Source organism: Rheinheimera soli, assembly GCF_031457405.1.
GTDB classification, from domain to species: Bacteria; Pseudomonadota; Gammaproteobacteria; order Enterobacterales; family Alteromonadaceae; genus Pararheinheimera; species Pararheinheimera soli_A.
Genome location: NZ_JAVDWR010000007.1, coordinates 57,672 through 115,342, shown reverse-complemented (window position 1 = coordinate 115,342; position 57,671 = coordinate 57,672). Strand labels below are relative to the sequence as shown.

45 protein-coding genes (2 of these 45 cut by a window edge) are annotated in these 57,671 nt (G+C 46.7%); 27 read left to right on the top strand and 18 right to left on the bottom strand.

Annotation, left to right across the window (positions count from 1 at the left end; genetic code table 11):
• Window positions 1-402 carry the 3' portion of an aminotransferase class V-fold PLP-dependent enzyme gene (locus J2W69_RS11980; RefSeq protein WP_310278667.1) on the top strand. 1,842 nt of this gene lie to the left of the window's left edge, so only the last 402 of its 2,244 coding nucleotides appear in the window; its start codon lies beyond the left edge, outside the window; the stop codon is at window positions 400-402.
• A gap of 73 nt (window positions 403-475) precedes the next feature.
• Here J2W69_RS11980 and J2W69_RS11975 read toward each other — a convergent pair whose 3' ends face one another.
• Both J2W69_RS11975 and J2W69_RS11970 read right to left on the bottom strand, forming a co-directional pair.
• Window positions 476-1,144, bottom strand: coding sequence for a ChrR family anti-sigma-E factor (locus J2W69_RS11975; protein WP_310278665.1), 669 nt, complete (start codon window positions 1,142-1,144; stop codon window positions 476-478).
• A complete protein-coding gene (locus J2W69_RS11970) occupies window positions 1,128-1,709 on the bottom strand; it encodes a sigma-70 family RNA polymerase sigma factor (protein WP_040554534.1) in 582 nt (193 codons plus the stop codon). The genes J2W69_RS11975 and J2W69_RS11970 overlap by 17 nt, the downstream gene beginning before the upstream one ends.
• A 232-nt stretch (window positions 1,710-1,941) precedes the next feature.
• Between J2W69_RS11970 and J2W69_RS11965 the strand changes: the two genes are divergently transcribed.
• From J2W69_RS11965 to J2W69_RS11955, 3 genes are all read left to right on the top strand, one after another.
• Entirely contained in the window at window positions 1,942-2,547 is a 606-nt protein-coding gene (locus J2W69_RS11965) for an FMN-dependent NADH-azoreductase (protein ID WP_310278660.1), read from the top strand.
• Between the two features lie 189 nt (window positions 2,548-2,736).
• On the top strand, window positions 2,737-4,887 hold the full coding sequence (locus J2W69_RS11960; protein ID WP_310278657.1) for a hypothetical protein: 2,151 nt from the start codon (window positions 2,737-2,739) through the stop codon (window positions 4,885-4,887).
• A 172-nt stretch (window positions 4,888-5,059) separates the two neighbouring features.
• Window positions 5,060-7,513, top strand: a complete 2,454-nt coding sequence (locus J2W69_RS11955; RefSeq protein WP_310278654.1) for a S9 family peptidase — start codon at window positions 5,060-5,062, stop codon at window positions 7,511-7,513.
• A 31-nt stretch (window positions 7,514-7,544) separates the two neighbouring features.
• Here J2W69_RS11955 and J2W69_RS11950 read toward each other — a convergent pair whose 3' ends face one another.
• Window positions 7,545-8,204 (bottom strand): RluA family pseudouridine synthase, encoded by a 660-nt coding sequence (locus J2W69_RS11950; RefSeq protein ID WP_310278651.1) that lies wholly within the window; start codon window positions 8,202-8,204, stop codon window positions 7,545-7,547.
• Window positions 8,205-8,307: 103 nt separating this feature from the next.
• Here J2W69_RS11950 and J2W69_RS11945 point away from each other — a divergent pair, with 103 nt between their 5' ends.
• Complete coding sequence (locus tag J2W69_RS11945; RefSeq protein WP_310278648.1) at window positions 8,308-8,994, top strand: RluA family pseudouridine synthase; 687 nt, start codon at window positions 8,308-8,310, stop codon at window positions 8,992-8,994.
• Here the strand turns inward: J2W69_RS11945 and rrtA are convergent.
• On the bottom strand, window positions 8,957-9,550 hold the full coding sequence (rrtA, locus tag J2W69_RS11940) for a rhombosortase (RefSeq protein ID WP_310278644.1): 594 nt from the start codon (window positions 9,548-9,550) through the stop codon (window positions 8,957-8,959). The two genes, J2W69_RS11945 and rrtA, sit on opposite strands and share 38 nt — an antisense overlap.
• Before the next feature lie 148 nt (window positions 9,551-9,698).
• On the opposite strand from rrtA, the gene ggt reads away from it, so the two are divergent.
• Entirely contained in the window at window positions 9,699-11,435 is a 1,737-nt protein-coding gene (gene ggt / locus J2W69_RS11935) for a gamma-glutamyltransferase (protein ID WP_310278641.1), read from the top strand.
• Between the two features lie 21 nt (window positions 11,436-11,456).
• The gene (locus J2W69_RS11930) at window positions 11,457-12,188 is read left to right on the top strand and encodes an enoyl-CoA hydratase (protein ID WP_310278638.1); all 732 of its coding nucleotides are present in this window, start codon (window positions 11,457-11,459) and stop codon (window positions 12,186-12,188) included.
• Window positions 12,189-12,242: 54 nt separating this feature from the next.
• Here the strand turns inward: J2W69_RS11930 and J2W69_RS11925 are convergent, their stop codons facing one another.
• Window positions 12,243-12,686 carry a hypothetical protein gene (locus J2W69_RS11925; protein ID WP_310278636.1) on the bottom strand — a complete coding sequence of 148 codons (444 nt, stop codon included), beginning with the start codon at window positions 12,684-12,686 and terminating at the stop codon, window positions 12,243-12,245.
• Window positions 12,687-12,791: 105 nt separating this feature from the next.
• On the bottom strand, window positions 12,792-13,763 hold the full coding sequence (gene cysK, locus J2W69_RS11920) for a cysteine synthase A (protein ID WP_310278633.1): 972 nt from the start codon (window positions 13,761-13,763) through the stop codon (window positions 12,792-12,794).
• A gap of 114 nt (window positions 13,764-13,877) precedes the next feature.
• Between cysK and J2W69_RS11915 the strand changes: the two genes are divergently transcribed.
• The 4 genes from J2W69_RS11915 to J2W69_RS11900 all read left to right on the top strand — a co-directional run bounded on the left by J2W69_RS11915 (window position 13,878) and on the right by J2W69_RS11900 (window position 18,216).
• Window positions 13,878-14,723: an AAA family ATPase gene (locus J2W69_RS11915; protein ID WP_310278631.1), complete on the top strand. Its 846-nt coding sequence runs from the start codon at window positions 13,878-13,880 to the stop codon at window positions 14,721-14,723.
• A 1-nt stretch (window position 14,724) separates the two neighbouring features.
• Window positions 14,725-15,903 (top strand): vWA domain-containing protein, encoded by a 1,179-nt coding sequence (locus J2W69_RS11910; RefSeq protein WP_310278628.1) that lies wholly within the window; start codon window positions 14,725-14,727, stop codon window positions 15,901-15,903.
• 70 nt (window positions 15,904-15,973) lie between these two features.
• A complete protein-coding gene (locus J2W69_RS11905) occupies window positions 15,974-17,002 on the top strand; it encodes an RDD family protein (protein WP_310278625.1) in 1,029 nt (342 codons plus the stop codon).
• Between the two features lie 95 nt (window positions 17,003-17,097).
• Window positions 17,098-18,216 carry a beta-ketoacyl-ACP synthase III gene (locus tag J2W69_RS11900; protein WP_310278622.1) on the top strand — a complete coding sequence of 373 codons (1,119 nt, stop codon included), beginning with the start codon at window positions 17,098-17,100 and terminating at the stop codon, window positions 18,214-18,216.
• Between the two features lie 57 nt (window positions 18,217-18,273).
• Here J2W69_RS11900 and J2W69_RS11895 read toward each other — a convergent pair whose 3' ends face one another.
• The gene (locus tag J2W69_RS11895) at window positions 18,274-18,582 is read right to left on the bottom strand and encodes an isoamylase early set domain-containing protein (protein WP_310278619.1); all 309 of its coding nucleotides are present in this window, start codon (window positions 18,580-18,582) and stop codon (window positions 18,274-18,276) included.
• 423 nt (window positions 18,583-19,005) lie between these two features.
• On the opposite strand from J2W69_RS11895, the gene J2W69_RS11890 reads away from it, so the two are divergent.
• Both J2W69_RS11890 and J2W69_RS11885 read left to right on the top strand, forming a co-directional pair.
• Window positions 19,006-20,226, top strand: coding sequence for an efflux RND transporter periplasmic adaptor subunit (locus J2W69_RS11890; RefSeq protein WP_310278616.1), 1,221 nt, complete (start codon window positions 19,006-19,008; stop codon window positions 20,224-20,226).
• The gene (locus J2W69_RS11885; RefSeq protein WP_310278613.1) at window positions 20,226-23,414 is read left to right on the top strand and encodes an efflux RND transporter permease subunit; all 3,189 of its coding nucleotides are present in this window, start codon (window positions 20,226-20,228) and stop codon (window positions 23,412-23,414) included. Before J2W69_RS11890 ends, J2W69_RS11885 begins: the two co-directional genes overlap by 1 nt.
• Before the next feature lie 86 nt (window positions 23,415-23,500).
• Here J2W69_RS11885 and J2W69_RS11880 read toward each other — a convergent pair whose 3' ends face one another.
• From J2W69_RS11880 to pabB, 3 genes are all read right to left on the bottom strand, one after another.
• On the bottom strand, window positions 23,501-24,880 hold the full coding sequence (locus J2W69_RS11880) for an L-serine ammonia-lyase (RefSeq protein WP_310278611.1): 1,380 nt from the start codon (window positions 24,878-24,880) through the stop codon (window positions 23,501-23,503).
• Between the two features lie 169 nt (window positions 24,881-25,049).
• Window positions 25,050-25,613, bottom strand: a complete 564-nt coding sequence (locus J2W69_RS11875) for a CoA pyrophosphatase (RefSeq protein WP_310278608.1) — start codon at window positions 25,611-25,613, stop codon at window positions 25,050-25,052.
• Between the two features lie 4 nt (window positions 25,614-25,617).
• A complete protein-coding gene (gene pabB / locus J2W69_RS11870; protein WP_310278605.1) occupies window positions 25,618-27,024 on the bottom strand; it encodes an aminodeoxychorismate synthase component I in 1,407 nt (468 codons plus the stop codon).
• Between the two features lie 157 nt (window positions 27,025-27,181).
• Between pabB and J2W69_RS11865 the strand changes: the two genes are divergently transcribed.
• The 4 genes from J2W69_RS11865 to J2W69_RS11850 all read left to right on the top strand — a co-directional run bounded on the left by J2W69_RS11865 (window position 27,182) and on the right by J2W69_RS11850 (window position 35,804).
• Entirely contained in the window at window positions 27,182-28,702 is a 1,521-nt protein-coding gene (locus J2W69_RS11865) for a fumarate hydratase (RefSeq protein ID WP_310278602.1), read from the top strand.
• 52 nt (window positions 28,703-28,754) lie between these two features.
• Complete coding sequence (locus J2W69_RS11860; protein ID WP_310278600.1) at window positions 28,755-30,776, top strand: S9 family peptidase; 2,022 nt, start codon at window positions 28,755-28,757, stop codon at window positions 30,774-30,776.
• Window positions 30,777-30,861: 85 nt separating this feature from the next.
• Window positions 30,862-31,224: an MmcQ/YjbR family DNA-binding protein gene (locus J2W69_RS11855; protein ID WP_310278597.1), complete on the top strand. Its 363-nt coding sequence runs from the start codon at window positions 30,862-30,864 to the stop codon at window positions 31,222-31,224.
• A 20-nt stretch (window positions 31,225-31,244) separates the two neighbouring features.
• Window positions 31,245-35,804: an EAL domain-containing protein gene (locus J2W69_RS11850; protein WP_310278593.1), complete on the top strand. Its 4,560-nt coding sequence runs from the start codon at window positions 31,245-31,247 to the stop codon at window positions 35,802-35,804.
• A 10-nt stretch (window positions 35,805-35,814) separates the two neighbouring features.
• Here J2W69_RS11850 and J2W69_RS11845 read toward each other — a convergent pair whose 3' ends face one another.
• Both J2W69_RS11845 and J2W69_RS11840 read right to left on the bottom strand, forming a co-directional pair.
• Entirely contained in the window at window positions 35,815-37,671 is a 1,857-nt protein-coding gene (locus J2W69_RS11845) for a M48 family metallopeptidase (RefSeq protein ID WP_310278590.1), read from the bottom strand.
• 5 nt (window positions 37,672-37,676) lie between these two features.
• Window positions 37,677-38,267, bottom strand: a complete 591-nt coding sequence (locus tag J2W69_RS11840) for a LemA family protein (protein WP_310278587.1) — start codon at window positions 38,265-38,267, stop codon at window positions 37,677-37,679.
• Window positions 38,268-38,491: 224 nt separating this feature from the next.
• Between J2W69_RS11840 and J2W69_RS11835 the strand changes: the two genes are divergently transcribed.
• Entirely contained in the window at window positions 38,492-41,518 is a 3,027-nt protein-coding gene (locus J2W69_RS11835; protein ID WP_310278584.1) for a di-heme oxidoredictase family protein, read from the top strand.
• Between the two features lie 68 nt (window positions 41,519-41,586).
• Here the strand turns inward: J2W69_RS11835 and J2W69_RS11830 are convergent, their stop codons facing one another.
• Window positions 41,587-41,961 (bottom strand): IS1096 element passenger TnpR family protein, encoded by a 375-nt coding sequence (locus J2W69_RS11830; RefSeq protein WP_310278581.1) that lies wholly within the window; start codon window positions 41,959-41,961, stop codon window positions 41,587-41,589.
• A 678-nt stretch (window positions 41,962-42,639) separates the two neighbouring features.
• Here J2W69_RS11830 and J2W69_RS11825 point away from each other — a divergent pair.
• Both J2W69_RS11825 and J2W69_RS11820 read left to right on the top strand, forming a co-directional pair.
• Complete coding sequence (locus tag J2W69_RS11825; RefSeq protein ID WP_310278578.1) at window positions 42,640-43,437, top strand: polysaccharide lyase; 798 nt, start codon at window positions 42,640-42,642, stop codon at window positions 43,435-43,437.
• A 251-nt stretch (window positions 43,438-43,688) separates the two neighbouring features.
• Window positions 43,689-44,483, top strand: a complete 795-nt coding sequence (locus J2W69_RS11820; protein WP_310278575.1) for a polysaccharide lyase — start codon at window positions 43,689-43,691, stop codon at window positions 44,481-44,483.
• Between the two features lie 112 nt (window positions 44,484-44,595).
• Here J2W69_RS11820 and J2W69_RS11815 read toward each other — a convergent pair whose 3' ends face one another.
• The 5 genes from J2W69_RS11815 to asnB all read right to left on the bottom strand — a co-directional run bounded on the left by J2W69_RS11815 (window position 44,596) and on the right by asnB (window position 50,123).
• Window positions 44,596-44,844, bottom strand: coding sequence for a VF530 family protein (locus tag J2W69_RS11815; protein ID WP_310278572.1), 249 nt, complete (start codon window positions 44,842-44,844; stop codon window positions 44,596-44,598).
• Between the two features lie 319 nt (window positions 44,845-45,163).
• Complete coding sequence (locus J2W69_RS11810; RefSeq protein WP_310278569.1) at window positions 45,164-45,826, bottom strand: hypothetical protein; 663 nt, start codon at window positions 45,824-45,826, stop codon at window positions 45,164-45,166.
• Between the two features lie 72 nt (window positions 45,827-45,898).
• Entirely contained in the window at window positions 45,899-46,156 is a 258-nt protein-coding gene (locus J2W69_RS11805) for a VF530 family protein (RefSeq protein ID WP_310278566.1), read from the bottom strand.
• Complete coding sequence (locus tag J2W69_RS11800) at window positions 46,119-48,137, bottom strand: hypothetical protein (protein WP_310278564.1); 2,019 nt, start codon at window positions 48,135-48,137, stop codon at window positions 46,119-46,121. The genes J2W69_RS11805 and J2W69_RS11800 overlap by 38 nt, the downstream gene beginning before the upstream one ends.
• Window positions 48,138-48,458: 321 nt before the next feature.
• Complete coding sequence (asnB, locus tag J2W69_RS11795; protein ID WP_310278561.1) at window positions 48,459-50,123, bottom strand: asparagine synthase B; 1,665 nt, start codon at window positions 50,121-50,123, stop codon at window positions 48,459-48,461.
• Between the two features lie 168 nt (window positions 50,124-50,291).
• Between asnB and J2W69_RS11790 the strand changes: the two genes are divergently transcribed.
• The 7 genes from J2W69_RS11790 to cas3 all read left to right on the top strand — a co-directional run.
• Entirely contained in the window at window positions 50,292-51,119 is an 828-nt protein-coding gene (locus tag J2W69_RS11790; protein WP_310278558.1) for a DUF3025 domain-containing protein, read from the top strand.
• A 26-nt stretch (window positions 51,120-51,145) separates the two neighbouring features.
• Entirely contained in the window at window positions 51,146-51,946 is an 801-nt protein-coding gene (locus J2W69_RS11785) for an ATP-binding cassette domain-containing protein (protein ID WP_310278555.1), read from the top strand.
• Window positions 51,947-53,149, top strand: coding sequence for an ABC transporter permease (locus J2W69_RS11780; RefSeq protein WP_310278553.1), 1,203 nt, complete (start codon window positions 51,947-51,949; stop codon window positions 53,147-53,149).
• Window positions 53,150-53,304: 155 nt separating this feature from the next.
• Window positions 53,305-54,054 carry an NUDIX hydrolase gene (locus tag J2W69_RS11775; protein ID WP_310278549.1) on the top strand — a complete coding sequence of 250 codons (750 nt, stop codon included), beginning with the start codon at window positions 53,305-53,307 and terminating at the stop codon, window positions 54,052-54,054.
• A gap of 103 nt (window positions 54,055-54,157) precedes the next feature.
• Window positions 54,158-54,370, top strand: coding sequence for a hypothetical protein (locus tag J2W69_RS11770; RefSeq protein WP_310278547.1), 213 nt, complete (start codon window positions 54,158-54,160; stop codon window positions 54,368-54,370).
• 285 nt (window positions 54,371-54,655) lie between these two features.
• Window positions 54,656-55,495: a BrxR family helix-turn-helix transcriptional regulator gene (locus tag J2W69_RS11765; protein WP_310278544.1), complete on the top strand. Its 840-nt coding sequence runs from the start codon at window positions 54,656-54,658 to the stop codon at window positions 55,493-55,495.
• A gap of 224 nt (window positions 55,496-55,719) precedes the next feature.
• Window positions 55,720-57,671: the 5' portion of a CRISPR-associated helicase/endonuclease Cas3 gene (cas3, locus tag J2W69_RS11760; protein ID WP_310278541.1), read on the top strand. 712 nt of this gene lie beyond the right edge of the window; 1,952 of the gene's 2,664 nt are visible here — the first part of the coding sequence; its start codon is at window positions 55,720-55,722; its stop codon lies beyond the right edge, outside the window.

Sequence of the window (57,671 nt, the reverse complement as noted above, 5' to 3'; positions counted from 1 at the left end):
TGGCTGAGTGAATTGCAGCGTCAGACGGACTGGTTGCACCAGCAATCAGGGTATTTTTGTGGCGTGGTGGAAGTCTGTGTATCCGATGCCACAGCTTTGATTGATAAAGATCAAATCACTGCGTTACTACAGCAGCATCCGCGGTTGCAGATCTGGGATGTGCGTGAGCCTCATGAGCAAGCCGCCGGAGCCTTATCTGTCTACCTGCCGGATTTAGTCTCTAAGGAAGTGCCTTTGTCCGCATTGGTGCAACAAGTCGCTGATCAACACACAAAAACACCACAAGCGGTGCTACTGGTTTGCCGTTCCGGTAATCGTAGTTTGTTGGCCGCTAAAGTGCTGAACAGGGCAGGGTTTGAGCTGGTGTTTAATTTAAAAGGTGGGGTAGCGCTTTTAGCTTGAAGCAATACTCTTCGTATTAGCTGTGACAGATAGACGGGCGACCATAAAGGTCGCCGCTACAGCCAGCATCTATTTAGTAAAACAGATGCTGCAGAGGGTTTAACAAACGTGTTAAGCCTTTTTTAAACTTCAGTGGCGCTGTTAATACCGACAAACATAAACAATCTTCACTCATAGTGCGCGGCGTATGAGTATGGTCTGGTGTATTAATTAATAAATCGCCTTCGCCATAACAACCCGATTCGTCGTAGATTTTACCTTTAAGCACCAGGGTAATTTCCAGCCCTAAATGGGTATGTTGTGGCACTTCGCTGTCTTTGCGAATATAAAGTAAAGACACATTATGCTGATCTTCACCCGCCAGTTTAGCTGTGCTGATCCCGCCTAAATTTAACCATTTCAATTTGTTTTTCAGCAATGGCTTTAACGAAGCCGGCAATAAAATTTCACTATTCTGAATTTGCACAGCAAAAGGCTGTCGTTCTGTCAGCTGAGCTGCAACTTCAGGTTGAGCGGTAATAAAGTCCAGCATCTGTTGCCAGTCAGTTTCCGCACTTTGTTCTTCAGGCAAAGTAGCCAGATGCGCGCCAGCCTCCGCTTCTAAATCCATCTTCATGCGCTGACAATGAGGGCAAAGATCCAGATGTGCCGCAATAGCCAGACTGACCTCTGGAGCCAGACTGGCTTCAATATGTTGTTCCAGCAATTCCAGCGTTGGGTGATATTTAACTGCGTGGATCATCAATGGCCTCTCTTAATCTGTCGAGCGCAAGGCGAATACGGGATTTGACTGTGCCCAAAGGAATAGCCAGTTCTTCCGATACTTCCTGATGCGATTTTTCCTCTAAATACACTTTTTCCATCACATCACGCTGCGCTGGAGGCAGTTTGGCAAAATGGGGTGCAACTTTTTCTGCCAGCAACCATAAGTCCCACTCGTTGCTGTCCGTACCTTCCTGCTCTGGATAATCGCCATCAAAAAACAGGTCGTCGGCAGAGAGTTCATCTTTACGGCTTTGCTTTTTGCGTAACATATCAAAGCGCACATTACGGGCAATAGTAAAAATCCAGGTTGAAGCACAACCACGGCTGGCGTCAAAAAGCCGGGCCTTTTGCCACACATTCAACATAGTGTCCTGCACCATTTCCATGGCTTGCTGCTCATTACCAAACATTTTTAAGCCAAAGGCTTTTAAACGTGGTGCAAAATAACTGAACAACTGTGAATAGGCTTTTTTATCGCGATCCACTGCAATAAAAGTTAAAGCTTGTTCCCACTGTGCATTATCTGGTGGTTGAACTGACATAGATCCTTGAATACCGGGCCTCTGATAATTCCTGTCATCATGCCTTTGAACTGATGTTGGATCCAACATTATTCCAATCCTGTCTGTATCATTTTTGCCTGTGTTTTATTTACGCTGCGGATTTAACTTTAGATTGGTTTAAAAAATAGAAAGGTTTCTTCGTTTTATTCTGATTTTTTGTCGAAAAAATAAAAGCTATTCTGTTTTTACTAACTCGACAGGAGAAATCATCATGGCACATGTATTAGTAATTAATAGTTCGATAAGCGGCGACAAAGGTCAATCAACTCAGCTAAGTCAGCAATTCTTAGCTTCTTTACCTGCAGGTTTCAGCACTGAAACTCTGGATCTGGTGCAAGACAGCTACCCACATTTAACCATGACAGAAATGGCCGCCTGGATGACTCCTGAGTCAGACCGTACTGACGAACAGAAAGCTTTAGCTGCCTTGTCAGACGACGCAGTTGCCCAAATTAAAAAGGCTGACGCTATTGTGATTGGCGTTCCTATGTACAACTTTGGTGTACCAAGTCAGCTGAAAGCCTATTTTGACCGTCTGGCTCGTGCTGGTATTACCTTTAAGTACACTGAAACCGGCCCTGTAGGCCTGTTGCAAGACAAACCAGTGTTTATTTTTGCCACCCGCGGCGGTTTGTATCAGGGCACTCCAATGGACTCTCAAACTCCTTTTGTTACTGCTTTGCTGAATTTCATAGGTTTAAAAGATTTAAACTTTATTTATGCTGAAGGCTTAAATATGGGGCCGGAAAGCGCTGAAAAAGCACTTTTTGCCGCAAAAGCACGTATCGCAGAATTAGCAACGGCAATCGCTGCTTAACAAGGCCCTTGGTTTTCTCTATACCCACTCTGTTTCCCACAAGCTTTGGCCACTTTCAATCAGTGGCCTTTTTTGTAAAAAAATTCTGCTTTTGTGTTGTTATTTAAAGGCTTTCTTCACTTAGGGTTTGGTAACTCTGGCTGCTCTGAATTATGCTAGGTAAAACTTATGCCTCAGGGAGAGCAAGCTTTGGCAACTATTCAATCTCAACATAAATGGCGTTTTTTCCGATCCGGTGGTTTTGATCAGGTGGCGCTGGATTCAGCTGCAGATCTGCAGCATTTAAGTGAACTCGACCCCAAACTCTGGACTGTATTGAATTGTCCTACCACTGGCCTTGAATTTGACTGCCGCACTCTGGCTTTGTTGGATCTGGATGGTGATGGCCAAATCCGGGTGCCGGAAATTCTTGCTGCTGTGCGCTGGAGTTGTGAGCGGGTGTTGGATGCGGAAATTATGTTTAAAGCGCCAGGTTTACCGCTGAGCGCTATTGATGATCAGGATGCAGAAGGCGCTAACCTTAAAGCTGCTGCGCTGCGTGTGCTGGAAATTACTGGTAAAACTGAAGCCGACCCCTTGCAGGTTACGGATCTGGCTGATATGACACTGCTGTTTTCGCCCCATCATTTTAATGGCGATGGCGTGGTGATGGCAGAGCTGACATCTGATACAGAATTGGCTCAGTTGATCACTGAAATTATTCAGACTCAGGGCGGACAGCTGGATCGTAGTGGTGGTTTGGGGATCCACGGCGATAGCCTGAATGCGTTTTACCAACAAGCTGCTGCCGTGGTGGACTGGCATGCCGCAGCCGATCCTGCTGACCCGCTGTTTTGTCCTTTAGGTGATAAAACAGTAGAAGCAGTTGCTGCTTTTGAAGCGGTAAAAGCCAAAGTAGATGACTTTTTTGTTCGCTGTCAGTTGGCCGCTTTTGATAATCGTGCTGCAGAAGCGTTAAATCCTGCTGTTGCTGTCTATGACGTATTGAGTAATAAAGCCATTAGCAGCAGTGACAAGGATGTTGCGGCTTTGCCTTTAGCCGCTATTGCTGCCGGGCAATCCTTGCCACTGGGCGAAGGTATCAATCCGGCCTGGGCCAGTGCGATGAGCCAATTCAAGCTCCTGGTCGTTGACCCTTTGGTTGGCAGTAAAAGCAAAAGTAAAGCCGGGCATTTAACGGCTGATCAGTGGCAACAGATTTGTGACCAATTAGAGCCCTGGCGCTCATGGCAGGCAGCTAAACCAGACACTACTTTGCATCAACTGGAGCTTGAACGTCTGCAGGCTATAGTGGCCGGAGATGGCAAAGAACGTCTGGAAGCCTTAATTGCTCAGGATCTCGCAGCATCCACTTTTGCCGATAATGTCGATGCGGTAGAGCGTCTGGTGCGATATCAGCGTGATTTAGTGACTTTGTTACGCAATTTTGTGTCGTTAAGTGATTTTTACCAACGCAAACATAAAGCGATTTTCCAGATCGGAACCTTGTATCTGGATCAGCGCAGCTGTGAGCTGGTGCTCAAAGTGTCAGATATGGCGCGTCATGCCACTATGGCACCTTTTAGTGGTTGTTATCTGGTGTACTGTACTTGTGAACGTCAGGGCGAAACTCCGTTGCAGATAGTGGCAGCCTTGACTGCCGGAGACGTTGACGAGTTAATGGTGCCAGGCCGGAACGGCGTGTTTTATGACAGTCAAGGCCGTGACTGGCGCGCTATGGTGACTAAAGTGGTGGCTCAGCCTGTCAGTATTGGTCAGGCGTTCTGGTCTCCTTACAAAAGAGTTGCGGCTTTTATCGAAACTCAGTTGCAGAAGTTTGCTGCTTCGCGTGATAAAGACATCGAAGCGAAAACGACGACAGGTGTGACTGCTGCGGCTACGCCAGCATCAACTCCGGCAGCAACTGCTGCTGTCGCCGGTTTTGATATCGCTAAGTTTGCAGGTATTTTTGCTGCTTTAGGTTTAGCTGTTGGTGCTATTGGTACTGCTTTGGCTGCGATGATCGCCGGGCTTTTTTCGCTGGTCTGGTGGCAAATTCCGCTGGTGATGGCTGCTGTGTTATTGCTGATCTCAGGGCCTTCCATGTTGATGGCTTTTTTAACCTTGCGTCGGCGTAACCTTGGGCCGCTGCTGGATGCCAATGGCTGGGCAGTGAACACCAGAGCTAAAATTAATGTGCCTTTTGGTGCGGCTTTAACAGGACTGGCTCGTTTGCCTGCGGGCGCAAAACGCAGCGTAGCCGATCCTTTTGCTGAGAAAAAACGGCCTTGGGGAAGTTTGCTGATCCTGTTGCTGGTTGCTGTTGCTGCCGCAGTGTTTTGGTGGTTCAAACTGAATTAAGTCTGTTTGTTGTGTCCGGCCTGCGAAGTCATTTCGCAGGCTGTTTTTCTCTGATGCTTTTCCATTTATCGCCTGCCACCAGCCATTAAACCTATGCCATTCACACAGCTCTTGGTCTTTGACCGATTTCTTTGTATAAAGAGCTTACAACCACCACTAAAAAAGAATATCAATGAAAACAAAACCATGGTTAGTAGCGGCTTTTGTCGCGGCAAGTTTTATCGGTTCTGCTGTTGCGGCTGAACCTCAAACCTATCAGCTCAGTCCTGTCAGTGTGAAAGCGCCGGAAAATGCGGCCCATGCGCCTTTCACTATGGAGCAGATTATGGCGCATCCGGACTGGTTAGGTCGTCCGGCAGAAGGTGCTTATTGGGCAGATAACAACACTGAACTCTATTATCAGCAAAAACGTCAGGGTTCAGAAATTCGTGACTGGTATAGCTTAAAAGCGGAGCAGGGCGCTTTGGCTACAGCTGTGCCTATGGCCGACTGGCATTTAATGGGATCGGCGCGCACTGTGTACAGTCAGGATGGCAAATCGCTGGCTTACTTGTTTGAAGGCAATGTCTTTGTTAAACATCAGGGCAAGTTAACGCAAGTGACACGAAGCTCAACGCGTTATGATGAAGTGCAATTTTTAGCGGATGGCCGTTTGGTATTCCGTGCGGGCTGGACTTATCAGGTGCTGGATTTAAACAGCGGTGCTGTGACTGAACTGGTCAGCCTGAAAAATGCAGATAAACCAGCGGCACCCAAAGTAGCAAAGACTTATCTGGCGCAGGAACAGCACAAACTCATCGACTTTGTTGCTTTGACGCATAAAAACAAAGCAGAACAGTTTGAACAGCGGCAGTTACTGGCGGCGCAAAACCATGCGCTGGCGATTCAGGCGGTTTATCTGAATAAAGATAAGCGCATTGCATCGGCCAGCCTGTCTCCGAAAGGCGATATGTTGCTGGTCGCGTTAGCGGATAAAGGCGAATGGCGCGATAAAACTGACATTATGCCAAACTACATCACTGCTTCTGGTGATATAGCCTCTGAAGAAGTACGTCGACGTGTGGCGGATCAAAAGCCTCAATCGCACCAGTTGTTTTTGGTTGATGTGAAAACTCAGCAGGCAACAGAGCTGAAATACAACGATCTGCCTGGTTTTGATGAGGACGTACTGGCGGCTGTGAAAGCAGAAAATGCCAAAGCACAGGGTAAAACTTACCAGTCGAAAAAAGCGCCTCGAGCTATTGAACTGATCAATGACTGGAGCTGGAGTCAATCTGCTATTCAATGGCACAGCTCAGGTTCACAGGTGGCAGTGATGCTTAAAGCCTGGGATAACAAAGACCGCTGGCTGGCGACAGTAGATTTTGCGAAAAAGCGCCTGGTGAATCAGCACAGGTTGCATGATGATGCCTGGATTAACTACAGCTTTAATGATTTTGGCTGGTTAAGCCAAAAAGAATCTTTGTATTACCTGTCAGAAGAGTCAGGTTATGCCCATTTGTATGTTAAACCCGTGAATGGTCCTGCAAAAAAACTGACAGCCGGTACTTTTGAAGTCAGTAATCCGCGTTTAACTAAAAACGATCAGTACCTGTATTTCAAAGGCAATATCAGCCATCCAGGCATTTACGAAGTGTATCGTGTCAATTTAGCGTCAGGCCAACTGGAGCAAATGACAGCGCTCAAAGGCTCGGCTGACTACCAGTTATCACCGGATGAAAACAAGCTGCTGCTGACCTGGTCCAACACTGTGACACCACCAGAGTTATATCTGATGGACAACAAACCTAAAGCCAAAGTCAGCCGTTTAACCCATACAGTGTCAGCAGAGCTAATGGCGTTAAACCTGGCTGCTCCACAAGTAGTTGCTGTGCCATCCAGCCATGGTAAGCAGCCTGTGTTCTCCAAGCTTTATTTACCAAAAGATTATCAGCAGGGTGAAAAACGCCGCGCTGTGATTTTTAACCATGGTGCTGGTTATCTGCAAAACAGTGACTTGGGCTGGTCTGGTTATTTCCGTGAATACCTGTTCCACAACCTGTTGATCCAGCAAGGTTATGTCGTATTGGATATGGATTACCGTGCATCAAAAGGTTATGGCCGAGACTGGCGTACAGCCATTTACCGCCAGATGGGTACCCCTGAAACTCAGGATTTAGTTGATGGAGTGAAGTATCTGGTGGCGAACGCTCATGTTGACCCACAACGTGTAGGTACTTATGGTGGCTCTTACGGTGGTTTTATGACTTTTATGGCACTCTTCACTGAACCTGATCTGTTTAAAGCAGGTGCTGCTTTACGTCCTGTCAGTGACTGGGCCTATTACAACCATGGGTATACCTCGAATATTCTGAATACACCTGATATTGACCCAATAGCCTATCGTCGCAGTTCACCGATTTACTTCACTGAAGGATTAAAAGGCAAGCTGCTGATCAATGCGCCTATGGTGGATGACAACGTGTTTTTCCAGGATGTAGTGCGTTTGGTGCAGCGTTTGATTGAACATGAAAATGCCAATTTTGAGACGGCAATTTATCCGGTAGAACCTCATGGTTTCCGTCAGCCAAGCAGCTGGTTGGATGAATACAAACGTATCTTCCGTTTATTTGAACAAGAGTTATAACAGGATCAGGGTCAGAGCTTTTGCTCTGACCCTACTCAAAATCCGGTTCCAACTCAAAACGTAACAGCTGCGAAGAATAAGGCTGATACACTTCTAAACATAAAGCCTGTAATAACAAACGTGGTGCTGCGGCATAAGCTTCATCATGAGCATAAAAAGCATCCCCTAAAATGGGATGCCCCAGACTTTGCATATGCACCCGCAATTGATGCGAACGCCCCGTCACAGGACGAAGTTCCACTAAACTGCTTTGGCCATCAAAACTTAAACGCTGAAAATGAGTCAGAGCCGCTTTGCCGGTTTTTTCACAGATTTTTTGCAGAGGAGGTTTGGCGGCATCTGCGATCAGCGGGGCATTCACCATGCCCTGTTCAGCAATTTTACCCCAGACTCTGGCGCGGTAAATTTTCTTCACGGAACGCGAGGCAAACTGTTGTTTCAGCGCCGCTTCTGCTTTACGACGTAACGCAAACACCACTAAACCCGAAGTGCTCATATCAAGGCGATGCACTAATTGAGCAAGTGGGAATTGTTGCTGCACACGGCTTAATAAGCAGTCCTGCATATCTTCAGCACGGCCAGGATTGGTTAATAAACCACTGGGTTTATTCACTACCAGAATGTCTTTATCCAGATACAAAATATCCAGCCAGGGTTCGGCTGGTGGGTTATACACAAAAGGCCTTTGCATCCACTCACTCTTATTTATACAGATGGTTAGTACAGATATAGCTACTGCAGTTATAACGCCAATTCTGGCATACTAGCGCCAACTTTGTATCTAGTTATTTAAAATGACAATGACGTTAAATGATTTGGCAATTTTGCCCGCGACCACAGAAAAATGGCTGTTAGTGTATCAGGATGAACATCTGCTGGTAGTGAGTAAGCCTGCGCATTTATTAACAGTGCCGGGGCGGCATCCACAAAATCAGGATTGCCTGATAAGCCGCGTGCAACAGGAATTTCCCTCTGCATCCGTGGTACACCGACTGGATTATGACACTTCGGGTTTAGTGGTGTTACCTTTGACTAGAAAAGCACTGTCGACGATCAGCAAAGAGTTTCAAAGCAGAGGTACAAAAAAAATCTATCAGGCTGTGGTGTCTGGTGTACCAGAACCTTCAGAAGGTACTGTGGATAAAGCCATAGCGGCTGACGCTGACAACAGGCCATTGTATAAAATCAGCGCAGAGGGTAAAGCTTCTGTAACGCACTACAAAGTGCTGAGCTTGTTGCCACAGCAGCAAGCCTCTTTAGTGCAATTAGAGCCAGTGACAGGGCGCTCTCATCAACTAAGGTTGCATATGCAAAGCATAGGGCATGCCATTTTAGGTGACCCGTTTTATGCAACCCAAGCGCAGCAACAACAAAGCAGCCGTTTAATGCTGCATGCAGCGGTGCTGGAGTTTACCCACCCACAAAGCGGGATCTTGATGAGCTTTACTGCTGAACCTGACTTTTTGCAGGCGTTGTGCTGACAAGATACAGCAGCCCCAGCAGCAGACCACAAATCACCCCATACAAATGAGCGTCTATGGCTACATTGGCGTCTATTAAGGCGGCCAGATCCATGTCTGGTCCTTGCCACTGCTCATAGGCTACTTTGGCTATCACACCCAGCAGAATAAGCCAGCCGGACTGGATTTTATGCCGTATATCGAGCAAAGCACCGACGGTGATAAAACAGTGCAACCAGCCGGATAAACCGACATAAATCTGGATTTGTGGGCTGAACAGATATAGAAGCAGGCTGATCCCCAAACAGCCCAACAGCAGCAACAGCACAAAAGATTTCAGCTGGTAATGCAGTTGATGCAGCATCAGCATCAGCAGCAAAGCACCCAGATTCATCATCAAGTGCCAGTGATTGCTGTGTAGTAAATGGCCGGTGAAAGCGCGCCAGATTTGTTCTGGCTGGGATCTGTGGTATTCGAGCACAGATCGGATACTGTCTGGCAACAGATGCAGCAGTACCAACAACACTGCAAAAACCAGCATGGCGTATTGAAAGACAGAAAAAGCGCGAAAATTCATCAACATCATCATTCACAGACTAGAAATGCTGCTATGCAAAAGCATTCGTCGCTTCAGGTCAAGGCTTTTAACGTGAAAACTGAGATCAGTCATTGATCCAACTGGCCCGACTAGGTAAGGTGAAGCTATGTAAGAGGTAGGAAAAATAATGATAACAACTCAGTTTAATTTGCGGGTCCTGACAGCGGCATTGCTGTTCAGCAGTTCTGCTTTATTTGCTACAACAACAGATCCTGAAGCCACCACGGCTATAGAACAAAAACAACTGACCACAGCCAAACATTATATGGCTTCTGCCGCGAATCCACTGGCGGTCAAAGCGGGCGAACAAATTCTTGCCAAAGGTGGCAGTGCAGTGGATGCAGCTATTGCCATGCAACTGATGTTGGGGCTGGTGGAGCCACAAAGCTCAGGTATTGGCGGTGGTTTATTTTTGCTGCACTGGAACAAACAGCAGGCCAAATTAACTTCTATTGATGGCCGCGAAACAGCACCATCCTCAGCCGGGCCAGATTTGTTCATGGAACAAGGCCAGTTGATGCGCTGGCGTGATGCTTTTGTTGGCGGCAAGTCTGTTGGGGTTCCTGGTGTGATTAAAGCGCTGGAACAGGCTCATCAGCAGCACGGTGTATTGCCTTGGGCTGAACTTTTTGCGCCCGCTATTCAAACTGCAGAGCAGGGTTTTGTGGTATCGCCCCGTTTAGCTGGTTTACTCAAAGCCAACTGGAACCCGGGTTTAACTAAGTTTCCTCACACTGCGTCTTATTTTAAAACCGATGAGCAGTGGCTGGAGGCAGGCTTTGTCAGGAAAAATCCGGATTATGCAACTTTACTGAAGCACATCGCCAAAGAGGGCAGCAAGGCGTTTTATCAGGGTGACAATGCCAAAGCTTTGGTGGCTGCAGTGCAGCAGGCTGCTGTTAATGCAGGTAACATCAGTCTGAACGATTTAAGCTCTTATCAGGCTAAACAGCGTGATCCGCTGTGTATGCCGTATCGGCAGTTCAGTATTTGCAGCATGGCACCACCCAGTTCCGGTGGTTTGGCTGTATTGCAAATAATGGGCATGCTGGCGCATCAGCCTATGGAAAAATTAAAACCCAACTCAGTGGAGGCTATTCATTTGATCAGTCAGGCTGGCAAGCTGGCTTTTGCCGACCGTGAACGTTTTGCTGCCGATCCGGATTTTGTCAAAGTGCCAGTGCAAGGTTTATTGGCTGCTGATTATTTAAAACAACGCTCGAGCTTATTAACTGCGCCTGAAGGCGGGCCTGCTGTGGCTGGCGAGCCTGAAGGTGCTGAACCTCTGGCGTCAGGTAACGCCATTGAATTTGCCAATACCAGTCATTTGTCTGTAGTTGATAGCAAAGGCAATGCGGTCAGTATGACCAGCAGTATTGAAAATGCCTTTGGGTCAGGTTTATTGGTCAATGGCTATTTGCTGAACAACCAGCTAACCGACTTTTCGCTGCAGGCAAAAGTAGACGGCTATTGGGTGGCGAACAGAGTCGAAGCCAATAAAAGGCCACGTTCTTCGATGGCTCCTGTGATGGTGTTTGACCAGAAGGGCAAGCTAATTTATATCACAGGCTCACCAGGTGGCAGCCGCATTATCAATTACGTGGCCCATAATTTAGTGGCTGTTCTGGATTGGAAGTTGGATGCGCAACAAGCGGCCAATTTACCGCGATTCACTCATCGTAATGACACTTTGGTACTGGAGCAAAATACCAACTTAAGCCAGTTGGTTCCTGCGTTGCTGGAACTTGGATACCAACCTAAATTAGCCGACTTAAACAGCGGCATTCATGCTATTGAGATTAAAAACACCCATTTGGAAGGTGCTGCCGATCCACGTCGTGAAGGCATAGCCGCAGGCCGGTAACCTAAAAGGAACAGAGCAAAAATGAGTATTGATGTAACGCTGGAACAGGGCGTTTTAACCCTTAGCCTGAACAGACCGGATAAAAAAAATGCGCTCAATAAGCTGATGTATCAGCAATTAGTGCAACAGTTACAGCAGGCAACGCAAAACGATGAGATCAAAGTTGTGTTGCTGCAAGGTTCAGCAGAGTGCTTTTCTTCAGGCAATGATTTAGCCGATTTTCTCCAAAGTGGTGAGCTCAACGACGCCCATCCTACAGTGATGTTTTTGTATGAAATGGCGAAATTCCCTAAGCCTGTAGTGGCTGCTGTGGCGGGCCTGGCTATTGGCATAGGAACTACTGTGTTGCTGCATTGTGATTTGGTCTACAGCACGGCCGATTGCCGTTTCCAGTTGCCTTTTACTCAGTTGGGGTTATGCCCTGAAGCGGGCTCCAGCTTGTTATTACCTTTACTGATTGGGCATCAGCGAGCCAGCAGTATGTTATTGCTGTCGGAAGCTATAGATGGCAATGAAGCTTACCGTTTGGGTCTGGTTAATCAGCTGATCGACAAAGAAAATCTGTTGGAGTTTGCGCTTAACAAAGCGAAAAAGCTGTCTGCTTTACCTGCAGATGCAGTACAAAGCAGTAAAAAACTGATGAAAAGCGGCAGTGCAGTGAAGCAGGCGATAGAACTGGAGCTGGCCGATTTTAGTCGTTTACTGGCGAGCCCTGAATGTCAGCAGGTGATCCAGCAGTTTTTTAAACGCTAAAACTCAGCCCAAAAATGCAGGGGCGACCTTTATGGTCGCCCGTCTTTTGTCCAACTAGACTGCTGTTCTGGAGTAAGGGTCAGATTTAACCCCTTCAACCAGCCACTGGCCATCTTCTTTGACCATTTTGACCACACGCAGCTCTATCTTCTTATTACCATTGCTTTTGCCTTCAAACAACATGGTAATTTCAGCCGTATTGCCGTATTGCTCCCGCAGGTTTTTGCCGGTCCGGTCAATGCTGATATGTACTTCATCAAAACTCATATTGTATAAAGTCCGCACCACGCCACGGGTATTGCCATAAGCATCCAGAATACGGGCATAGGATTTAGTGCTTAGTGCTTTGGCTCTCTCTAAATCTTTGGTGGTGTACAGAGAGTGAAAAAACTCACCTGCAGCAAATTCAGGTGAACCCAAATCAGCATTCACTTTGGGTGCTTCTTCAGAGCAAGCTAATAACAGCAGTGAAAATAACAGCACTAAAATTTTTTGCATTCGTCTTACTCAAAGTAGATGTTCGGCTTACAGTCTGGGGAAATATAGGGTAAAAGTAAAGAAAAAGGCCACAAAAGTGGCCTTGGTGCAAATCTAAGGTATTGATTAAGCTTGCAATTCACTTTCTGTGAAGAAGTCAGCAAATAAAGCGCTGGATAAATAACGTTCCGTTGAGCTTGGAATAATCACCACAATGTTTTTACCGGCGTTTTCTGGCAGCTCAGCCAGGCGCTTGGCGGCAACGACTGCTGCACCTGAAGAAATACCAGCCAGAATACCTTCTTCTTTCATCAGACGGTGTGCCATAGCTATAGCTTCGTCATTGCTGACTGTCTCTACCGCATCAATGATGGATAAATCCAGGTTGCCCGGAATAAAACCAGCCCCTATGCCCTGAATTTTATGTGGACCAGGCTTGATTTCCTGACCGGCACGGGCCTGGCTTATCACAGGTGAATCCACAGGTTCTACAGCTACACTGAACAGCGGGTGTTGTTTCTCATGCTTAATATAACGGCTGACACCGGTAATAGTACCGCCAGTGCCTACACCAGCCACGAAGATATCGATGTTGCCATCTGTATCATTCCAGATTTCAGGGCCTGTGGTGTCAAAGTGGATTTGTGGATTGGCCGGATTTTCAAACTGCTGCAGCAACACATATTTATCCGGCTCTGACGCCAGAATTTCTTTGGCTTTTTCAATAGCGCCTTTCATACCTTTTGCGCCTTCGGTCAGCACTAAATTGGCACCTAAAGCTTTGAGCAGTTTACGGCGCTCTAAACTCATGGTCGCTGGCATGGTCAGAGTTAAAGCATAGCCACGGCTTGCCGCAACAAAAGCCAAAGCAATACCTGTGTTACCAGAAGTAGGCTCGATAATTTCTTTACCAGGGCCTAACAGACCTTTTTTCTCTGCATCCCAAATCAAAGCTGCACCTAAGCGGCATTTGACGGAAAAGCTCGGGTTACGGGATTCAATTTTGGCAAATACATTGGCACCAGATGTGACGCGCTTTAAGCGCACCAGAGGAGTGTTACCAATAGAGAGTGAGTTATCTTCGTAGATCTTTGACATAATAAAAAACCTTCAGGGTCTGATGAATGGTTATAAGAATACTCGGGCTTAGTTAAAACGAAAGAAAAGATTTGATATAAGATATTCCCATCTAATAACAATGAAGCAGTACAGATGATTTTTCAAAGCACAGAACACTATATTTTATCGCCTGAACTGGCATTGGCCGTCAATGCCGCAGTCACCTTAGAAAAACCTTTATTGATCAAAGGGGAGCCTGGTACCGGTAAAACCCGTCTGGCTGAAGAGCTGGCGGCAAGTTTAGGTACGGAGCTTATTAACTGGCAAATCAAATCCACCAGTAAAGCTCAGCAAGGTTTGTATGAGTACGATGCAGTGTCACGCTTGCGGGATGGTCAGTTGGGCAGCGAGCGGGTGGCGAACATCAGTAACTACATTAAGCCGGGCAAACTCTGGACCGCCTTTACCGCAGCAAAGCGCCCTGTGCTGTTAATAGACGAAATCGACAAAGCCGATATTGAGTTTCCAAACGATTTATTACACGAGCTGGATCGGATGTCGTTTGATGTGTACGAAACAGGTGAGCGCATCAGCGCACAACAGCGGCCTATAGTGGTGATCACTTCTAACAATGAAAAGGAATTGCCTGACGCTTTTCTTCGCAGATGTTTTTTTCACTACATCCGCTTCCCGGACAAAGACACTTTAACTCAAATAGTTCTCGCGCATTTTCCGACCCTGCAAGCTGATTTACTGACGGCGGCACTGGAAGTGTTTTTTGACTTACGTGCAGTGGACGCGTTAAAGAAAAAGCCGTCTACCTCCGAGCTTTTGGATTGGTTAAAGCTGTTACTGGCCGAACAAATAGCGCCGTCCGTGTTACAGGATAAACAACATCAGGGCGGTTTAATGCCTTTATATGGCGCCTTGCTGAAAAACGAGCAGGATGTGGCTTTGCTGGAAAAACTGGCCTTTATGGCCCGTCGCGCTGGCCGTTGATATGCTGATTTCGTTCTTTTTAACGTTACGCAAATATGGCCTGAAATCCAGTATCACTGAGCTGCTGGATTTACTTAAGGCGCTGCAACAGCAACTTATTTTTGCAAGCACAGATGATTTTTATCTGCTGGCCCGTTTATGTCTGGTCAAAGATGAAAGCCAGTACGACAAATTCGACAGGGCTTTTGCGGAGTATTTTGAAGGAGTCGAGAGTCTGGATTTAGCCGCGCTTATTCCGGATCATTGGCTACTGCCTGGGCTTATTCGTCAGTTGTCGGAGGAAGATAAAGCTAAACTGGCTTCTTTAGGCGGCCTTGAACAGCTGCTGGAGCAATTTAAACAACGTTTAAAAGAACAGCAGGAAAAACACGCAGGCGGCAATAAATGGATAGGCACGGGCGGTTCTTCGCCTTTTGGCGCTTATGGCTTTCATCCTGAAGGCATTAGGGTTGGCCAGCATGGCAGTGGTCAGCGTCGTGCTGTTAAGGTATGGGACAAACGTGATTTTAAAGACTTTGATCAAAACGCAGAGTTAAATCACAGAGCTATGCAATTGGCGCTTCGCCAGTTACGTCGTTTTGCCCGCACCGGACAAGCCACAGAGCTGGATTTAAACGGCACTATAAAAGCCACGGCTCAGCAAGCGGGTTGGTTGGATTTGCAGTTTCAACCAGAGCGGCACAATGCGGTTAAAGTACTGATGTTTTTTGATATAGGTGGCTCTATGGATGATTACATTCATGAATGCGAGCAGCTGTTTGCTGCAGCCCGCACTGAATTTAAGCATCTGGAGTTTTTCTATTTTCATAACTGTCCTTACGAGCAGGTATGGCGCACTCATCAAAGGCGTGCCGCTGATGCCGTCTCCATTACTCAGCTTTTGCAGACGTATCATAGTGACTACAAAGTGATTTTTGTTGGCGATGCCACTATGGGGCCTTATGAAATTACTTATCCGGGCGGCAGTGTGGAGCACTTTAACCCCGAATCCGGTGAAGTCTGGTTAAAACGCCTGCTGGCGCATTTTCCCAATGCGGTCTGGCTCAACCCCCAACCTCAAGCCTGGTGGAGTCATTACCATTCCATTGCCATTATGCAAAAGCTAATGCAAAACCAGATGTATGGCATGACGCTGGACGGTTTAAGTGGTGCCATCCGGAATTTATCAAAGCGGCATTGAAAAGGTGCTGTGAACTGATTAAAGTGATTTATCAATCAAGCTTATTTATCAGGCATTTACAGGACTTTTAATGCAGCAGAAACAGCCAGAACATCAGGATATAAGGGAAGTAGCGCCTGACACTTTTGTCAACGAAACCGGCCACCAGTTAACGAAAAAAGAAGTACGGGAAATAGTCACACCTCATGCCTTTGTGGTGTCGGATGAATTGATAGGTCAGCCTTTGGCTAAACCTCTGCGCCGTGGTCTGGCTATCGGCATAGATGGGGTTATTATCAGTGGTTTGGCCTCCGCCAGCCTGATTTTTGTGCTACCCACTATGCTCTATCTCTGTTGGAACAGATACAAAGCCCAGAAGACAAATCATCTGCTGCTGATGGTTCTGGCGACCTTGTGTATGCTGCTTACACTGAACTGGGCTCCACAGCTTCTGCAGGAGAAAGAGACGGCCTCAGCCTCTGATTTGAATTTAACTCCACATGCTGGTGCTGAACTGGCCAAAGTGTCGATAGAGTTGTCTACCAAAGCTTGTGATGATCGTTGCGTTGAAGACAACATCAAATCGCTGGCGCTTGAGTTACAGCAGTCTGGTGTTTCCGCTGAACATCAGCGCGATTTGCTCGATGGTGTGTTGGATATCACTCAACTTAAAGGTGCTGAAAAACGTGCTTTACTGGATAAGTATGTGGCTGAACCACAAGTGGTTGCGGAGCCAGTGACGACTGCGCCTGTTACAAAGCCAGCGAAGGAAGAGTCTTATTCATTAATGGATAAACTGAAAAACTCCGATTACAGCCTCATCAAATGGGTGAAGGGTATACTGGCCGACTTTGGTTTAGGTTTTGGCTGGGCTATGGTTTATTTTACTTTTTACACCAGTTGGAATAATGGCCAGACCATAGGCAAGCGGCTGACCCGTATTCGGGTGGTGCAACTGGATAACCAGCCATTAAGCTTATGGGCCTCTTTTAGTCGTCAGGGCGGTTATGGTGCCGGTTTTGCCACAGGTCTGGTTGGTTTTGCTCAAATACTCTGGGATCCAAACCGTCAGGCTATACAAGACAAAGTCGCCAGCACAGTAGTGCTATATAAGCCCTAATATTCGTAGTGGCTGATTTCAGCGAAATTAGGCTAGAATAGCGACCAATTCAGCAACTCATGAAAAGAAGTTGCACTATGACAAGGGTGTTTTGCATGAAAAATGTGCTGATCAGCGGCTCAGGCCTGTTTACTCCAACTGAAATAGTGACTAACGAAGAGTTAGTGGCAAGTTTTAATCAGTATGTCGATTTATTTAATGAACAATATGCTGCCGATATTGAAGCCGGTGAGCTGGCTGCTTTAGAGTATTCAAGCTGCGAGTTTATTGAGAAAGCTTCAGGCATTAAATCGCGCCATGTGTTGCACAAAGAAGGTATTTTAGACCCTGCCGTGATGATGCCGGTTTTCCCGAAACGTGGCGAAGACGAACACCCTGAAATGGTAGAAATGGCCATAGTGGCAGCTCAGGAAGCGATGGCGCAAGCAGGTAAAACTGCTGCTGATATCGATTTGATTATTTGTGCGGCTTCTAACATTCAACGGCCTTATCCTGCCTTATCTATCGAACTGCAACAGGCATTAGGTGCCTCTGGTTATGCTTTTGATATGAATGTGGCCTGTTCATCAGCCACTTTTGCTATCAGCAATGCGGTCAATGCCATTCGTGGCGGTATGGCCAAAGTGGTGTTGGTAGTCAATCCTGAATTTGCGTCGCCTCAGGTGAATTACACCAACAGAGACAGTCACTTTATTTTTGGTGATGTCTGTACTGCCACTATTATCGAAGCTGAAGAGACTGTTACGTCCAACAACGCTTACCGTATTTTGGGCGTGAGTTTAAAAACTGAGTTTTCCAACAACATCCGCTGTGACATTGGTTACACCGAACATTGTCACCCGGAAACTGATCCTGACGCGCCATTTTTTAAACAGCAGGGTCGTAAGGTATTTAAAGAGTTATTGCCTTTAGTGGCTGACGTCATTTTAAACGAGATGCAGCGTTTAGCTGTGGCACCAGATGATTTAAAACGTTTGTGGTTACACCAGGCTAATATCAATATGAACCTGTTTGCCGCGAAAAAAATCTTAGGTCGCGACCCTTTGCCAGAAGAAGCGCCGCTGGTGTTGGATACCTACGCCAATACAGCGTCGGCGGGTTCTGTGATTGCGTTTCATAAACACAAAGAAGGCATTCAATCCGGCGAAAAAGCCATTTTATGCTCTTTTGGTGCAGGCTACTCAGTGGGTTGTCTGGTACTGGAAAAACGTTAAAAAATGGGGGTAGATCCTAAAAAATGTGATCTGCCCCCATTTTCATGATCCCATTTTTTACAACTGAACCACTGAATTCTGATCGTAGCTGACCTGAGTTGGCACATAGGCATCGGCTTCATCGTCATTCAGCCAGGTTGCGCCATCAACTACATATCTGAACTGATACTGCTTTTCTTTATCGAGATTTAAGCTGGCGGTAAAGTCACCGGTTTTGGTTTTTTTCATCAAAACGGCCTGTGGATCCCAGTTATTAAAATCTCCCGCTAAAGCTACACTTTGAGCTTGTGGGTACTGATGACCTGCAAAAGTGAAAGTGACTTTGCATACTGGTTTGGTTTTTAAATACTGTTTACTAATACTCATAGCTGCGTCCTTCTTCAATTAACCCGGCAATTGGCACAAAACTACAGTGTATCGCTGTGTGATGACAATAAAGTGTCTAAAAAACAACCCGATTCTGGTCTTGTTCACCATAACTAAGCCGCAGCAGTCCCCAAAATAACTTTCTGGAATGTAGATAGATGAATTCGCTATTAAACGACTGAAGTTGTAACTAAATATGTCGGAACTTCACAGTATTCCTGCAGAAGAGTACATACTAAGCAAGACTGGATCTGCTGCAAAGCTTGTGTGCTGAGGCTTTTGCATCTGGCTGAAGAAAAAACAACAGAGGTCCGTCTTTCCAGTCGACACAATTCGGATAAAAAAGCTAACAACTGCAGATACTGTTACAGCTTGCTGAGCTGTAAGATAGTGTCAGATAAATTTGTGACCAAAGGACTAAAAATGGCAGGCAAGTGGGTAAAAGCAGGAGTTCCTGTAGTGATTGTGGTGGGCGCAGTCATTCTCGCATCAGCTTTTGTGGCAGGAAAAAAACCACCAGAGCAAAAAAAGGAAACACGAAAAGATTTATTCGTCGAGGTTAAAGCTGTCAATCGACAAAACCTGACGTATCAGGTCTGGTCACAAGGTTCAGTGCAACCTAAAGTCATCACCAACCTGACTTCTGAAGTCAATGGTGTGATAGTCAAGGTTGCCGATAACTTTGTTGAAGGTGGTTTTTTTCGCGCCGGTGATTTGCTGATCCAGGTTGAACAATATGACTATTTAACAGCAGTCAAATTGGCTGAAGCCAGTCTGGCGCGCGCTCAGGCTTTGTTGGAAGAAGAAAAAGCCAGGGGTAAAGTGGCGGCTAAAGAGTGGAGTGAATTCAGTGCAGGTAAAGCGCCTGAATTAGGCTTACGCCGTCCACAGTTGGCACAGGAACTGGCCAATGTACGCTCAGCCGAAGCTGAACTTGAAAACGCCCGTCGTAACCTGATCCGTACTGAAATCAGAGCGCCTTACGATGGCATAGTCAAAGCCAAAAACGCCAATATTGGTCAGTTTATCAGCCGTGGTTTTGATTTAGGTACTATCTACGGTACTGATGTTGCTGAAGTACGCTTGCCTTTATCGGATAACGATGTGGGGTATTTAAATATGCCTGGTTTAACGCCGTCTGAGCAGCAGCAACCTGAAGTGTTGCTATCTGCAGAAGTTGCAGGTCAGAAACTGAACTGGAATGCCAGTCTGGTTCGCACTGAAGGCATGCTGGATGATCAAAACCGGGTGATCTACGCTGTGGCACAAATTAAAGATCCGTATCGCTTAAAAGCCGGCGGACAGGACCCACTGCGTTTTGGTCGTTTTGTCAAAGCCCGCATCGATGGGAAAAATGGTGAAAATCTGGTGCTGGTGGAGCGGCATCTATTAAAACCTGATCAAAAAATACTGACTATTGGCAAGGACAATAAGCTACACATCCGTACTGTCACAGTGCAGCGGATGGACGAAGAGTATGCCTATGTCAGCGCAGGTTTAGATCCAGGTGAGCAACTGGTATTAACTGCTATTGCTAATCCGCTGGAAGGTATGGCGCTGCGTACATCAGCAGATCCTGTTGTGGATGATGCCGAAAAAGAAAAAACAGCGATAGCCGCCACTGAATCAGGAGTAAAACCCTGATGCTGCAGCTGGACCAAACCCATAAAGGCTGGTTAGCCTGGTTTGCCCGCAATAGCGTGGCATCAAATTTATTGATGGTTATTTTATTGCTGGCTGGTATCGCCAGTGTACTGACCATCAAAAAACAGACTTTTCCTGAAATTCAGCTGGAACAAGTCACCATTCGGGTGGCTTATCCGGGGGCTGCGCCTCAGGAAGTGGAAGAGGGCATAGTCGACAAAATTGAAGAGTCTCTGCGAAGCTTGAATGGCATTAAAAAAATCCGCTCCAACGCTGTCGAGGGGTTAGCGACAGTCCATGTGGAAATTAAGTCCGGTTATGATATTCAAACCCTGATGAACGAAATTAAGATGCAGGTGGATTCCATCTCGTCATTTCCTGAGCAAACCGAACGTCCAGTGGTGTACAACACTAAATTCCAGAGCAACGTGATGTGGTTATCTGTCTACGGTGATACGGATCAGCGTGGCTTGAAAGAGTTCGCCAAAGATGTGCGGGACGAGCTGAAAAAGCTGCCTGGCGTCAGTAAAGTAGAAGTGGTCGGGGCTTTAGGATACGAAGTGTCTATTGAAGTCTCTGAACACAAACTACGTGAGTATGGCCTGACCTTTGACCAGATGGTGGCTGCTGTACGCGGCAGTTCAGTGGATCTGCCAGGTGGTTCTATTAAAGCCGACAACGGCAATATCTTATTGCGGGCCAAAGGCCAGGCCTATCGTCAGCAGGATTTTGCCGACATCGTTTTGATCAACAGAGCGGACGGCACCCGTTTGTTATTAGGCGACATAGCCCAGGTCAAAGATGGTTTTGTTGAAATGGAGTCGTATTCCACCTTTAACGGCAAGCCGTCAGTCTCTATTAAAGTGGATGCTGTGGGTGAAGACAACACCTTAAAAATTGCTGCCGTAGTAAAAAACTATGTGGAGAAGAAAAAAGCCGATTTACCCGACAGTATGGAAATCGACTATTGGGGCGACTCCAGTTATTACCTGCAAGGCCGTCTTGATCTGATGACCGACAATATGCTGATTGGTGCTTTATTGGTGCTGATCAGCTTAACTTTATTCCTCGAGTTCCGGGTGGCGTTTTGGGTCATGGTGGGTATTCCGGTGTGTTTCCTCGGCACCATAGCGCTGATGCCATTAGAGATGTTTAACGTTTCTATCAATATGATCAGTTTGTTTGGCTTTATTCTGGTGCTGGGCATTCTGGTCGATGATGCCATTATCATAGGGGAGAGTGCTTACACCGAAATTGAGAAATACGGCAAGTCGGCTGAAACTGTGATCCGTGGCGCTCAGCGGGTGGCTATGCCTGCTACTTTTGGTGTCATGACCACTATAGCCGCTTTTATTCCTATGCTGATGGTCGGCGGACCACAAGGGCCTATCTGGGAATCTATCGCCTGGGTGGTGATCTTATGTTTAGTTTTTTCTATGATCGAGTCCAAGCTTATTTTACCGGCGCATTTAATAGCGATGGACGATAAACCCTGGGACCAGCAGCGTAAAGGCCTGTTTTATGGTATGGGGCGCGCTTGTAGTAACGGGTTAAAATTTGTCCGGTTAAAAGTGTCGGGTGCGACCGACCGTTTTGTCTATGGCCGCTATAAACGAGCACTCGCCTGGTGTATAGAATACCGTTATATCACGGCTACCAGTTTCTTTGCGATGATGGTGCTGATGATAGGGTTAATGGTGGGTGGCCATGTACGCTGGGTGTTTTTCCCTAATATTCCCAGCGACTTTATCAACGCCAATTTAACCATGATGGAAGGTTCATCCGGCAAAGCGACAGTGCAGGCTATGCAGCAACTGGAAGCTGCTCTGGTAAAAACCAATGAACAGATTGTTGCTTCAGGTGAAGAAGGGTTAATGAAACACCGCTTAACTTTTACTCAGTCTGATACCAGTGGCCAGTTTGTGATTGAGCTGGAGAAAAGTGAAGGCCGCAACATAGATGCCAATGAATTTGTGCGCTTGTGGCGTGAGCAAATACCAGAAATTGCCGGAGTCAAAACACTGCAGATTTTCTCTTCGACCAGTGGTGGCGGTGGTGGCGATATTTCATTCCAACTGAAAAGTAAGGAACTGACACAGTTGCGTTTGGCCACTGAAGAGCTCAAAGCTGCGATGCTGGAATATCAGGGCGTGTTTGATATTGAAGACAGCATCAGTGGCGGTAATGATGAAATTGTGCTGAAGATCAAACCTCAGGCTGAAGCTTTGGGCATTAATTTATCCGATTTAGCCACACAAGTACGTCAGGGTTTTTATGGTGCTGAAGCGCAGCGTATTCAGCGCGACGGCGAAGAAGTGAAAGTGATGGTGCGTTATCCAAAAGAAGAACGCCGCTCTGTAGGTAATCTGGAGAATATGAAAATACGCACTGCGTCAGGTGCTGAAGTGCCATTTTCTCAGGTGGCTGAATACAAAGCACAACCCAGCTATTCGGCTATTAACAGGGTCGATGGCGAACGTTCTGTCACCATCAGCGCTTCAGTCGACAAAGCCCTGGCTGAGCCGATGAAAATCACTAAAGAGTTGCAGGAAAAAGTACTGCCACAACTGGCGCAAAAATACGGTATTGAAACCGCGCTGGAAGGGGCAAGTCTGGAAGAAGCAGACGCAATGGTTGATCTTGCCATGGGTTTCCTGCTGGCGTTGTTTGTGATTTATGCGCTCTTGGCTATACCGCTGAAGTCTTACACTCAGCCTCTGATCATTATGTCGGTGATCCCTTTTGGTTTAATTGGCGCCATCTTAGGCCATATGCTGCTGGGATTAAGTGTCAGCATTATGTCCTTATTTGGTCTGATTGCGTTGGCTGGTGTAGTGGTAAACGACTCACTGGTGATGGTGGATTTTGTCAATAAATCCCGCAGTGAAGGTATGCCATTAAAAGAAGCTGTGATTGGGGCTGGTACCCGCCGTTTCCGGCCTATTATGCTGACATCAGTCACGACCTTCTTAGGTCTGGCTCCTATAGTGCTGGAGAAAAGCTTGCAGGCGCAAATTGTAGTGCCTATGGCCGTGTCTTTGGCCTACGGTATCATATTTGCAACAGTGATCACCTTAGTGCTGATCCCATCGCTGTATGTGATATTGGATGACTTTTTAGGCTTGTTCAGAAGTAAAAGCTCTGAAGAGACCACTTATCCAACCGATGAGTTACCACTGCAAAAATAATAATGAAAAGACAAAAAACCGCCGAAAGGCGGTTTTTTTATAGAGCATGCAGCCAACGAAGCTGCGGCTTCAAGAACGCAGGGGATTTAACATTCGATAATATTTACCGCTAAGCCACCGCGTGAGGTTTCTTTGTATTTGCTTTGCATATCGCGGCCTGTGTCCCACATGGTTTTAATCACTTTATCCAGTGATACCTTATGCTCACCCGTACCACGTAAAGCTAAACGCGAGGCGTTGATGGCTTTAATAGAACCCATAGCGTTACGTTCAATACAAGGCACCTGAACTAAACCACCTACAGGATCACAAGTTAAGCCTAAGTTGTGCTCCATGCCAATCTCAGCTGCGTTCTCCACATGATCAACAGAGCCGCCTAAAATTTCAGTTAAAGCGCCTGCCGCCATAGAACAAGCCACACCCACTTCGCCCTGACAACCTACTTCAGCACCGGATATGGAGGCATTCTTTTTATACAGAATACCGATAGCGGCTGCGGTTAACAGATAACGGCAGTAGATCTCAGGTGTCACAGGCTGAATGTATTTGTCGTAATACATCAATACAGCCGGAATAATACCGGCAGCACCGTTGGTCGGGGCTGTCACTACACGGCCACCAGCGGCATTTTCTTCATTGACGGCTAAAGCGAATAAATTCACCCAGTCCATCACTTGTAATGGATCCGAGCTTTTTTCCGCCATCAAACGTTTATGCAGGGCAGGGGCACGGCGTTTTACTTTTAAACCACCAGGTAAAATGCCTTCGGTGCGAATACCACGTTGCACACAGTCGTACATAGTCGACCAGATTTTACCCAGCTCGTCCTGAATTTGTTGTTCGCTACGCAGGACCTTCTCGTTTTCCATCATCAAACCAGCAATGGATAAGCCGTTTTCTTTACAGAGCTTCATCAGCTCTGCACCACTTTCAAAAGGAAAAGGTGGCGGATTGTCGGCAGCAAACTGACTGGCGGCTTCTTTTTCTTTGGCAAAATCTTCGGCTTTGACAATAAAGCCACCACCAATAGAAAAATAAATTTCGCTAAACAGCACTTCGTGACCTGCATAAGCGATGAGTTCCATGCCGTTGGAATGTTCTTTTAAGGTTTTGCGACGGTGAAATACAATGGCGCCTTCCCGTGGAAAGGCAACAGAACGTTGCTGATCCAACTGTATAGTCTGGCTTTCATCCACTTTCTTCAATAAACCAGGAATAGCATCAGGTTCTATGTTTTCTGGTAAGTAGCCGGATAAACCTAAAATCACAGCTTTGCCTGTGCCGTGACCAATACCGGTTTGGCCTAAAGAGCCAAACAGCTCAGCTTTCACACTGGTGACCTGATCAAACAAGCCCATGGCTTGCAGGTTTTCACAGAATTTTTTGGCAGCACGCATTGGTCCAACTGTGTGAGAACTGGATGGGCCAATACCAATACTGAACATATCAAAAGCACTAATAATCATTCGGATCCTGCTTTTTGTTATAGGAGTTGGGCGCCATTCTAACGGAAGCTGATGGATTTCGTAACTCACCTTGTAACTGGTCGGTGCTTATTACAGCAAAGTTCCTTGCGGTGCTGTGTTGATTTGATTACAGCGGGGCGGGAAGGGGGAAAACCAGCCACTGCCATTATTAAAAATGCAGCTGTTGTTTTAACGAGTAAAGGATAGCGGCTGTAGCACCCCAAATCAGGTGGGGGCCGTAGGGCATAAAATGCACTAAATGCGACTGACCATGCATAGCAAAATACTCGCTGTGAGTATTTTGTGGCTCGAATACAAAAGGCAATGGCAGCCAAAAGGCAGAATCTACTTCAGAGGCCTGTAGTTTGAGTTCCACTTCTTCGGTTAAAAAGGCAATCCAGGGCTGAATTAAAAAACCTGTGCCAGTGGCATAACCGGGCAACTGACCAATCAGCTGCAGTTGCTCTGGTGCTATACCGGTTTCTTCATGGGTTTCACGCAAAGCGGCTTGTTGGCTGTTTTCATTAGCTTCAATTTTGCCACCGGGGAAGCTGATTTGGCCCGGGTGATGGCGTAAATCAGAGCTGCGCTTCGTCAGCAGCAGTTGCAGTTCACCTTCGTGTTCCCGCAGCACCAATAACACAGCAGCAGCTCTGCTTTTTTCAACCTGCAGCAAAACAGACTGTTTGCCGGGTTGCAGGAAAAAACGTTGTAAAAACTGCTGCCGGTTCATCTGGTTAGTCTTCCATTGTCTTTACCGCCAAAGGCGGGCGTTCTATGTTGCCAAGTAAAGGCAAAATTTTATTCACTTTATGAAAGGTTTCTTCGTATTCTGCATCGACTTGTGAGTCGGCCACTATGCCACCGCCAGCCCAACAAAAAGCTTTACCTTGCGCCATCACTAAAGTACGAATAGCAATATTGGTGTCCATATCACCGCTGCTGTTGATATAACCCACAGCACCACAATACACAGAGCGGCTGTTGGGTTCTAATTCGGCAATAATTTGCATAGCCCGCACTTTAGGTGCTCCGGTAATAGAGCCGCCCGGAAAAGCGCCTCGCAATAAATCACAGGCGTCTGCACCTGAATTTAGAGTGCCGGTGATAGTACTGACCAGATGATGTACTGCAGGGAAGGATTCAATGGCAAACAAAGCCGGTACTTTGACTGTGCCTGGCACACAATGTTTACCTAAATCATTACGCAATAAATCGACAATCATCACATTTTCGGCTCTGTCTTTTGGCGAGGCCTGCAGTTGTGCTGCACTTTGTTCGTCAAGCGCCGGGTCAGCAAAACGAGGTCTGGTGCCTTTAATAGGTTTAGTTTCTACTTGTCCTGCTTTGAGTTGTAAAAAACGCTCAGGCGACACACTTAAAACAGCGCCTTGTGGTAAACGCAAAAAGGCTGAAAAAGGCGCGGCATTTTTGCTGCGAAGCGTTAAATAAGCCTGCCATTCATCACCGCTGTATTTGGCTTCAAAACGCTGGGCCAAATTAATCTGATAACAGTCTCCGCTTTGCAGATAGTTTTGCACCTGATCAAACTTTTGTCTGTAGCTGGCCTTATCCATATTGGCTTGCCAGTCAGAGGTGAGTTCAAAGGTTGGGCTGGCTGCTGAGGTGTTAAACAACGCAGAAGTTTCTTCCCAGTGAGTCGCCGCATTGCCGCGATAATCCACATACCAAAGTTGCTGCTGTTGCTTATCCAGAATAAGGGCCCACAGATAAATACCCACCGCCATATCCGGCAGCAAAGCACCTGCATCTGCGGCTTGCGGCACAGATTCAATAACAGTGCCTAAATCATAAGAAAAGTAACCTAAAGCACCGCCAACAAAAGGTAAATCAGCATGATCTGAACACTCTGGTTTAGCAGGAAAATAACTGCTGATCAGTTGCTGCAAAGCGCCAAAAGGGTCCATTTGCAGCAATTGGCTTTGGCCTTGTTCGGTTTGGGTTAATTCACCCCGTTGAAACACTAAAGTGGCAACAGGGCGAGCCACCAGAATATCAAAGCGGCTGTTGACGTGGCTGCTGGCTGCTGAGTCTAATAACATGGCCCAAGGTTCTGCTGCTACGGCAGAAAAATACTCCAACAGATGCGGCGCTTTGGCATCTAACTTTAAAAATTGTGACATAAGTTGTCTCATAAAACGGGCTAATTCCGGCAAAAATACGCTTGTTGACTAGCCGCTGGATCTGTTGCGCTGTATCATATCAGCCCAACTGACATTAGTTAACCTGAACATAGAAAATGCCGCCAGAGCAGACTGGGGCTACATATAAGGGCACAATATGACCGTCATTCGCCAGCAAGACTTTATCGACAGCATTGAAGATGCGTTGCAGTACATCTCTTTTTATCATCCGCTGGATTTTGTGCAGGCTTTGGAAAAGGCCTATCACAAAGAACAAAACCAGGCCGCCAAAGACGCCATAGCCCAAATTCTGATCAACTCCCGTATGTCGGCTGAAGGTAACAGGCCAATTTGTCAGGACACTGGTATTGTCACCTGTTTTGTTAAAATTGGTATGGACGTCAAATGGGATAAAACCGACATGACGGTGCAGCAAATGGTCGATGAAGGCACACGCCGTGCTTATCTGAACCCGCATAACCCGCTGCGTGCTTCTATAGTGGCAGATCCTGCCGGTGCCCGTAAAAACACCCAGGACAACACACCTTCTGTGGTGCATATAGATATGATTGCAGGTCACCATGTTGAAGTGGCTATTGCTGCCAAAGGCGGTGGCTCTGAAAACAAAACCAAAATGGTGATGCTCAACCCGTCCGACTCAGTGGTGGAGTGGGTGCTGGAAACGCTGCCTAAAATGGGAGCTGGCTGGTGCCCACCAGGCATGTTAGGCATAGGTATTGGCGGTACAGCTGAAAAAGCTGCAGTGCTTGCCAAAGAAGCGTTGATGGAGCCTGTGGATATTCAGGACTTGCTGGAAAAAGGCGCTGAAACTGCCGATGAAAAACTGCGTGTTGAGCTGTACGACAAAGTGAACAAACTGGGTATTGGTGCTCAGGGTTTAGGTGGTTTAACCACAGTTGTGGATGTAAAAATCAAATCTGTTGCCACTCACGCTGCATCAAAACCTGTAGTGATGATCCCAAACTGTGCTGCCACACGTCATGTGCATTTCCACTTAGACGGTTCAGGCCCTGCGGTATTAACACCTCCGAAGCTGGAAGACTGGCCGGAAGTCACCTGGGAGCTGGGTAACAATGTGCGCCGCGTCAATTTAGACACTGTGACTCCTGCTGATGTGCTGGAATGGAAAGCAGGTGAAACTGTATTGTTGTCCGGCAAAATGCTGACGGGCCGTGATGCAGCACACAAACGTATTGCCGATATGATGGCCAAAGGCGAAGCGCTGCCAGAAGGCGTTGACTTTAAAAACCGCTTTATTTATTACGTTGGCCCTGTGGATGCCGTAGGTTCTGAAGTGGTAGGCCCTGCAGGCCCCACAACGGCGACCCGTATGGATAAATTCACTGACCTGATGTTAGGTCAAATGGGTTTATTGGGCATGATAGGTAAGTCTGAACGTGGCGACAAAACTGTTGAAAGTATTAAAGAGCACAAAGCTGTGTATTTAATGGCTGTGGGTGGTGCTGCATATTTAGTCTCCAAAGCCATTAAAAAGTCCCGTGTTGTAGCTTTTGCCGACTTAGGTATGGAAGCTATTTACGAGTTTGACGTAGAAGACATGCCTGTGACAGTGGCTGTTGACAGTCAGGGAAATAACGTGCATAAACAAGGACCTGCTATTTGGAAAGTGAAGATAGCTGAACTTGCCAATAACTAAAAATGATAAACAACGCCCTGACCTTCAGGGCGTTTTTTTACTGGGAGAAACTATGAAAGCCTGGATCTTTCTCACCGCTGCGTTGCTAAGCGGTGCCGCTGTCGCTAAAACCCCGCTGACTATCGAACACTTAAATAAATTAAATAAAGTCTACGATGTAGTGGCGTCCCCTGATGGTCGTTATTTGGTGTACGGCCAGAAAAATGGGGGTTTTGCTCCTGCTGACAGCAGTGCTGATTTGTACCTGATGGATTTGCAAGAAGGCAATAAAATCAGTCGTTTAACCTTTAACGATGACAAAGAGCATGCAGTAACCTGGAGCAAGGACAGCAGCGCTTTGTATTTTATTGCTGGCCGCTCTGGCAGTTCACAAGTCTGGCGCTTGCCTGTGGCTGGCGGTGAGGCTCAGCAAATTACTGATTTACCTATAGATGTGGACGGCTTTTTAGTTTCAGCAGACAACAGCAAAATAGTACTGCAAATGGCAGCCAAGCCGGGTTGTGAAACTTTATCCTGCACAGTCGAAGCCAAGCAAGTCAAAGCCGGCCAGCAAGATAGTGCCATGGTGTATGACCAGTTGATGGTGCGCCACTGGGATACCTGGGCGGATGAGTTCAGAAGTCATATATACATAGCCGATTTAACGGGTAAAAAAGTCACAGACGCCAAAGACTTATTGCCTGAATGGAATACCGATATAGCAGGCATCAAGGAAGTGTCTTTTACACCAGATGGGAAAAATCTGGTGTTCAGTGCGAAAATCCCAGGGGTCGATCAGGCCTGGCATAGCAACTTTGATATTTTTCAGGTCTCGGTGAAAGGGGGCGAAAAAATCAACTTAACCCGTGACAATGCGGCATGGGATGCTAAACCTTCGTTCTCCAGCGATGGGCGCTTTATGGCCTATTTAGCCATGAAAAAACCTGTATACGAAGCCGACCGTTTTGGTTTGATTTTACTGGATATGGTGACGGGGCAGCGTAAAGAGCTGGCGCCTGAGTGGGACAGATCCATCAGCGATTATAAATTTGGTGCTGACAACAGAACCATTTATGTCACAGCGCAAGACACGGGCCAGCATGGTATTTTTTCTATCAACACCAGCTTTGGTGATATCAGCAAAGTCTATGCAGACGGCACAGCCAATGACTTAAATGTGGTAGGTAACAAGCTTATTTTTACCAATCATAGCCTCGACAAGCCAACAGATATCTACCAAATCACAGCAGAAACTGGTGCGCCAACGGCCTTAACTCAAATCAACAAAGAGGCTCTGGCTGATATTCAGTTTGCAGAATTTGCGCAGTTTAATTTCCCGGGTGCCAATGATGAAACCGTGCATGGCTACTGGATGAAACCGGTGAATTACAAAGAAGGCCAGAAATACCCAATCGCCTTTATTGTACACGGAGGCCCACAAGGCAGTTTCGGCAATATGTTTAACTATCGCTGGAATGCGCAATTATGGGCAGCTCAGGGTTATGGCGTGGTGATGATCGACTTTCATGGTTCTACCGGTTATGGTCAGGCCTTTACCGACTCTATTGCCCGCGATTGGGGCGGTAAGCCATTGGTTGATTTACAAAAAGGTTTAGCCTTTATCACTGAAAAAGAAAAATGGCTGGATGGCAACAATGCCTGTGCTTTAGGAGCTTCTTACGGCGGCTACATGATGAACTGGATTGCCGGCAACTGGCCGGAAGCATTTAAATGTTTAGTCAATCATGCTGGTTTATTTGATATGCCCAGCTTTTACGGCAGCACTGAAGAGTTATGGTTCCCAGAGCATGATTTAGGAGGGCCGGTCTGGAACAAAGACAGTGATTATCAGAAATTTAATCCAGCAGCTTTTGTTGATCACTGGAAAACACCTATGTTGGTGATCCACGGTTTAAAAGACTACAGGGTGCCTTATGCACAAGGCCTGGGCGCTTTTACTACTTTGCAACGTAAAGGTATTGAATCCAAATTAGTGATTTTCCCCGATGAAAACCATTGGATTTTAAAACCACGTAATGCAGAACGCTGGTACAACGAAGTCTTTGACTGGATGAAACTGCATACCCGCAAATAACAACTCGCTGAAGGCAACCGGGAAATGTAGGGGCGGGTTTTATACCCGCCCGTCTAATGAAACCGCGGTGCAGGTGGAGGTGAGTATGCAATTTACTGAAGTACGAGACTACTGCCTCGAACTGATGGGCACAGAAGAAGACTTTCCTTTTGGTCCTGAAATTTATGTCTATAAAATAAAAGGTAAAATCTTTGCTATCCTTGGCACAGACCATGGAGAAGGGCGACTGAATTTAAAATGTGATCCGGACCAGGCTCTGGCTCTGCGTGATATTTTCCCGGCCATCAGCCCTGGTTACCATATGAATAAAAAGCACTGGAATACGGTGCGTTTAAATGACACAGTGCCAGAGCAGGAAATTAAACGACAAATCGATCAGTCCAGGCTATTGGTCATTCACTCTTTACCAAAAGTGCAGCGACAGACATTATTGATTGTGAAAGACTAAAAGGATCGATTCGGACTGATATGCCTAAACCTGCTTTCCCTTTAACTGCTATTCGTATCGTGCTGCTGTATTGCTGTTTTGCTTTGTTCTGGATTTTTGGCTCTGACTATTTATTGCATTTAACTGTCAGTGATCCTCAAACCAATTCATTGTTAGGCACGATGAAAGGTGTCGCCTTTGTATGTCTGAGTGCCAGCTTTATTTACCTTTTGCTGGCAACCTGGCGTAAACAGCAGTTTTTTGACTCTGAAGTCACTGTCCGATACAAACAACTGCGTATTGTGGCTCTTATTCTGGCTTTTATGCTGGCGATACCTGCTATGGCTGCCATTACGAAATGGGTGCATGGCAATCAGCTAAAAACTCAAGCCATGAAAGATTTGCGTACAGTGACTGATATTAAAAAGCAGCAACTGGAACTCTGGTTGGCCGAACGGCAATACGATATCAATGCCTTATCCCGCGACACTTCATTCCGGCAAAAGTTGCAGCAGTATTTCGAACAGGGGGATAGAGCGCAACAAGCCGATATTCGTAACAGACTGGCGTCTTTCATTGCCGAACATTCGTTTAGCTCAGTCTTGTTGTATGACGCACAAGGCCAACAACATATTGCCTTGGGTGCTGCATTAAAATTTGATGTACTGGGCGCAGGGCAAAATTTATCTCAGCCTTCAACCCACTGTGATAGCAAAGGAATAGACAGATATTGCCAACTGAATTGGTATCTGCAACTGGCGACAGGTGAACAGATCTACCAACTGGTGTTTAGTGTCGATACCAGTGTCTATTTGTTTCCGGCTATTCAGAACTGGCCTGTCTCCAGTCCAACAGCAGAGGTTTTGCTGGTGCAGCGTCAGGACCGCGCTGTGGTCTTTCTAAATCCGTTGCGGCATCCTCAGCACGCTTTATTGAATGAAATTGATACAGATATAGATGGCCCCTTATTGGCCGCCAAAGCGTTGCGGCAACGGCAATTTAATACCGCAGAAGCGCTGGATTACCGCAATCAGCCCGTACTTGGGGCTTACACACCAGTGCGGCAAACCAACTGGATGCTGGTCAGTAAAATTGATGTAGCTGAAGTACTGCAACCTTTAGGTACCTTGTTGTTATGGCTGTCCATTATTTCAGGCACTTTATTAATGTTGCTGGTGCTGGGAGCCTTGTTTTACTGGCGGGAGCTGATTCAGTCACACCAGTTGGCATTGGCTGCCAAACAAACTGAGCAGGACAAAACAGTACAGGCTTTTTTTGAGCTGCCCTTTTCCGGTATGGCTATTTTGTCCCGAACTCATTTGCCTTTTATCCGCGTCAATAAAAAGCTGCAGTCTGTGTTGGGGTATGCTGAAACTGAATTGCTGGCCTTGTCTTTACGCGATTTAGCACAAAGCCCAGAACAATTTATCGCAACCAGTTTTTCCTCCAGAGAACAGATCTCAACCGAGTCTGATATTCAGTTGCGTCATAGCTCAGGCCGGATACTGACCGTCAAATTGATGATGCAACGCTTCAGTCAGCAAGGGCAGCCTGATCTGCTGCTGGCCACTTTTGAAGATGTCACTGAAAAACGCCAGTTGTATGCTGATTTAAGCCGCAGTCATCAGCAACAGCTGCACAACTCTCAGCAACTGGATACCATTTTAACGGCAAGCTCAACAGTGCTGCATCGGATTGAACTGGACGGTATCAGTTGTAAAACCAGTTGGGTCAGCAGCAATATTGAACGGCTGCTTGGCTATAGTGTTGAAGAGTCATTGCAGGACCAATGGTGGGAAAAGGGGGTTCACCCCGAAGATAAACCTTTCGCCAGCGGCGCCATAGAGCAAACCTTGCTGCACGGCCATTATCGCCACGAGTATCGTTTTTTTGATGCGTCAGGCGCTATTCGTTATATCCGTGATGATTTAAGGCTGCTGCCTGCACAGACTTATGATCACCAGCAAATTATTGGCGCTATGGTCGATATCACTGAGCTGAAACAGGCCAGGTTCGAGCTGGAAGCCAGTAACCATAAGTTAAAAACCTTATTTAATACCATGTCGGAAGGCCTGGTGTTGCACGATACAAGCGGGGCTATTGTTGATGCCAACCCTTCGGCTGAGTTGATGCTGCACTGTTCTTTAGACGAAATGCGCGGGTTAATCCCAAGAGTAGAAGACTGGAAAACCATTTACGAAGACGGGTCAGAATTCCCATCAGAGCTTTATCCTAGTAACGAAGTGTTGCGTACTTCTTTACCAGTTCGTGATGTGGTGATGGGCATAGAGCGAGCCAGGGTGCAACGTTGGTTAAAGCTCAACGCAGAACCTTTATTCGAACAAGAGCAACTGTCAGGAGCTCTGGTGACCATAGATGATATCAGCTCAGAGGTTGCAATTCGACGCGAGCTGAAACAACGAGCCCTGGTAATGTCTAATCTGGCGGATATGGCAGCTCGCTTTTTACAACACAGTGACTGGTTGCAGTTGTTGCGTAGCATGATGCCGTCGGTCAGCCGTGCTTTAGCCGTCGATGCCATTTATTTGTACCAGAACCATATGCAGCAGGATCTGGTCACAGGTGAATTATTAACCCAGTGGCGACGGGATCAAAAAGAACATGTCCGTACTTTTAAGCAACTGAATAATAAAATATCCCGCTGGTACCCTGCCATTCAGCAACTGGCAAAAGGTTCTGTGGTGGCCGGGCTGGCACAGGATATGGATCAGATGCTGCGACCTATGCTGAAACGCTTTCGTATTCAGGCCATTGCTCTGGTGCCTGTAATGGTGGATGGGGAATGGTGGGGCTTGCTGGGTGTGGAACAACATCACTCCTGCCGTGAATGGAATCAGGTCGAGCTGGATGCGCTGAAAATGCTGGCTACCGCTTTGGGCAACGCGGTGAAACGTCAGCAGTTTGAGTCCTCATTGCAACAGGCTGCCGCTGTATTTGAAAGTACCCGCGAAGGCATTATGGTGACTGACGCGTCCAACCGTATTATTCAGGTGAATCAGTCTTTATTGCATATGTTGGGTTACGAAGAGGCGGAAGTGCTGGGGAACAGCCCTGCCATGTTTGCTTCAGGACGGCATGATCAGAGCTTTTATACGAAGATGTGGCAGCAGCTGAGTAAGCATGGACACTGGCAGGGAGAAGTTTGGAACAGACGCAAAAATGGTGAAATTTACCCTGAACTGCTCAGCATCAGCACTATTGTCGATGCAAGCCAACAAATCACTCACTATGTGGCTGTATTTGCAGATATTACTCAGCTGAAAGCTTCAGAGCAGGAGCTGGCTTATCTGGCCCACCATGATGTGCTGACCGATTTACCTAATCGCTTATTAATGAGTTCACGCTTGCAGAATGCGGTGGATATCGCAAAACGTGATCAGCACCAGTTTGCTGTGCTGATGATGGATCTGGACCGCTTTAAATACATTAATGACAGCTTTGGTCATCCGGCTGGTGACGAGTTGTTAAAACTGGTGGCCACCTCGTTAAAACAGCGATTAAGGGATATTGATACCGTAGCGCGTTTTGGTGGCGACGAATTTATTATTCTGTTGGAGCAATTACATCAAAGCGAAGACGCAGCCCGATTTGCCACACAATTGATCAACGACATGAGTCAGCCCTGGATTTTGAGCAATAACGTTGAAGTACGTATTGGTGCCAGCATAGGTATTTCTATTTATCCTGATCATGGCTCTGAAGGTGAAACCCTGCTCAGTAATGCCGATGCGGCCTTATACAGAGCAAAAGAGCAGGGGCGTGGCCGTTTTGCCTATTATTCAGATGATCTAACGCTTTATGCCCGTCAGCGTATTGAATTGGAAGCCAGATTAAGAGCGGCTTTGCAGCTGAAGCAATTTTTAGTCTACTACCAGCCACAAACAGATATCAAAACCGGCCTTATAGTGGGTGCAGAAGCTTTAGTGCGCTGGAACGATCCGGTAGAGGGTCTGATACCACCAGGGCGTTTTATCCCGATAGCAGAAGACACAGGACTGATAGGCGCTATTGGCGATTGGGTGCTGGCTGAAACCTGCCGTCAGGGGGCTGCATGGCGTGCTGCTGGTTTACCCGATTTAAAACTGGCGGTGAATTTATCCTCTCATCAGTTCAGCCATGGCGATATAGGCGCACAAACGGCGCAGATTTTAAAGGATACAGGTTTTCCGGCCGAACTGCTGGAGCTGGAACTGACCGAAAGCGCCATTATGTCGCGGGAGCAACAAGCCGGACAGGTCTTGGCCGACTTGAATCTGATGGGAATAAACCTGGCAATTGACGACTTTGGCACTGGCTATTCGTCTTTTGCTTATCTGCAGCGTTATAAGCTGGATGTACTGAAAATAGATAAAAGCTTTATCGATGATATGGCAGATAACAGTGAAAGTCAGGCCATAGTGACAGCTATTATTTCGATGGCGCATATTCTTGGCTTAAAGGCCCTGGCAGAAGGGGTGGAGCAGCAGGAACAACTGGATTATTTACGCCAACAAGGTTGTGATTATTATCAGGGCTATTTATGCAGTAAACCTTTGCCAGCCAAAGACTTTGAGCAGTTGATCCGCAGTCAGAATGCCTGACTGCGGTATTTTAGCCTGAATACTGATCAGGGCTGACAGGGATTTCCAGCAATAACACCAGAGCATGCAATAACAGCTCTTCCTGCTCATTGACCAGTTCGTCGGCATGCACTGCCATTTTCAACATTTGCCACAATTGTTGTTTCAGCCGGGGCGCACTGTGGATCAGGGCTGGTAGCTGTTCACTCAGCAGTTGAAAACTGACGGGCGGGCGGGCTGTTGAGGCTGGCAAACCAAGCACCTCTAAACCCATTTTCCAGGACTGATCCTGTAATTCTTCGTGTTTGGCCTGCTGTGCACATAAAGACAACAGTGTCAGCACAGGCTGCTGCACCTGCTCCAGACTGCTGCTTTGATCACGGCGATGCAGCAAAGAGGAGTCAAACTGACTGCCAACACAATGTTGTAACCAGTTTAACAGGGCCCATTCCAATAAATCTTCTTCACCATCACACTGACTCAGGTTCTGGCAAAGTTGCTGAAATTGAACAAACTGCTGGTGTGACATTTGCTTTAAACCCGGCACTGCAATTTGCAGCAACTGCAGCTTTTGTTTGCCTGATAAACGGCTGACATCGTCATATAACTTATCGACGTTTTGCATCAGTTGATGGTCGCCAAGGGCTTTGACCATAGCCCATTGTTTGGCTAAATGTTCGGTTTGAATAAGGCAAGCGCAACACAAAGCAGGGGCTGAGGGAGCATGGCGGCTGCTGTGCAGTAAAAAAGCCGGCAAAGCGGCCAGTACAGCCGCAGTTTTTTGCTCTGTCGTTTTAGCCGCAGTAGATGGTTCTGTGCTGCTTTGTTGTTTTAATTGTGCTTCTGCCGGAAACACGCCGTTCCAGTTGGGGTCCAGCCGTTTGATACGCTGTGGCAGCGGTGGGTGGGTGGCAAATAAACTGGTCCAGCGGCTAATGGCTTCACCAAAAAATAAGTGGCTCATTTCATCTGCATTGGGGTTTTTTATCTTACTACCGTAACTGGCGCCACCAATGGCTTTTAGTGCTCCGGCTATGCCTGCAGGGTTACGGGTAAACTGCACTGCGCTGGCATCCGCCAAAAACTCGCGCTGCCGACTAACTGCGGCTTTAATCAGGCTGCCAAAAAATGTGCCTAAATAACCCAGTATCATCAGGCCCAGTGCCAGACCAAGAATACCGCCGCCGTTGTCTTTGGATTTAGAGCTGCTGGCAATCACAGCCTGTCTGCGGCCACCGCTGCGCAGCAGGAAGTAACCGGCATGACCAATACATTCGATGCCATGCAACAGCGCAATCAGCCGAATATTCAGCTTCATATCGCCGTTTAAAATATGGCTGAATTCATGGGCTATCACACCTTGCAGTTGATCACGGTCCAGCAGGTTCAGGCAACCCTGAGTGACACCTATCACTGCGTCTGCCGGTGAATAACCAGCGGCAAAAGCGTTGATGGAGGATTCTGGCGTTAAATAAACAGGCGGCACAGGTACGCCTGCTGCAATAGCCATTTCTTCAACAATATTGAGCAAACGCTGCTGTTTATCGTCCGCCAGATGATGTTCCACCAGACGACCGCCCAGCGCTTTGGCAACCACCTGACCACCCTGACTCAATTCAGCCTGTTTGATACTGATCACTGCAGCTATGATCACAAAAACAAACAAGCTGACCCAGCCCATCATTTTCCATGGCAATTGTTCAAGCCAAAGCGGATCCGCAGGATTTAACAGCAACTGGTACTGTTCAGGAGCCATGATACCTAAAGTGATCATCACCAACAGATTGGTCAGCACCAACAGGGTGATCACAGCTAAGATAAACAGAAAAACCAGCAATTTGGTATTGCCGCGCGCCTGATCCTGAGCCGCAAAAAAATTAGTAGCCACAGGACTCAGAAGCTCACTTTAGGTGCGGCCTGAATAGCTGCACTGTCGGCAAATTCCAGCAGTTTGGCATCGTTCTGATGACCAAAAAAACCGGCAAAAATAACAGGAGGGAAACTTTGTTTGTAGCTGTTGTATTCAGTCACTGCGTCATTAAAAGCCTGACGGGCAAAAGCCACCTTATTTTCAGTGCTGGTCAGCTCTTCAGTCAGCTGCATCATATTCTGATTAGCTTTTAAATCCGGGTAGGCTTCCATCACCATACTGAATTTGGTCATGGCACCTTGCAAAGCGGATTCAGCCCCGGCCAACTGGCTGATCGCCGTCGCATCACCAGGCTGAGCGGCAGCTGCTGTCAACTGAGTCATGGCACTGTTACGTGCAGCAATCACAGCTTCCAGTGTGTCGCGCTCGTGCGACATATAAGCTTTGGCGGTTTCCACCAGATTAGGAATTAAGTCGTAGCGGCGCTTTAACTGCACTTCAATTTGAGCAAAGGCATTTTGAAAGCGGTTTTTCAGTTTCACCAGTTGGTTGTAAATACTGGCAATAAAAAACAGGATCACAGCGGCAATCACTAAGGTAATAATGGTGGTCATGGGATTTCCTTTACCAATGATAAAATTAAACAAACACCACTGTAGCATTGTAAAAATTAGTTGAATAGCATCAACCGCCTGTTGTCTTGTGGTGGGAAGAACACAATTAATTACAAAACATAAGGGTGCATTGCCTCATGATTTCAGCCGTTGTAGCCGCTTTGTTTAAAAGCGTCCTGGCTGACGTGGAGAAATTCGTTTGGGATCATTTGGGAGTGAAGGGTATGAAGCCTTGTTCTGTTAGTCAGTTTTTTATGCACAGGTTCAGGCTGAAAAGCGCTCTGATGGTCCCTGTGCTGCTTTTGTTTGTTGCAGCTTGTGGTGGAGGAGACAACAGCACTGTGCCTGATGATACAGGCTCTGGAACTCCGCCTGTCATTATTCCTCCTGTTGTGATACCACCGCCTGTCATCACACCACCTCCGGTGGAGACTCCGCCAGTCACTCCACCACCACTGGAAGACTTGCCTGAGCCAGAACTTGAAGCTGCACCTGATGCGAAAACAGCGCCACTGCCCAAAGCGGATGCTCCTTCCTTGCCTGCGCCACCGGCTGAGTTAAGAATTGCAGCCAATTACGGTAAAACTGCGTCCGGCTCACCTGTGGCTGTTGTGGCAGCCAGCTCCTCTGGCGATGAAAACGCCACTAATACTGCTGCTAAAGCCATAGATGGCGACATGACGACACGCTGGGAAAGTGCGTGGGGTGAGGATGTTGCAGATGCAGACAAGGCCTGGTTGCAGTTTGATTTTGGTACCAAAACAGCCATTGGTGCTATGAAGCTGTATTGGGAAAATGCCCATGCCAAAGAGTACGCTATTTATGTGTCAGACGATGCGCAAAACTGGTATCAGTTGCGTTATATGGTGGGTTCAAAAGGGGCTACAGAAGAGTTTCTGAATCTGGATGTCCATGTCCGCTATCTGCGTTTACAAGGCATCAGCCGCCAAACTCAGTATGGTTATTCTCTGTTTGAGGTGGAGTTTAATACCCCAGGCACCGAGAACTCCATGCCTGTACTGGATACCTCTGTGTTGGCCTACCCACAAAGTGGGGAGGGCCGCACGCCACTGCCAGCACCGGCTGAACCTATTGAAACTGTCAGTTTTACCTTAGCCGACGGCACACTGGTCACCCGCTTTGGTATGGTGGGGCGCTCCCGTCATGCCCGGGAGCGGGGGGAGGACTGGAATGAGATTGGTTTTGGTGTGAATGATACGGTAGATGCAGCAGGCAATCCACAGGATAAAGGCCCTGGTGCTCATTTGAATTTTATTGCTAACTATTTTAAAAACCGCACCTGGGGTGTGGAGTTTATCGACAACAGCAATGTAGTTGGTGTGACTGAACCCAAAATCATCGTCAACCAGTACTTCCAACAAGCACAAAAGGGCGGTGGTCATGCTTTTGTCCGCCGTTTTGATGAGCCGGGCGTGACAGGTTTTGGCTGGATGAGCCCGGGGGATTTGCTGGATGATTCTACTTATCATGATGAAGGCGCTGCTTGTCCTGTAGTCGCCAAACCTGCCAATGGCGTGTTATTGCGCCCCGACAGCGGCTACAACGGCGTGATTGGTGCTAATGATGGCTGTAGTGTGGTGTTTGACCGCTACCCGGGTCACAGAGCACTTTCTGCCAATGTCGATGGAGTTCTGGTACCAAACGGCAGCAGTGTGAACTCCCGAGTGCTGAAAAAAGGCGATGTGATTGAGTTCACCAGTTCGTTTTTCTCCACCCGTGCTGCCATGGATGCCATAGGTGACAACGGCGCTTTTCGGTATTACACCAACGAACTGACCTATGTGATGGGACAAGGACTAAGGCCCTGGTACGGTGTTCAGCCCCGCCTGATGAATGAACCTTTGCCAGAACCTACACTGCAAGGCGGTCTGGGTTCTGTGTCTTATGATTATGCCGATAATCCAACTTTTATGTTTCAGCAGCCGCACAACACTATTGGCATGCAGAATATGCAGCGTTTTATGGAAGGGCGTCGCTGGTTACATACCAACTTATGGACAGGGGTTCATAACGAAGAGGGCAATGACCGCAATGACGCTGGTCGTCAGTTGCAAGGCCCACGCTTTAATCAGTCCTCCTGTTTTAATTGCCATGTAAACAATGGCCGCAGTGTGGCACCCACAGTGCGTAATCAACGACTGGACACCATGGCAGTGCGGGTTGGTGCTACAGGCACTGATGCCAATGGCCACTATCTGCCTCACCCCATTTACGGTCAGGCGCTGCAGATGAATGGACGTTCTGTCAGCACAGGCGAGATGCAAAACTGGGGCAATGGCGCCTGGGTTTCAGGTTTTACCAGCAGTAATGTCACTCTTGCAGATGGCACAGTGGTTGAACTGCGTAAGCCCACTATTGCCTTCGAAGGGCCAGAACCTGAGGTCTATTCGGTGCGCCAGGCTCAGCCTTTGATTGGTATGGGCTTGCTGGAAGCCATTTCAGACGAAACCATTTTATCCCGTGTTCGCAGCGCACCAGATGCCGACGGCGTGCTGGGAACGGCCAATTATGCCTATGATCCTGAAACCGGAGAAGTTCGTTTAGGCCGTTATGGTTGGAAAGCAGGTAAAGTCAGCTTACGCCATCAGGTGACGAATGCCGCTTTGCTGGATATGGCCGTTACCTCCCCTGTTTATCCCAAACTGGACTGCTTAGCTGGTCCGAAACATTGTGATCCGGCGACTGCGGAACCTGGTTTGCCGGAGCAAGCCGTCACTTTAATGACTCAATACCTGCATTTGTTAGCAGTACCTGCTCAGCGCAGTGTCGTCAGTGGTTTTCCCAAAGGTGTGTCACCTTTGGCTTATCTGGACATAAACCCTGCAAAAATAGCAGCAGGCGAAAAAGTATTTAAAGACATTCGCTGTGTGGCATGTCATACCAGTGAGGTGAAAACCAGCGCCCGCTCTGAGTTTGACGAAGTGCGTCATCAAAACATTAAGCCGTATACCGACCTGCTGCTGCATGATATGGGCGAAGGGCTTGCCGACAACTTTAGCGAAGGACTGGCAACAGGCAGCATGTGGAGAACTCCGGCGCTTTGGGGTTTAGGTTATACCCAGTTTGTGGCAGGAAGCACTCCGGCTGGTTATTTACACGATGGCCGCGCCCGCACTTTAACCGAAGCTATTTTATGGCATGGCGGTGAAGCTGAAGTGATCAAAAACCGCTTTGTGAGCCTGCCAACAGCAGAACGTGAAGCGCTGCTGGCTTTTCTGAACTCCTTGTGATCCATACAAAAAAGCCCGGCTCAGATAAACTTCGCCGGGCTTTTTTATTTAAACCGAAATTAGGTTACTTAGTATTGCCTTGGGTTTCTGCCTTCAGACTCAACCACTCGCGGATATTTTATTCGGGGTTGTTTTTCAGCTTTTTTGCGTAGTTTTTTAAACTGAAATAACCAGCAATCGCCAAAATCAAACAGATAAAACAATTTGCTTCGATCCAGAGGATACACCTCATTCAGCATTTTTCCGTCATCAATACGTTGCGTATTTCTGCCCGGGGTTTTGGCGATATGAAACTCGTACAAGTGATCATTATCAAACTTCACCATAGTCTGGATAAAATAATGCAACTCAAACAATGGTGTGTTTTCTTCCACTTCAATCACCCGCCGCCACGGCTTTTTTGCTTTAAAGGGCAGGGTAATTTCAATAGTGTATAGTTCCAAACTGGCTGTCCTCTAAGTGTCAATCTTTTGCAGATTCTATTTTAAATTCTGACTTCACCTAAGTTTAGGTAAATCTCTTTCCTGTTGCATCAGAGAAAGGCTAAACAACTTATTCTGCTGAACTTTATAAATTAGGCGACAGGAATTGACCAGCATTTCTTTCACTTCAGGCAAAGCAAGCCGTTTTGCTTTGACGCTTTGCACTCTATTGCGGCTTTGCGCCTCCAGTCTACTGCTTCGTTTAAATTGGCAGCTTCCAGCACCCAAAATCCTCCAACATGCTCTGTGGTGTTCAAATAAGGGCCGCAGTTGTTGGAGCTATGAATTCTGACCAAATACCTTGCCACAGGATGTCCTTTTTCATGCATCTTACCTTCAAAGTATCGCTTGCCCTGTCTGTGTACGCCACACCTTAACTATTTCTTCTGTTCAAAATTTAGGCTAAGTCACTCTATTGATTGCACTAGTTTAAGACTGACGAAGCGGCGCAAAATAATGATCAAAAAATAAGCAATGATGCGTATCTTTCTGGAGTAGACTCGACTTAGAGTCAGATAAAAAAATTGACCAAATAGTCTGAACTCAAGCCAAAAAATACGGCTTAAGTCAGACAAGATGTGAATAAGGTCTTGCCTGGGGCCTTATGCTTGAGTAGTAACCGGGCAGAGGTTGGATTACATGAAGTCTATTTTATCTTTTACTACAGCAGTAGTACTTTCAAGCTATTGCCTAACTAGTGTCGCAGCAGAAAAACCGGGAAAAAACGACGTCTTTGTTGAGAACTTTGATGTTAAATTGTCCCAGTTTGGAAGAACACTTACATCAAAACAACGCTACGCAACATTTGCCAGAAAACAAGGTATAAAAGACACGAATGCTATTCTGGTTAAGTATCAGGGCTTCGAGCAAGGCAGTCACAGAGTCTATGCTGCAGCTACATTGCCCGTCGCCGCACTACAATACCAACTAAGTTTTTCAGTGAAATTTTGTGACAATTTTGATTTTGTCTGGGGCGGAAAGCTGCATGGAATGGGGCCAGAAAACCCAATAACCGGAGGAGATAAAATTACGGAAGAAGGCTGGAGTGCCCGACTGATGTTTGGCCGTGAGGGCAGTTTAAGTACTTACATCTATCATCAGGACATGAAGGGTAAATTTGGTGATACCAAGCTTGCACAGAATTTCCGTTTTATGCCTGGCATCTACCAAAAAGTGCAAATGGTGGTCAGTTTAAATACTGAGGTTCATTTAGCTGATGGAAAAGTAGTTGTATCGGTTGACGGTGTTGAAGTGATCCATCATGACAATATCAGATTCCGTGCCAAAGACACCCCTGCATCCTTAATCAACAAAATGTTATTCATTACCTTTCATGGGGGAGCTTCGCCTGACTGGGCTCCCAGATCTGAAGATGGAAAATACAAAACGGAATGTGCTTATTTCGACAACTTTGTTGTGAGCAAAGTGATCCAGTGATTTCCTGAGCTGGTGACTTTATAGTCACCAGCTCAGTCAGACAAAGAGTTATGGCTTTGGACCAGGTAATAAACCTTAAGCGTCAAAAAATTTGCGAACTGGCTCTATCAAAAATGCACGAAGAATTGCGCCTTTTTAAACTAAAACGAGTATCAGTAGTCAGACATGACCAGTTGGTCACGTGATCTGATTTTATAATCACACTGTGCGGCCTTTATCCGATTAAGAATCAACCAGATTGAGGCCCAGATGTGAAAAAAATAATGTTATATGCAACAACAGCAATTTTTCTTAGTGGCTGGGGCACTGATGCAGTTGCTTCTGAAAAGCCGGGATCTGCTGAAATTTTTGTTGAGAACTTCGATGCGAAACTCTCTGAGTTTGCACAATCGCTGGCAAAGAAGCGCTACGCTGCATTGGTTAGCAACTCAGGAGTGCAGGGCTCTAACGCTATTGCAGTGACGTATCAGGGTTTTGAGCAGGGTAGCTACAGAGTTTATGCGGCGGCTAAGCTACCTGAAGCAGCGCTGCAGTACCAATTGAGTTTTGCCGTGAGATTTTGTGACAACTTCGACTTTGTCCGTGGCGGCAAACTGCACGGATTGGGGCCAGAAAACCCCATAACAGGAGGCAATCCAATCACAGCTGAAGGCTGGAGTGCCCGGCTGATGTTTGGTCCGGAAGGAACTTTGCGAACCTATGTCTATCATCAGGATATGAAAGGTAAGTTTGGCGATGTTAAGGTTGCACAGACTTTTCGTTTTACACCAGGCATCTACCATAAGGTACAGATGTTGGTCAGGCTAAATAGTGAAGTTCACTTAGCTGATGGAAAAGTAGTGGTATCAGTGGACGATGTGGAAGTCATCCACCATGACAAGCTCCGATTCCGGGCCAAAGATACCCCCGCATCTTTAATCAACAAAATGTTATTTATTACCTTTCATGGTGGCGCTACACCGGATTGGGCACCCCGAACCGAAGATGGCAGTTACAAAGCGGAATGCGCCTATTTTGATAACTTTGTCGTAAGCAAAGTGATCTAGTCCTTTGTTTGTTGAACCTGGGGCTGATACTTTATGACTGCGAAGTCTCAGGCGCATTCAGACCATGTGGCATAACCTTCTTCGGACATAAAGCCAAAAGCCAGCCTCGCGGCTAGCTCTTTTGATAGAGCTTCAGTTTGATAAACAATTCTTCAACCTGAGTTCTGGCCCATGGCGTTTTGCGTAAAAAGGTCAGGCTGGATTTGATGCTGGGGTTGGAGCTGAAGCATTTCAGTGGTATTTGCTTTGCTAAAGGTGCAAAGCCACCATAATGTTCAACTAACAATTCCAGAATTTGCTGCAGGGTAAAACCGTGCAGCGGGTTATTGTGTTGTGGCTGGTTTGGGGCTTGGGTTGCCATAGGGGCTTTGCTCTGTAATAGCTAAGGGCCGGAACTGGCCGTGATAATTTTCATCGTCTGTGACCATCATCAGGGCAGAACCCGGAATGAATGGGCTGAGCTTTGATAGTTTTTAGGTTGGATCGGTTACCCTGAGACGTCAAACAATATATTGACTTAGTTTTTATGTATTGGAGACAAAACAAACCAGGAATTTTATAGCAAGAACAGCCTGCTAAAAAATTTTATCAACTCAAACTCCGGGCAAGGTGCAATACTTTGCCCCGTTTTTACGCATGACTCCCTTTTATTCGGTTTACTCATATCAGTGCCAGGTTTATTAAAGATTTTCCTTTGTTTTCGCCATAAACTGCGTTTTCAGACGTTCATATGCTTTCTTTGGGTTACTTCCATACAGGGACACATAGTAAATCAGCACTAAAGGAATAGCTAAAGAGCTTGTTTGTAAACTACTTACACAAAGCTGTGGTATTAATTCCCAAAGCTCCTGATATTGGTTAGCCGTTAGCTTGTCACGGCTCGCTACCGCGCCATACGCGAGGTTTACTGGTTTATATATGGCATGCAGCATAAACCAGGAAGTTGCCGAAACAGGTATAAGCATCAGAAAGGGTTTGATTTGTCTGACCGGAAACATGAAATAAATTGCTGCAATCAGGAATAATACAAATAGCATGATGGTATATGCGGTGTAATTGACGTCTGAAAACGATACGGATACTTTGTGATACATCGCCAACACGACCACACCGGGCAATGACATCAACAACAATTTCCCAAAGCTTTTGAATGGAGTTTTCTTTAAGAAGAACCAGCCAACCAGCGCAATGATTGTGAATACGCTGACCAGAGCCTCAGGATTAAGATTTATATAAAGTGGTATTGGTGCTCCTGAGGTCATTATCAGTACGGCAGCGAACAAGGGCATTAAGTAGTAAACAATGCCAATGCGCACAATATCCCAAAAAAGCCGTTTCGACATAGACGTATCCTTACCTGCAAATCCATTTGAGCTTTAGTACTGGCCCTTAGGGTAAAGCTGAATTATTCGGATTCAGGTTTGTTCCCCTTTTTGATAGAGCTTCAGTTTGATAAACAACTCTTCCACTTGAGTTCTGGCCCATGGCGTTTTGCGTAAAAACGTCAGGCTGGATTTGATGCTGGGGTTGGAGCTGAAGCATTTCAGTGGTATTTGCTTTGCTAAAGGTGCAAAGCCACCATAATGTTCAACGAGCAATTCCAGAATTTGCTGCAGGGTAAAACCGTGCAGCGGGTTATTGTGTTGTGGCTGGTTTGGGGCTTGGGTTGCCATAGGGGCTTTGCTCTGTAATAGCTAAGGGCCGGAACTGGCCGTGATAATTTTCATCGTCTGTGACCATCATCAGGGCTGAACCCGGAACTAATGGACTGGGGCTGGCTAAACCTTCTACTTTAAAGCCATCAATTTGCCAGAGTACCGGCCGTTCAGCCATTAAGCTGATGGGCTGTTTTGCAGTGGGGTTCACCAAAGCTAAAGGATAGACTGCACTGGCAAAAGGGCCATTGTCTGAGCTGTCCAGCACAGCGCCGGCCCAAAGCACGTCACCTTCCAGATGCAAGTCGGATATCACTCTGTTGTAGTGACGGTTTTTCAGTTTTGTTGGGCCTGTAACCTGAATTTTCTGGCTGTTCCACTGAATATTTGCTGCGGCTAAATCCAGCTCACCCCATTGTAAAAAACCAGCAGCGGTGGCTGTGCCCCGTTCACCTAAAATCACCAGATAACGATTCACATCTTTTTTCGCACAGGCCAAACCTTCGAAGTTATCGCCGTCTTGCTCCGGACTGTTGTCGCGCTCTACCGGTAATTCAAAAGTGTTCAGTACCTGGGCATAGGTCGGGAATACTTTGATATGAAACAAACGGCCAAAAGAGCCTTGCCAGGTGCCGCTTTCCGCTATTAAAAATTCGCTGTTTTTACCAGGCAGAGCACAGACAGATTCTAAGTCGTTGGCCGCCTGTCCCGCAGGCCAGTTGGTAACAAATAAGCTTTGTGCTGTCAGTTGCTGATTTGCATTTAACTGAATTAAGGTTAAGCGATCGCCCTGACGCTGAATTTTCTTATCCTGCACTGCCAGATAACGGTTTTGATCCAAAGCAGCTAAACCACTGAGTGCAGGTAAAGCGGTTTGGGATTTTGCTCTGAAAGGGGTAAACCAGCGCGGGTCTGCCTGCATTTTAAACAGCAAAGGCGACATACGTTTAAACTTGTCGACATGAGTACCACACTGAATATTATCGGTGTAATGCTGTTTCCAGGGATCATTAATTAAATACACAGTGCCGTCGTGAATAGTGATGGCTTCCAGTGCTGTTTGTACCAGCTTTTCATAAGCAGGGCAGAGGCCGCTGTCATCCGTGCTGACATAAAAACTCAGCTTCTGCACAAAAGGCGGAATACGGTTGGTTAAATCAAACACCCATAACTCGTCGTCATTTCGCGCTACCGCCACTAAATAACCCGGGTGGCCTTTAATAGGGCTGGGTAAAAACTCAATACCATTAATTGGATGGTCTTTGTCGTCCAGAACGGGAAAGGTCAGGTTAGCGTCTATTACTTTGACAAAGTTATCGCGCAGCCAAAAATCCTGAGTTAAACGGGTTTTAAATAACTGCGGCCTATTAGCAGTATTTTGCTCCAGCGCCAGATATAAATTCTGGTGATCATCAACAGCTAAACCCTCAATACCATCGTTTGGAAAATTGCCTACTTTGGCCTCCAGTGGAAATTGCACAGGCCGCACAGCCACTATTTCAGCTCGGGTTAAAGCGTTGTCGACCTGAATTTTTACTAACAGGCTGGGGTAGCTGGTGGAGTTGGTCTGGCTGAATCTTTTTTTACACTCAGGGCTTAGTTCATAGGCTGACGCATCTTCAGTGACCGTAATTAAAGTGGTTTCGTCAATGCGATCCCAGGTCAGGGCTTCGAAGTCAGGTTTGTCACTCAAGTACCCATAAAAACAGCTGTTTTTCAGGCTTTCGGCGACAGTAATTTGAATAGGCTGAGTCACAGAAGCGCCTGTGGCCGGATCTATTCTGAATAACTTCATTCTGGTGCTTTCATGAGCACTTTGGTCGCCAATCACCACTAACTCACCTTTACGGTAAGTAACGCCCGATGTTTGAGGGTCCAGTAAGGTTTGACCTTCTAAATCAGTCAACCATTGGCCTTTCAGTGCCGTTTCTGCATTCAGATCCCCGCTTAAGCTGGCGATAGCCAACAAGGTGAACAAGGATTTGGATAAATTGATCACAGTCTTCGATCCATAATTCAGGGCATATTCAGATGGCGCCTAACATACGATCTACCGGAGTATTTCGCCAGCGAAACCCGATAAAAACGCTTTATTCGCCGAAAAAAAACACAATAACCTGAAGATTGGCAGTAGGGGCGGGGCTTGTCCCCGCCCGTCTCGAATAAAACACAATTGCTATCTGGGGCTTGTCCCGGCCCTTCCATCTATACCTTAGTATTTTACGAATGATACCGTGGTGTCATTAGGCGGGTGGGGCCGTAGGGGCTGCGGCTTGTCCCCGCCCTTCATCCACCCCTACAGTTTTGAACGCAGGGTATTTTAATAACCTTGTTCGTGAACGTCACGCACTGCACGACCGGAAGGGTCTGTCATTTGTGCCATTTTTGCATCCCAGGCCAAAGCTTCAGGGGTGGAACAGGCCACCGACTTACCACCAGGTACACAGGATATTGCGCCTGTGTGTGGGAAATGCTCTTCAAAGATCACTCTATAGAAATAAGCTTCTTTGCTGTCTGGTGTATTCACCGGGAAGCGGAAAGCTGCAGTCGCCATTTGCTGATCCGTCACTTCTTTTTCAGCATGAGCTTTTAAGCTGTCAATCCAGCTATAGCCAACGCCGTCTGAGAACTGCTCTTTCTGACGCCATAAAATGTCGTGCGGCAATAAGCCATCAAAGGCCTGACGCAAAATATGTTTTTCCATTTTGCCTTTGCCACACATTTTGGCTTCAGGATTTAAGCGCATGGCCACGTCCATAAACTCTTTGTCGAGGAAAGGAACACGAGCTTCAATACCCCAGGCCGACATGGCTTTGTTGGCGCGGTTGCAGTCGAACATATGCAAACGGTCAAGCTTACGTAAGGTTTCTTCGTGGAACTCTTTGGCGTTTGGCGCTTTGTGGAAATACAAATAACCACCAAAAATCTCATCTGAGCCTTCGCCCGACAACACCATTTTAATACCCATGGCTTTGATTTTACGCGCCATTAAGTACATAGGGGTTGAAGCACGAATAGTGGTGACGTCATAAGTTTCCAGGAAATAAATCACGTCACGCAGTGAATCTAAGCCTTCCTGCACAGTAAACAGCACTTCATGGTGCACTGTGCCAATGCTGTCGGCCACTTTACGGGCTGCCACCAAATCGGGCGAACCCGCTAAACCTACCGCAAAAGAGTGCAGGCGAGGCCACCAGGCTTCGGACTGACCATCATCTTCTACACGACTACGGGCAAATTGCTGAGTAATAGCAGAAATTAATGATGAATCCAGACCACCAGATAACAACACGCCATAAGGCACGTCAGACATTAAATGGCTTTTTACGCTTTGCTCTAAAGCGGCCCGTAATTCGCCCAAATCAGCCGGGTTGTCTTTGACTGCATCAAAACTCTGCCAGTCGCGCTGATAATACTGCACCAGTTTGCCTACTTTACTGTCAAAGTAATGGCCTGGCGGAAATTCCTGCATTTGTTTACATACTGGCACTAAAGCTTTTAATTCAGACGCCACATACAGCTGACCATGTTCGTCGTAACCGTAATACAGCGGAATAATGCCAATATGGTCACGGGCAATCAGGTAACGGTTTTGCTCTGCGTCATACAGAATAAAAGCAAACATACCCTGCAGCTGATCGATAAAATCAACGCCGTGTTGTAAATACAAAGGTAAAATTACTTCACAGTCTGATTTGGTCTGGAACTGATAGTCGACGTTTAAGTTTTTCTCTAAATTTTTGTGATTATAAATCTCACCATTCACTGCCAGAATGTGATTTCGATTTGGATTAATCAGGGGCTGGGCGCCATTTTCAGTATCTACAATAGCCAGACGTTCATGCACTAAAATAGCATGGTCGTTGTTCCATACGCCTGACCAGTCCGGTCCACGGTGACGTAATAATTTAGATAACTGTAGCGCCTGCTGGCGCAAGGCTTTAACATCAGTCTTGATGTCAAGCACCCCAAATATCGAACACATGATGAGTAACCTCTAAATAATTAATTAATCCAGCTTTTGGCAGTATGTACGTCTACACGTACCCCTTGAATTTGCCAGCTTACAGGAAAATTGCAAGAGGTTTTTTGCGCTTTTCACAGGTAATGCAGGTCGTAAGTTTTCACAGCAACAACGAGTTTTTTCTTATTCATGCAAAAAAACAGCGTAAATCCCCGATTTGTAGCGCCAACTGAATGGCAACCTGAGCTGTTTTTGCAGCCCGGGCTCTTCAGCGCTTTGGCTGCCACTTTTCCTTTAGCTGAGCAAAGGCATTTTCCATCGCCAGAGCAACTGACTCAATGGTTACATCAGCGCACACCATTACAGGACTGGTGTTTTGTCGAGAGTTCTGTACTGGATGCGGATGGCCGTTATTACGAAGACTTTATTTACCAAAGCCGGCAAATTCCGGTGCGCCTCAATAACTGGCATGACTTGTTTGGTGCTTTGATCTGGTGTTTGTTTCCTAAAAGTAAGCAGCAGATGAATCAGCTGCATATGGAACAAATTCAGCAATTTGGCAGCAAAGAGCGCACAAAAGTGCGGCATAAACTCACCTTGCTGGATGAATGTGGTGTGATTATGTGCATCAAACCTTCGCAGCGGTTTTTGCTGGATTTATTACGTAATCATCAATGGACTGAAGCTTTTTATCAGCATAAAGAGCTGTGGACAGAGCTAAACCCACTCATTTTTGGTCATGCCAACTATGAAATGGCCACTAAGCCTTTTATTGGTTTAACCGCAAAATTATGCTGTATTGAAGTGCCAGAAGGCTTGACCTGCACAAACACAGAAGGTTACGATTTTGTTGATGATTTATTAGCGGCTCAGCTTGTGAATGCCGACTTGCTGCTTGATAATCAACAGCTTAGTCCACTGCCATTATTGGGAGTGCCGGGCTGGCATCAACAGGCCCAGGATCTGGATTTTTATGCAGATACCAGTTACTTCAGACCAAAACGCCACACCACTTAACACAAGAACAACACAGGGAACTCTCGATGATTAAAATCGACGCGCTGGCTAAATCTTTTGCCATCAGCCGCGGCCAGAAGCTGTCAGACAGCGAAAAACAGGATGTGCGCTACAGCAAAGAAGCCTTTCATTCAGTACGAAATGTCAGTTTTGATTGTGGCTCTGGCGAAGTCTTAGGTTTATTAGGCCCCAATGGTGCGGGCAAAACCACCACCTTACGCATCTTATCAACCGCCTTGCAGCCGGATTCAGGTTCAGTGTTGATTGAGGGGGTGGATGTATTAAAACACCCTGTGCAGGCGCGTAAAAAAATTGGCTTTTTATCCAGCAGCACAGGTTTGTATGGCCGCTTAACTGCTTATGAAAACATTGCCTATTTTGCCCGTTTGCATGGCATGAGCGAAGCTGCGCTAAAACAGCGCATCGACGAGTTGTTCACCTTGCTGAATATGCACGACTTTGCCAATAGGAAAGCCGATGCCATGTCGACCGGTATGAAACAAAAAACTGCTATAGCCCGCGCTGTGGTGCATTCGCCCAAAGTAGTGATTCTGGATGAACCTACTACTGGTCTGGATATTATGACGACTCAGACGGTGCTGGATTTTATCCGCTCGTTAAAACAGCAGGGCACACCGGTCATTTTTTCGACCCACCATTTGGATGAAGTGGCCTCTTTGTGTGATCGCGTTGTGGTGATTGATAAAGGCATCAGCGCTTTTTCCGACAGTTTTGACGCCTTTAAGGCATTGAGTGCCGATGGGGATTTACGTCAGTCCTTTATGACGGTGATTCATGCGACAGCAAGTAACAGGGAGCAAAACTAAATGTGGCAAGTGTATTTTAAAGAACTGACTGAGTTGGTTCGTGATAAAAAAACCATGTTTTTCATCATATTGCTGCCGATCCTCGTCTTCCCTGTGCTGTTCGGCATTATGGGATTAGTGGTGGCGAATGTGGCCAAACAAGCCGAAGCCGAAGAACACCGCTACGTGATTATCAATGCAGATAAGGCGCCTGAACTGACAGAAGCCTTGTTTTATCACAAGAATTTTAAAAAGGTAGAGTCTGATCTAACCGATCCTGAAGCGCTGAAACAAGCCATACGCGATAACCAATTTGATCTGGCGATTATCATTGCCGACGACTTTAGTGCCGATGCAACGAACCTGACGCAAAGCCAATGGAAAGTAATTTATAACATGTCGTCTCAGCTTGATATGATTGATAAATATTTCAATGAGTTACTGCGTGACTACAGCAAAAAACTGCAACTGGCCAAACTGGATTCTTTAGGGGTAACAGCGGAAAAAGTAGATGCCTTATTACAGCCGGTGAAGCTGGAAAAAGTAAATACAGCTGAAAGTCGTGAAGATTTAGGCGAAAAAATAGGCGGATTAATTGCTTATATCCTGATCCCTTTGTGTTTAGCGGGTTGTTCATACCCGGCTATTGATATTGGTGCTGGTGAAAAAGAACGCGGTACTTTAGAAACCTTATTGATATGCCCGATCAGCAGAACCTCTATTGTGTTAGGTAAGTTTCTGACTGTACTGACCACAGGCCTTGCCACAGCACTTATTACAGTCACCAGCTTTGGCGGCTGGGGTTATGTCATTGGCTCTTTGATGGGCGTGGATATAGTGGCTAAAACTATGGCTACTTTAGGTGTGGCTGACTTGCTGCTGATTCTGATGATGCTTATTCCGTTGTCGGCTATTTTTGCGTCCTTGCTGCTGTCGTTATCTATTTATGCCCGCAGCTTTAAAGAAGCACAAAACTACATCGGCCCTTTAAGCATGATTGTGTTTATGCCGTTAATTGTGGCTTTAATGCCAGGTGTTGAACTGACCTGGGGCATGGCGATGTTGCCTGTGGCCAACGTGGCGTTGGCGATTAAAGAGCTGATCAAAGGCACTATAGATGTCGGTATGCTGCTGGCCATTTTTGGCTCTACAGTGGTGATAGCTGCAGCTTTGCTGGCCTTTTGTGTCAGTTGGTTCCAGAAAGAAAAAGTATTGTTCAGATAAAATGTTCGGGCATGTTCGCTGCCTGAATAATGAAACTGCGGTACAGATGGACGGGCAGGGGCAAGCCCAGCCCCTACACACCCGCTGATTAAATGCAGGGGCGTCGTTTATCGGCGCCCGTCTTGTTTTTAAACCTGTTTAGTGTGTCTTTCCAAATGAAATTATTTGATGCAATAGTAAATCCCTACAACGGCTGCTACATAGGGCCGGAACAACTGCCAGATACTGTGGCCGAATTTGCCGGTCGTTTAGCTGCATCGGTCGATGCCTGGCATCAGCGCTATGCGCTGATCTGGCTGGAGATACCGGCTTGCCGCGCCGAATTGATTTCTGTGGCGCTGGAGCTGGGTTTCACTTTTCATCACTGCACACCAGAAAAATTAATGTTAAGTAAAAAACTACAGGCCGACAGTTATTTACCTTCAGCCGCTACCCACAGCATAGGAGTGGGCGCTGTAGTGTTATCTGCTTCAGGCAAAGTGTTGCTGGTGCAGGAAAAACCTTTGGAAGGCCGAAGCCCGTCTTATTTCAAATTACCAGGCGGTATGGTGGATGCGAAAGAGTATCTGGTGGACGCAGTCATTCGCGAAGTGCTGGAAGAAACTGGTGTTGCAGCAAGCTTTGATAGTTTTTTAGGCTTACGCCATCATCATCAGGGCCAGTTTGGCGCTTCTAACTTGTATATGGTGTGCCGTTTAAGTGCCGAAGAAACAGAACCCACACCAGAGCCGGGTGAAATTCTGCAGGCCCGCTGGTTTGACTGCGCTGATTATCTGGCCGACCCAAACGCCAGCCATTACAACAAGTTGCTGGTACAAACAGCGATATCGGGTGCCCGGTTATACAGCCACAAAGTGCCGGGTTATATGAAAGGGCCTGATGATTATGAGATTTTTACGGGGTAGGTTTAAGTTTAAAGCCGTTTGGTTCAAAGGGCATATTAAACAATAGTTGAGCTATAGTGATCTAAGCATTAGGCTATCAGAGTAAAGACAGTGGAGCAGGAAGATGTTAAGTATCCAAATCGACAATCCAGAGCTGGAAGCTGAATTAAAACAGGCATATGGCAGTAATCCGCAGTCTGTAGTCAAAGCTTTTGCGGAGTTTGTGCAGGCCAGAAGGTTAGCCGATGATATTCAAATTTCAGTGACAGAGTTGGAGCAGGGCCTGGCACTCAAATCCTCTGACGTGTTTAAATCCATTCGTGCAAGGTATGAGTAAACTACAACTCGTTTTTTCCCCACGCGCAAAAGAGCGTTTGTTACAAATTGCTGAATATCTCTCAGGGCAGGGATTGCCAGATCCTTTAGTCAGATTTTAATTAAGCCTCCAAACAACAGGTTAAAGCTTAGAGCTTTTCAAGCGCAGGATAGATGTCCTTATCCTGGGTTCAGTTCGCTAAACCCGTCGAATTCGACGGCTTTAAACTCAAATTCAAACAAAGCCATTGTCGATGCTGTTGCTGTTCAGTTATGGTAGTGCTAAAGCAAAATTCAGGGACAGAAAGTGCTTAGCATTAATCAGGACAAAAGATTGTGGTTTATTGAGCTGATCGCCTGGTGGGAAGGCCGCATCAGCGCCAGTCACTTAATGCGCCAGTTTGGTATCAGCCGCACTCAGGCGCAAAAAGATATTCTTTATTACCAACAGCTGTTACCCGGCAACCTGCTTTACCACGCCAGCCACAAAGGTTTTCTGCCACAAGCTAATTTTCAACACGCCTATAGTTCCGGTGACGTAGTGGAATACCTGAACTGGATCAGCCATCAGGACGCCATCGCCGACGTAAGCACAGCTTTGCCATACACTACTTTGTCATTGCCCAAGCGCCAGGTCAGCGCCGACATTATCCGGGTATTGGTCACTGCCATCCGGCAAAAACGACGGGTAGATGTGGATTATGTGTCGGTCAGCAACCCCGACCGCCAGGGCCGCATTATAGTGCCCCATCATTTTGTCAGCGCTGGCTTACGTTGGCATTTGCGGGCTTACTGCGAAAAATCTAAAGGCTTTCGCGACTTTGTCTTAAGCCGCTTTCGTGGCGTACCTGAGTTAATGGGCAAAACCAACATCAGCGCTGATCAAGACAGCGGTTGGATCACTGAACTGTATTTAGAGTTCCAACCCGACCCCCGCCTCAAACCTGCCCAACAAGAAGTTTTAGCCCACGACTACCAAATGCAAAACGGCAAACTCCTTATCCACAGCCGCGCCTGTTTAGCCCAATACGTGCTGCAGGAAATGCAGGTCAATATCCGCGACATCGACATCAGCCCCGAAGCCCAGCAACTGGTTTTAGTGAACCTGAACCACATAAAACCATGGTTATTTGAAGAAAAATCATAAACTTACCCACAACCTGCACACTTAGTTTACAGGTGTTTTTGTACAGTGTTGTTAAATCAGGGAGAGAGGGTAGAGTGGTAGAGCGACATTTATACAGTGAACTGCAGCTAACTATGGCGAATTCGCCACAATTAGATGTAGTTGCAAGCATATAGAAGAAGGTACTGAGGCAATGAATAATTCGGGGTTAAAGCACTATTGTTTGAGCCAAGGGAGTAGCAGTAATGACTGATACAACAACCGCAGGCTACTTCGGTTACTGGGGCAAAGCCAAAAAAGACCCTGAACACCCCGGGCCGGATTATCATTTACTGGCGTACCATAGTTTGGATGTGGCGGCGGTAGCAGCATACTGGTGGGATCATAGCCCTGCGTTAAGGCATTTGTTTTGCCGGAACCAAAAGCTGGATGAGGAAAAAGTAAGAGCCTGGCTGCTGTTCTTTATCGCGCTTCATGATCTAGGAAAATTTGATATTCGTTTTCAGTGCAAAGTGCCGCAGGTATGGCTTGTACTAAATCCTGAAGACCGACATGAGAGAATGCCAACCGCTTATGATTGTAAAGAGTATGACCATGGTTTAGCTGGGCTTTATTGGTTTGACAGTGATTATCAGACTGATGCAATTGATGACCCTTTTTCGCTTGGCTCTACACATCCACTTGAATCCTGGTTGCCGTGGATGGAAGCCGTTTGCGGCCATCATGGTTCTGTTGTTCATACAGATAAACTGGATTCGCATCGTTACCGCCTGCCTGTTGAATTGCATTCTTTTAGCCTGCGGGATCGCGCTGCCCGAAGTGCCTGGATAGCTGCGCTCGAAACACTTTTTCTTCAACCTGCCGGCTTAACGACGCAAAATTCACCACCTGATTGCTCATTACTATTAGCAGGTTTTTGTTCGATATCGGATTGGTTGGGTTCATGGTTAAGTGATGACACTTTTCTTTTTCAACCGACAGCCGCAAATGATGAAAGTGGACTTATGCATTATTTTGAGCAGCGTTATCAGAATGATGCAGCAAAGGTTATTAAACGTAGCGGTTTAACAGGGCAGGTAAAACCCAATGCCAATGTAGAAGCGCTGCTGGATAGCGGCCACCAGCCAAGACAACTACAAGTATTGGTGGATTCTTTACCATTAACAGCCGGTTTAACTATCGTTGAGGCACCTACGGGTTCGGGTAAAACGGAAACGGCATTAGCTTATGCCTGGAAGCTAGTCGAACAGAATATGGCTGATAGTATTATTTTTGCTTTACCCACTCAGGCGACAGCTAATGCGATGCTGCAGCGTATTGAAACCTTAGCACCTAAACTTTTTGATAACCCCAATCTGGTGCTGGCACATGCAAACTCTCGCTTTAATCAGGCCTTTAAAGACATTAAAGAACGAGGTGGAAATGGGCAAGGGGAGAATGCCTTAAGCCAGTGTGTTAAATGGCTGAGTCAGAGTAAAAAGCGGGTATTTCTTGGGCAGATTGGTGTTTGTACCATTGATCAGGTGCTGGTGTCAGTTTTACCTTTGCGCCATCGTTTTGTTCGCGGCTTTGGTGCCGGGCGCAGTGTACTTATTGTTGATGAAGTGCATGCCTATGATCGTTATATGTATGGCTTGCTGGAAGCGGTATTACAAGATCAGGCAAAAGCCGGTAGCCCAGCCATTTTGCTGTCGGCCACTTTACCCCAGCAGCAAAAAAAGCAATTGCTGGCCAGTTATTCATCTACGTTACCCACAAAATTTTCATCTACTGCAGAGCTGACGCCTTATCCGCAAGTGTCATGGATATCAGGTTTAAACTTCCGGCAATTTGATCTGGAAGATTACCCGCAGCAACAACCGCCGCAATTTAATTTGTATCTCGAACCTCGCTACAGTGTTGATGCTGTTCCTGATGATGAATTGCTGACGCAGCTGTTATCGGCGGCAAAGCAAGGTGCTCAGGTTTGTCTGATTTGCAACTTAGTAGACGTTGCTCAAAAATCTTATCAGAAGCTAAAAGCAGCTGCAGGTACGATTGAAATTCAACTTTTTCATGCTCGTTTCTCGTTACTGGACCGCCAGGTAAAAGAAAATCTGGCATTAGCCTGTTTTGGTAAAGAAGGCGACCGTAGCCGTGGGCGGATCTTGGTGGCGACACAGGTAGTTGAACAATCTCTTGATGTTGATTTTGATTG

What these genes read in the sequence shown, in the direction of transcription:
- J2W69_RS11975 (WP_310278665.1), bottom strand. Translation starts at nt 1,144, where the DNA reads ATGATCCACGCAGTTAAATATCACCCAACGCTGGAATTGCTGGAACAA.
- J2W69_RS11970 (WP_040554534.1), bottom strand. Translation starts at nt 1,709, where the DNA reads ATGTCAGTTCAACCACCAGATAATGCACAGTGGGAACAAGCTTTAACT.
- J2W69_RS11965 (WP_310278660.1), top strand. Translation starts at nt 1,942, where the DNA reads ATGGCACATGTATTAGTAATTAATAGTTCGATAAGCGGCGACAAAGGT.
- J2W69_RS11955 (WP_310278654.1), top strand. Translation starts at nt 5,060, where the DNA reads ATGAAAACAAAACCATGGTTAGTAGCGGCTTTTGTCGCGGCAAGTTTT.
- J2W69_RS11950 (WP_310278651.1), bottom strand. Translation starts at nt 8,204, where the DNA reads ATGCAAAGGCCTTTTGTGTATAACCCACCAGCCGAACCCTGGCTGGAT.
- J2W69_RS11945 (WP_310278648.1), top strand. Translation starts at nt 8,308, where the DNA reads ATGACAATGACGTTAAATGATTTGGCAATTTTGCCCGCGACCACAGAA.
- rrtA (WP_310278644.1), bottom strand. Translation starts at nt 9,550, where the DNA reads ATGAATTTTCGCGCTTTTTCTGTCTTTCAATACGCCATGCTGGTTTTT.
- ggt (WP_310278641.1), top strand. Translation starts at nt 9,699, where the DNA reads ATGATAACAACTCAGTTTAATTTGCGGGTCCTGACAGCGGCATTGCTG.
- J2W69_RS11930 (WP_310278638.1), top strand. Translation starts at nt 11,457, where the DNA reads ATGAGTATTGATGTAACGCTGGAACAGGGCGTTTTAACCCTTAGCCTG.
- J2W69_RS11925 (WP_310278636.1), bottom strand. Translation starts at nt 12,686, where the DNA reads ATGCAAAAAATTTTAGTGCTGTTATTTTCACTGCTGTTATTAGCTTGC.
- cysK (WP_310278633.1), bottom strand. Translation starts at nt 13,763, where the DNA reads ATGTCAAAGATCTACGAAGATAACTCACTCTCTATTGGTAACACTCCT.
- J2W69_RS11915 (WP_310278631.1), top strand. Translation starts at nt 13,878, where the DNA reads ATGATTTTTCAAAGCACAGAACACTATATTTTATCGCCTGAACTGGCA.
- J2W69_RS11910 (WP_310278628.1), top strand. Translation starts at nt 14,725, where the DNA reads ATGCTGATTTCGTTCTTTTTAACGTTACGCAAATATGGCCTGAAATCC.
- J2W69_RS11905 (WP_310278625.1), top strand. Translation starts at nt 15,974, where the DNA reads ATGCAGCAGAAACAGCCAGAACATCAGGATATAAGGGAAGTAGCGCCT.
- J2W69_RS11900 (WP_310278622.1), top strand. Translation starts at nt 17,098, where the DNA reads ATGAAAAATGTGCTGATCAGCGGCTCAGGCCTGTTTACTCCAACTGAA.
- J2W69_RS11895 (WP_310278619.1), bottom strand. Translation starts at nt 18,582, where the DNA reads ATGAGTATTAGTAAACAGTATTTAAAAACCAAACCAGTATGCAAAGTC.
- J2W69_RS11890 (WP_310278616.1), top strand. Translation starts at nt 19,006, where the DNA reads ATGGCAGGCAAGTGGGTAAAAGCAGGAGTTCCTGTAGTGATTGTGGTG.
- J2W69_RS11885 (WP_310278613.1), top strand. Translation starts at nt 20,226, where the DNA reads ATGCTGCAGCTGGACCAAACCCATAAAGGCTGGTTAGCCTGGTTTGCC.
- J2W69_RS11880 (WP_310278611.1), bottom strand. Translation starts at nt 24,880, where the DNA reads ATGATTATTAGTGCTTTTGATATGTTCAGTATTGGTATTGGCCCATCC.
- J2W69_RS11875 (WP_310278608.1), bottom strand. Translation starts at nt 25,613, where the DNA reads ATGAACCGGCAGCAGTTTTTACAACGTTTTTTCCTGCAACCCGGCAAA.
- pabB (WP_310278605.1), bottom strand. Translation starts at nt 27,024, where the DNA reads ATGTCACAATTTTTAAAGTTAGATGCCAAAGCGCCGCATCTGTTGGAG.
- J2W69_RS11865 (WP_310278602.1), top strand. Translation starts at nt 27,182, where the DNA reads ATGACCGTCATTCGCCAGCAAGACTTTATCGACAGCATTGAAGATGCG.
- J2W69_RS11860 (WP_310278600.1), top strand. Translation starts at nt 28,755, where the DNA reads ATGAAAGCCTGGATCTTTCTCACCGCTGCGTTGCTAAGCGGTGCCGCT.
- J2W69_RS11855 (WP_310278597.1), top strand. Translation starts at nt 30,862, where the DNA reads ATGCAATTTACTGAAGTACGAGACTACTGCCTCGAACTGATGGGCACA.
- J2W69_RS11850 (WP_310278593.1), top strand. Translation starts at nt 31,245, where the DNA reads ATGCCTAAACCTGCTTTCCCTTTAACTGCTATTCGTATCGTGCTGCTG.
- J2W69_RS11840 (WP_310278587.1), bottom strand. Translation starts at nt 38,267, where the DNA reads ATGACCACCATTATTACCTTAGTGATTGCCGCTGTGATCCTGTTTTTT.
- J2W69_RS11835 (WP_310278584.1), top strand. Translation starts at nt 38,492, where the DNA reads ATGAAGCCTTGTTCTGTTAGTCAGTTTTTTATGCACAGGTTCAGGCTG.
- J2W69_RS11825 (WP_310278578.1), top strand. Translation starts at nt 42,640, where the DNA reads ATGAAGTCTATTTTATCTTTTACTACAGCAGTAGTACTTTCAAGCTAT.
- J2W69_RS11815 (WP_310278572.1), bottom strand. Translation starts at nt 44,844, where the DNA reads ATGGCAACCCAAGCCCCAAACCAGCCACAACACAATAACCCGCTGCAC.
- J2W69_RS11810 (WP_310278569.1), bottom strand. Translation starts at nt 45,826, where the DNA reads ATGTCGAAACGGCTTTTTTGGGATATTGTGCGCATTGGCATTGTTTAC.
- J2W69_RS11805 (WP_310278566.1), bottom strand. Translation starts at nt 46,156, where the DNA reads ATGGCAACCCAAGCCCCAAACCAGCCACAACACAATAACCCGCTGCAC.
- asnB (WP_310278561.1), bottom strand. Translation starts at nt 50,123, where the DNA reads ATGTGTTCGATATTTGGGGTGCTTGACATCAAGACTGATGTTAAAGCC.
- J2W69_RS11790 (WP_310278558.1), top strand. Translation starts at nt 50,292, where the DNA reads ATGCAAAAAAACAGCGTAAATCCCCGATTTGTAGCGCCAACTGAATGG.
- J2W69_RS11785 (WP_310278555.1), top strand. Translation starts at nt 51,146, where the DNA reads ATGATTAAAATCGACGCGCTGGCTAAATCTTTTGCCATCAGCCGCGGC.
- J2W69_RS11780 (WP_310278553.1), top strand. Translation starts at nt 51,947, where the DNA reads ATGTGGCAAGTGTATTTTAAAGAACTGACTGAGTTGGTTCGTGATAAA.
- J2W69_RS11775 (WP_310278549.1), top strand. Translation starts at nt 53,305, where the DNA reads ATGAAATTATTTGATGCAATAGTAAATCCCTACAACGGCTGCTACATA.
- J2W69_RS11770 (WP_310278547.1), top strand. Translation starts at nt 54,158, where the DNA reads ATGTTAAGTATCCAAATCGACAATCCAGAGCTGGAAGCTGAATTAAAA.